The 57,289-nt window shown below is 40.9% G+C and carries 58 protein-coding genes (1 of these 58 cut by a window edge); 34 read left to right on the forward strand and 24 right to left on the reverse strand.

Going from position 1 to position 57,289, the window contains the following annotated elements; translation table 11 throughout:
* Positions 1-227 precede the first annotated feature (227 nt).
* On the forward strand, positions 228-1,466 hold the full coding sequence (locus HMPREF2728_RS03380) for a bifunctional folylpolyglutamate synthase/dihydrofolate synthase (RefSeq protein WP_075227031.1): 1,239 nt from the start codon (positions 228-230) through the stop codon (positions 1,464-1,466).
* Between the two features lie 95 nt (positions 1,467-1,561).
* Positions 1,562-1,999 carry an SP_0198 family lipoprotein gene (locus HMPREF2728_RS03385; RefSeq protein ID WP_075227032.1) on the forward strand — a complete coding sequence of 146 codons (438 nt, stop codon included), beginning with the start codon at positions 1,562-1,564 and terminating at the stop codon, positions 1,997-1,999.
* 129 nt (positions 2,000-2,128) lie between these two features.
* Here the strand turns inward: HMPREF2728_RS03385 and HMPREF2728_RS03390 are convergent, their stop codons facing one another.
* Positions 2,129-2,941 (reverse strand): Cof-type HAD-IIB family hydrolase, encoded by an 813-nt coding sequence (locus HMPREF2728_RS03390; RefSeq protein ID WP_049508958.1) that lies wholly within the window; start codon positions 2,939-2,941, stop codon positions 2,129-2,131.
* Positions 2,942-3,137: 196 nt separating this feature from the next.
* On the opposite strand from HMPREF2728_RS03390, the gene HMPREF2728_RS03395 reads away from it, so the two are divergent.
* From HMPREF2728_RS03395 to HMPREF2728_RS03425, 7 genes are all read left to right on the forward strand, one after another.
* Positions 3,138-4,559, forward strand: coding sequence for an NCS2 family permease (locus tag HMPREF2728_RS03395; protein ID WP_075227033.1), 1,422 nt, complete (start codon positions 3,138-3,140; stop codon positions 4,557-4,559).
* Between the two features lie 86 nt (positions 4,560-4,645).
* Positions 4,646-5,089 (forward strand): tRNA (adenosine(37)-N6)-threonylcarbamoyltransferase complex ATPase subunit type 1 TsaE, encoded by a 444-nt coding sequence (gene tsaE / locus HMPREF2728_RS03400; RefSeq protein WP_075227085.1) that lies wholly within the window; start codon positions 4,646-4,648, stop codon positions 5,087-5,089.
* The gene (locus tag HMPREF2728_RS03405) at positions 5,079-5,600 is read left to right on the forward strand and encodes a GNAT family N-acetyltransferase (protein ID WP_075227034.1); all 522 of its coding nucleotides are present in this window, start codon (positions 5,079-5,081) and stop codon (positions 5,598-5,600) included. Before tsaE ends, HMPREF2728_RS03405 begins: the two co-directional genes overlap by 11 nt.
* Positions 5,601-5,604: 4 nt before the next feature.
* Positions 5,605-6,642, forward strand: a complete 1,038-nt coding sequence (gene brpA / locus HMPREF2728_RS03410; protein ID WP_049502894.1) for a glycopolymer--peptidoglycan transferase LytR — start codon at positions 5,605-5,607, stop codon at positions 6,640-6,642.
* A 79-nt stretch (positions 6,643-6,721) separates the two neighbouring features.
* Positions 6,722-7,990 carry a competence/damage-inducible protein A gene (locus HMPREF2728_RS03415; RefSeq protein WP_075227035.1) on the forward strand — a complete coding sequence of 423 codons (1,269 nt, stop codon included), beginning with the start codon at positions 6,722-6,724 and terminating at the stop codon, positions 7,988-7,990.
* Positions 7,991-8,031: 41 nt separating this feature from the next.
* On the forward strand, positions 8,032-9,186 hold the full coding sequence (gene recA, locus HMPREF2728_RS03420; protein ID WP_075227036.1) for a recombinase RecA: 1,155 nt from the start codon (positions 8,032-8,034) through the stop codon (positions 9,184-9,186).
* Between the two features lie 332 nt (positions 9,187-9,518).
* The gene (locus tag HMPREF2728_RS03425; protein WP_060955129.1) at positions 9,519-9,713 is read left to right on the forward strand and encodes a PspC domain-containing protein; all 195 of its coding nucleotides are present in this window, start codon (positions 9,519-9,521) and stop codon (positions 9,711-9,713) included.
* A gap of 353 nt (positions 9,714-10,066) precedes the next feature.
* Here the strand turns inward: HMPREF2728_RS03425 and HMPREF2728_RS03430 are convergent, their stop codons facing one another.
* Positions 10,067-10,621, reverse strand: a complete 555-nt coding sequence (locus HMPREF2728_RS03430; RefSeq protein ID WP_060955130.1) for a GNAT family N-acetyltransferase — start codon at positions 10,619-10,621, stop codon at positions 10,067-10,069.
* Positions 10,622-10,742: 121 nt separating this feature from the next.
* Here HMPREF2728_RS03430 and HMPREF2728_RS03435 point away from each other — a divergent pair, with 121 nt between their 5' ends.
* A complete protein-coding gene (locus tag HMPREF2728_RS03435; RefSeq protein ID WP_075227037.1) occupies positions 10,743-12,113 on the forward strand; it encodes an MATE family efflux transporter in 1,371 nt (456 codons plus the stop codon).
* A gap of 96 nt (positions 12,114-12,209) precedes the next feature.
* Positions 12,210-12,926, forward strand: coding sequence for a YebC/PmpR family DNA-binding transcriptional regulator (locus HMPREF2728_RS03440; protein WP_006146163.1), 717 nt, complete (start codon positions 12,210-12,212; stop codon positions 12,924-12,926).
* A gap of 222 nt (positions 12,927-13,148) precedes the next feature.
* On the opposite strand, the gene HMPREF2728_RS03445 is transcribed toward HMPREF2728_RS03440, so the two are convergent.
* Entirely contained in the window at positions 13,149-13,823 is a 675-nt protein-coding gene (locus HMPREF2728_RS03445) for a CD20-like domain-containing protein (RefSeq protein ID WP_075227038.1), read from the reverse strand.
* Positions 13,824-14,030: 207 nt separating this feature from the next.
* Between HMPREF2728_RS03445 and HMPREF2728_RS03450 the strand changes: the two genes are divergently transcribed.
* The 16 genes from HMPREF2728_RS03450 (at position 14,031) to HMPREF2728_RS03525 (ending at position 26,560) form a co-directional block, all read left to right on the forward strand.
* The gene (locus tag HMPREF2728_RS03450) at positions 14,031-14,492 is read left to right on the forward strand and encodes a MarR family winged helix-turn-helix transcriptional regulator (protein ID WP_075227039.1); all 462 of its coding nucleotides are present in this window, start codon (positions 14,031-14,033) and stop codon (positions 14,490-14,492) included.
* Entirely contained in the window at positions 14,476-16,245 is a 1,770-nt protein-coding gene (locus tag HMPREF2728_RS03455) for an ABC transporter ATP-binding protein (RefSeq protein WP_075227040.1), read from the forward strand. The genes HMPREF2728_RS03450 and HMPREF2728_RS03455 overlap by 17 nt, the downstream gene beginning before the upstream one ends.
* Positions 16,235-17,995 (forward strand): ABC transporter ATP-binding protein, encoded by a 1,761-nt coding sequence (locus HMPREF2728_RS03460; RefSeq protein ID WP_075227041.1) that lies wholly within the window; start codon positions 16,235-16,237, stop codon positions 17,993-17,995. The genes HMPREF2728_RS03455 and HMPREF2728_RS03460 overlap by 11 nt, the downstream gene beginning before the upstream one ends.
* A gap of 67 nt (positions 17,996-18,062) precedes the next feature.
* Positions 18,063-18,419, forward strand: coding sequence for a DUF2200 domain-containing protein (locus HMPREF2728_RS03465; RefSeq protein ID WP_075227042.1), 357 nt, complete (start codon positions 18,063-18,065; stop codon positions 18,417-18,419).
* Positions 18,420-18,421: 2 nt separating this feature from the next.
* Entirely contained in the window at positions 18,422-18,925 is a 504-nt protein-coding gene (locus tag HMPREF2728_RS03470; RefSeq protein ID WP_075227043.1) for a phosphatase PAP2 family protein, read from the forward strand.
* Positions 18,926-19,043: 118 nt separating this feature from the next.
* A complete protein-coding gene (locus tag HMPREF2728_RS03475) occupies positions 19,044-19,490 on the forward strand; it encodes a LytTR family DNA-binding domain-containing protein (protein WP_000776599.1) in 447 nt (148 codons plus the stop codon).
* A gap of 4 nt (positions 19,491-19,494) precedes the next feature.
* Positions 19,495-20,169 carry a LiaF transmembrane domain-containing protein gene (locus tag HMPREF2728_RS03480; protein WP_075227044.1) on the forward strand — a complete coding sequence of 225 codons (675 nt, stop codon included), beginning with the start codon at positions 19,495-19,497 and terminating at the stop codon, positions 20,167-20,169.
* A 106-nt stretch (positions 20,170-20,275) separates the two neighbouring features.
* Positions 20,276-20,464 carry a 50S ribosomal protein L28 gene (gene rpmB, locus HMPREF2728_RS03485; RefSeq protein WP_001140948.1) on the forward strand — a complete coding sequence of 63 codons (189 nt, stop codon included), beginning with the start codon at positions 20,276-20,278 and terminating at the stop codon, positions 20,462-20,464.
* Between the two features lie 150 nt (positions 20,465-20,614).
* Positions 20,615-20,980: an Asp23/Gls24 family envelope stress response protein gene (locus HMPREF2728_RS03490; RefSeq protein ID WP_000216431.1), complete on the forward strand. Its 366-nt coding sequence runs from the start codon at positions 20,615-20,617 to the stop codon at positions 20,978-20,980.
* Between the two features lie 2 nt (positions 20,981-20,982).
* Positions 20,983-22,647 (forward strand): DAK2 domain-containing protein, encoded by a 1,665-nt coding sequence (locus HMPREF2728_RS03495; RefSeq protein WP_075227045.1) that lies wholly within the window; start codon positions 20,983-20,985, stop codon positions 22,645-22,647.
* Positions 22,648-22,855: 208 nt separating this feature from the next.
* Complete coding sequence (locus HMPREF2728_RS03500) at positions 22,856-23,062, forward strand: hypothetical protein (RefSeq protein ID WP_075227087.1); 207 nt, start codon at positions 22,856-22,858, stop codon at positions 23,060-23,062.
* Positions 23,059-23,253 (forward strand): hypothetical protein, encoded by a 195-nt coding sequence (locus HMPREF2728_RS03505; RefSeq protein WP_075227046.1) that lies wholly within the window; start codon positions 23,059-23,061, stop codon positions 23,251-23,253. Before HMPREF2728_RS03500 ends, HMPREF2728_RS03505 begins: the two co-directional genes overlap by 4 nt.
* Positions 23,240-24,124, forward strand: a complete 885-nt coding sequence (locus tag HMPREF2728_RS03510) for an ABC transporter ATP-binding protein (protein ID WP_075227047.1) — start codon at positions 23,240-23,242, stop codon at positions 24,122-24,124. The genes HMPREF2728_RS03505 and HMPREF2728_RS03510 overlap by 14 nt, the downstream gene beginning before the upstream one ends.
* Position 24,125: 1 nt before the next feature.
* Positions 24,126-24,863, forward strand: a complete 738-nt coding sequence (locus HMPREF2728_RS03515; protein ID WP_075227048.1) for an ABC transporter permease — start codon at positions 24,126-24,128, stop codon at positions 24,861-24,863.
* Positions 24,863-25,960 carry a sensor histidine kinase gene (locus HMPREF2728_RS03520; protein WP_075227049.1) on the forward strand — a complete coding sequence of 366 codons (1,098 nt, stop codon included), beginning with the start codon at positions 24,863-24,865 and terminating at the stop codon, positions 25,958-25,960. Before HMPREF2728_RS03515 ends, HMPREF2728_RS03520 begins: the two co-directional genes overlap by 1 nt.
* Positions 25,961-26,560 carry a response regulator transcription factor gene (locus tag HMPREF2728_RS03525; protein ID WP_075227050.1) on the forward strand — a complete coding sequence of 200 codons (600 nt, stop codon included), beginning with the start codon at positions 25,961-25,963 and terminating at the stop codon, positions 26,558-26,560.
* Positions 26,561-26,620: 60 nt separating this feature from the next.
* Here the strand turns inward: HMPREF2728_RS03525 and HMPREF2728_RS10820 are convergent, their stop codons facing one another.
* The 10 genes from HMPREF2728_RS10820 to HMPREF2728_RS03575 form a co-directional block, all read right to left on the reverse strand.
* Positions 26,621-28,201 (reverse strand): hypothetical protein, encoded by a 1,581-nt coding sequence (locus tag HMPREF2728_RS10820; protein WP_075227051.1) that lies wholly within the window; start codon positions 28,199-28,201, stop codon positions 26,621-26,623.
* Between the two features lie 70 nt (positions 28,202-28,271).
* Positions 28,272-29,492: a DNA cytosine methyltransferase gene (locus tag HMPREF2728_RS03535; RefSeq protein ID WP_075227052.1), complete on the reverse strand. Its 1,221-nt coding sequence runs from the start codon at positions 29,490-29,492 to the stop codon at positions 28,272-28,274.
* Positions 29,493-29,519: 27 nt separating this feature from the next.
* Positions 29,520-29,942 carry a hypothetical protein gene (locus HMPREF2728_RS03540; RefSeq protein WP_075227053.1) on the reverse strand — a complete coding sequence of 141 codons (423 nt, stop codon included), beginning with the start codon at positions 29,940-29,942 and terminating at the stop codon, positions 29,520-29,522.
* Positions 29,943-29,953: 11 nt separating this feature from the next.
* Complete coding sequence (locus HMPREF2728_RS03545) at positions 29,954-30,238, reverse strand: STAS-like domain-containing protein (protein WP_075227054.1); 285 nt, start codon at positions 30,236-30,238, stop codon at positions 29,954-29,956.
* The gene (locus HMPREF2728_RS03550; protein WP_148130255.1) at positions 30,239-31,279 is read right to left on the reverse strand and encodes a hypothetical protein; all 1,041 of its coding nucleotides are present in this window, start codon (positions 31,277-31,279) and stop codon (positions 30,239-30,241) included. It abuts the gene before it with no gap.
* Positions 31,280-31,430: 151 nt separating this feature from the next.
* Entirely contained in the window at positions 31,431-34,079 is a 2,649-nt protein-coding gene (locus tag HMPREF2728_RS03555) for a valine--tRNA ligase (RefSeq protein ID WP_075227056.1), read from the reverse strand.
* A 1-nt stretch (position 34,080) separates the two neighbouring features.
* Complete coding sequence (locus HMPREF2728_RS03560) at positions 34,081-34,911, reverse strand: hypothetical protein (RefSeq protein ID WP_075227057.1); 831 nt, start codon at positions 34,909-34,911, stop codon at positions 34,081-34,083.
* Between the two features lie 64 nt (positions 34,912-34,975).
* Positions 34,976-35,542, reverse strand: a complete 567-nt coding sequence (locus tag HMPREF2728_RS03565) for a GNAT family N-acetyltransferase (protein WP_075227058.1) — start codon at positions 35,540-35,542, stop codon at positions 34,976-34,978.
* Entirely contained in the window at positions 35,529-36,107 is a 579-nt protein-coding gene (locus HMPREF2728_RS03570; protein WP_075227059.1) for a flavin reductase family protein, read from the reverse strand. Before HMPREF2728_RS03570 ends, HMPREF2728_RS03565 begins: the two co-directional genes overlap by 14 nt.
* Before the next feature lie 368 nt (positions 36,108-36,475).
* Complete coding sequence (locus HMPREF2728_RS03575) at positions 36,476-36,871, reverse strand: helix-hairpin-helix domain-containing protein (RefSeq protein WP_075227060.1); 396 nt, start codon at positions 36,869-36,871, stop codon at positions 36,476-36,478.
* Between the two features lie 215 nt (positions 36,872-37,086).
* Here HMPREF2728_RS03575 and HMPREF2728_RS03580 point away from each other — a divergent pair, with 215 nt between their 5' ends.
* From HMPREF2728_RS03580 to HMPREF2728_RS03600, 6 genes are all read left to right on the forward strand, one after another.
* Entirely contained in the window at positions 37,087-37,839 is a 753-nt protein-coding gene (locus HMPREF2728_RS03580) for an isoprenyl transferase (RefSeq protein WP_075227061.1), read from the forward strand.
* A gap of 8 nt (positions 37,840-37,847) precedes the next feature.
* Positions 37,848-38,651, forward strand: coding sequence for a phosphatidate cytidylyltransferase (locus HMPREF2728_RS03585; protein ID WP_075227062.1), 804 nt, complete (start codon positions 37,848-37,850; stop codon positions 38,649-38,651).
* A gap of 21 nt (positions 38,652-38,672) precedes the next feature.
* Positions 38,673-39,929: an RIP metalloprotease RseP gene (gene rseP / locus HMPREF2728_RS03590; protein ID WP_075227063.1), complete on the forward strand. Its 1,257-nt coding sequence runs from the start codon at positions 38,673-38,675 to the stop codon at positions 39,927-39,929.
* 16 nt (positions 39,930-39,945) lie between these two features.
* The gene (locus HMPREF2728_RS03595) at positions 39,946-41,799 is read left to right on the forward strand and encodes a proline--tRNA ligase (protein WP_075227064.1); all 1,854 of its coding nucleotides are present in this window, start codon (positions 39,946-39,948) and stop codon (positions 41,797-41,799) included.
* Positions 41,800-41,899: 100 nt separating this feature from the next.
* Complete coding sequence (locus tag HMPREF2728_RS10825) at positions 41,900-42,022, forward strand: chlorohydrolase (RefSeq protein WP_186822190.1); 123 nt, start codon at positions 41,900-41,902, stop codon at positions 42,020-42,022.
* A 48-nt stretch (positions 42,023-42,070) separates the two neighbouring features.
* Positions 42,071-43,450, forward strand: a complete 1,380-nt coding sequence (locus tag HMPREF2728_RS03600) for a glycoside hydrolase family 1 protein (protein ID WP_075227065.1) — start codon at positions 42,071-42,073, stop codon at positions 43,448-43,450.
* 74 nt (positions 43,451-43,524) lie between these two features.
* Here the strand turns inward: HMPREF2728_RS03600 and HMPREF2728_RS03605 are convergent, their stop codons facing one another.
* The 11 genes from HMPREF2728_RS03605 to HMPREF2728_RS03655 form a co-directional block, all read right to left on the reverse strand.
* Positions 43,525-44,199, reverse strand: coding sequence for a rhomboid family intramembrane serine protease (locus tag HMPREF2728_RS03605; protein ID WP_075227066.1), 675 nt, complete (start codon positions 44,197-44,199; stop codon positions 43,525-43,527).
* Complete coding sequence (locus tag HMPREF2728_RS03610) at positions 44,183-44,722, reverse strand: 5-formyltetrahydrofolate cyclo-ligase (RefSeq protein ID WP_075227067.1); 540 nt, start codon at positions 44,720-44,722, stop codon at positions 44,183-44,185. The genes HMPREF2728_RS03605 and HMPREF2728_RS03610 overlap by 17 nt, the downstream gene beginning before the upstream one ends.
* A gap of 3 nt (positions 44,723-44,725) precedes the next feature.
* The gene (locus HMPREF2728_RS03615) at positions 44,726-45,856 is read right to left on the reverse strand and encodes an N-acetyldiaminopimelate deacetylase (protein WP_075227068.1); all 1,131 of its coding nucleotides are present in this window, start codon (positions 45,854-45,856) and stop codon (positions 44,726-44,728) included.
* A gap of 61 nt (positions 45,857-45,917) precedes the next feature.
* Complete coding sequence (gene dapD / locus HMPREF2728_RS03620; protein WP_075227069.1) at positions 45,918-46,616, reverse strand: 2,3,4,5-tetrahydropyridine-2,6-dicarboxylate N-acetyltransferase; 699 nt, start codon at positions 46,614-46,616, stop codon at positions 45,918-45,920.
* 63 nt (positions 46,617-46,679) lie between these two features.
* A complete protein-coding gene (locus HMPREF2728_RS03625) occupies positions 46,680-47,612 on the reverse strand; it encodes a DMT family transporter (protein ID WP_075227070.1) in 933 nt (310 codons plus the stop codon).
* A gap of 82 nt (positions 47,613-47,694) precedes the next feature.
* Complete coding sequence (gene pbp1b / locus HMPREF2728_RS03630; protein ID WP_075227071.1) at positions 47,695-50,247, reverse strand: penicillin-binding protein PBP1B; 2,553 nt, start codon at positions 50,245-50,247, stop codon at positions 47,695-47,697.
* 149 nt (positions 50,248-50,396) lie between these two features.
* Positions 50,397-51,296: a UTP--glucose-1-phosphate uridylyltransferase GalU gene (gene galU, locus HMPREF2728_RS03635; protein WP_075227072.1), complete on the reverse strand. Its 900-nt coding sequence runs from the start codon at positions 51,294-51,296 to the stop codon at positions 50,397-50,399.
* Positions 51,297-51,317: 21 nt separating this feature from the next.
* Positions 51,318-52,334, reverse strand: coding sequence for an NAD(P)H-dependent glycerol-3-phosphate dehydrogenase (locus tag HMPREF2728_RS03640; RefSeq protein ID WP_075227073.1), 1,017 nt, complete (start codon positions 52,332-52,334; stop codon positions 51,318-51,320).
* 148 nt (positions 52,335-52,482) lie between these two features.
* On the reverse strand, positions 52,483-54,141 hold the full coding sequence (locus HMPREF2728_RS03645; protein ID WP_075227074.1) for an ABC transporter permease: 1,659 nt from the start codon (positions 54,139-54,141) through the stop codon (positions 52,483-52,485).
* Entirely contained in the window at positions 54,131-55,222 is a 1,092-nt protein-coding gene (locus HMPREF2728_RS03650; protein WP_075227075.1) for an ABC transporter ATP-binding protein, read from the reverse strand. Before HMPREF2728_RS03650 ends, HMPREF2728_RS03645 begins: the two co-directional genes overlap by 11 nt.
* 12 nt (positions 55,223-55,234) lie before the next feature.
* Positions 55,235-56,275 carry an ABC transporter substrate-binding protein gene (locus HMPREF2728_RS03655; RefSeq protein WP_075227076.1) on the reverse strand — a complete coding sequence of 347 codons (1,041 nt, stop codon included), beginning with the start codon at positions 56,273-56,275 and terminating at the stop codon, positions 55,235-55,237.
* 320 nt (positions 56,276-56,595) lie between these two features.
* Here HMPREF2728_RS03655 and leuS point away from each other — a divergent pair, with 320 nt between their 5' ends.
* Positions 56,596-57,289, forward strand: the beginning of a protein-coding gene (gene leuS, locus HMPREF2728_RS03660) for a leucine--tRNA ligase (RefSeq protein WP_075227077.1). The gene runs 1,808 nt beyond the window's last position; 694 of the gene's 2,502 nt are visible here — the first part of the coding sequence; it begins with the start codon at positions 56,596-56,598; its stop codon lies beyond the right edge, outside the window.

Here is a 57,289-nt window from a genome sequence, read left to right on the forward strand (position 1 = left end):
GACCGTAAGTAAGTCTGGGAGACTGTATCACCCCAACTCCCAGAAACTAGATAGAGTTGGAACATCCGGGGGATGTTTTTAGCCCTGCTTCTAGAAATAAGAAAAAGCAGGAACGTCCAGTGGACGTTTTTAGCCCGTATTGAAATAAAATATAGCTAAGTACTAGCTAATTCAATGAAAAGCGAAGAGAATCTTCGCTTTTTTGTTAAGGATTAAGGAGATTAAGCGTGTTTGAAGTAGAAAAATGGCTTCATAGTCGAATCGGTTTGAATTTCAGATCAGGTTTGGGGCGGATGCAGAGAGCGGTAGACTTGCTGGGGAACCCTGAGCAAGCCTATCCTATTATCCATGTGACAGGGACAAATGGAAAGGGTTCAACCATCGCCTTTATGAGAGAGCTCTTTCTTTCTCATGGTAAGAAGGTGGGGACCTTTACTTCGCCCCACATTGTTAGCATCCATGATCGGATTTGTATCAATGGTCAACCCATATCGGACGCAGACTTTATCCGTTTGGCAAATCAAGTTAAGGAAATGGAGCAAAGACTTCTAGAGACACATGATCAATTGTCTTTTTTTGAATTGTTAACAGTGATTGCTTTGCTTTATTTTAAAGAACAAGGGGTGGATCTAGTTCTATTAGAAGTTGGGATTGGTGGACTTCTTGATACCACTAATGTGGTGACTGGAGAGATTGCAGTTATTACATCAATCGGCCTAGATCACCAGGAGACCTTGGGCAATAGTCTGGAAGAAATCGCTGAACAGAAAGCAGGAATTTTTAAGCCAGAAAGAGTAGCAGTGATTGCAAACTTAGCTCCTGAAGCCCAGCTCGTTTGTCAAAAGATAGCAGAAGATTTAGATGTAACTCTCTACCAAGCTGACCGAGATTTTTCTTTCAAATCAGGAGATTTTTCTTCTTCTCTAGCGGATTTGACCCAATTAAAACTAGGATTGGAAGGAGCTTATCAAGAGGAAAATGCCGCCCTTGCTTTGCAGGCATTTCTGTTGTTTATGACAGGGAGAGGTGAAAAGGTCAATGAGAAAGCTGTCCGACGTGCTCTGAAAACAACCAGTTGGGCTGGGCGTCTAGAAGCTGTTACGGAGCACATTTATCTAGATGGTGCCCACAATTTACCGGCCTTGGAGCGGTTAGTTGAATTTATCCAGGAAAAAATTCAGCAAGGTTATCAACCTCAAATCCTTTTTGGAGCTTTAAAGCGTAAAGATTACAGTGGCATGCTTGGTTATCTGACCGATCATTTGCCTGATACAGCTCTCTATGTGACGAGTTTTGACTATCAGGGATCTTTGGAGGAGAAAGATTTGAGTGACTATCATAGAGTTGCTTCCTATCGAGACTTTATAGATGATTTTGAAAAGTCTGCAGGTGAGAAAGACTTACTGTTTGTTACAGGTTCCCTCTATTTTATATCTGAAGTTCGTGCCTACCTTATAAAAACATAGTTGCTTGATTGACCTTGTTTCCTTTATTTGATATAGTATAAGTAGAATAGTTCTGCAGTTTTTCTGCCTTTAGCTCCTGAAAGAAAGGAGACATTATGTCACTAAAAAAATTTACACTTTCTCTTGCTACTGTAGCAAGTCTTAGTCTTTTAGCTGCTTGTTCGTCAACAACGAAGCCGGCGCCGTCATCCCAAGCAAGCACTAGCTCTGAAGTGAGCACTAGTCAAGTATCAGAAACCAGTGCTTCTAGTTCTACTACTAGTGTAAAGACTGACGCAACTACTAATATAGATGGGACCTACAAGGGACAAGACGAGGGTGATAGCATTACTCTTGTAGTCACTGGAAATACCGGAACGTGGACAGAAGTTGAAGCGAACGGAGATAAAGAGGTGAAGAAGGTGACCTTCGAACCAGAAAATCAGAGAGTCTTTATTGGAGACGATATCAAGATTTATGTGGCAGAAGAGAACCAGATTATTATCGATGACATGGACCGTGAGGCTTCAGATCGTATCGTTTTAAAGAAATAGACATCATTTGTTGGGATTTGGATCTGTAAAAGACGGATTCAAATCCTTTTTTCATTAACTTTGAGCTCAAAAAAATTCCATACTCTTAAGATAGCTAATATCTACCCCAAAAGTATAGAATGAGTGAAATTAAAGAAATCGTTCCTGTAAAAAGTGAGCGACACCATCTTCTTCGTTGGTCAATGGTAATTGCTCGTCTGCGAAAGGTAACAGAGCAGGATTTGCGTTTTTCATAGCATAGCCTTTACTTGCGAAAGAAAGCATTTCTTGGTCATTGTGTTCGTCACCAAAGGCAATCAAATTCTGTTTGTCTATATTCATGACCTTGAGAAGATATTCGAGGGCAAAGGCCTTGTGAACTCCTTTGGGAGTACATTCGAGAATGTTCAAAGGGCCACCCCAAGTGTTAATATTGAGTTGGTGCTTGTAGAAGCTGTTCATCTCTTCAGCTAGTGCATATTTATCATCTGCCCTAGTTTGTAATAAAATACAGTTAGGCCCCTTGGTCACTAAATCAGACTGGAATTGGTTTTCAGGGCGAAAGTTTTCAACACCAAATAATTTAGGGTTGGCAATTTCTTTGTCTGGAGCCGTAATGTAAAACTTTTTACGGTATTCACCTGCTATAAAGTCTGCCTCAATCTCCTCTTTTCGTTTCACGATATCCAAAAGGTATTTTTTGTCCACAGTCAGACACTTTTCATGTTTCCAAGTCTTACCTGGCAGATGAGTGAGTGAACCGTTGAAGTTAATCATAGGGGTTTCAAGTTCAAGTTGATCATAAAAATCTTTGGCCATACGGTAAGGGCGACCAGTTGCGATAACAACTTGGTGGCCTTTTTTAGAGATTTTCTTAATCGTTTCAATAGTAAAATCAGAAAGTTTGCTTTCAGAGTTGAGCAAGGTTCCGTCCAAATCAACGGCAATCATTTTTTTAGTCATAAAATCCTCCCGAATCTAGTTTCAGATAAGATGTTTTCTATTATATCAGAAAGTGACTAGAAAAGCTGATAATAAGCGAAAATAGAGACAATAATATCTCATAAGAATTTTTAAAATTAGAAAAAACATCTTGAAAAGATGAATGATTGGTGATATAATGGTAGTATTGTTCGTAAAATGACAAAGGAGATTAAAAATGGACAAACTATTTAAACTAAAAGAGCACGGGACAGACGTCCGTACAGAGGTTCTTGCTGGTTTAACAACTTTCTTTGCAATGAGTTATATTCTCTTTGTAAACCCTCAAATGCTTTCACAAACAGGAATGCCTGTTCAAGGTGTGTTTTTGGCTACAATCATTGGTTCTGTTGTGGGGACTTTGATGATGGCCTTCTATGCTAACTTACCATACGCGCAAGCTCCAGGTATGGGACTCAATGCCTTCTTCACATTTACCGTCGTATTTGGGATGGGTTATAAATGGCAAGAAGCTCTTGGGATGGTCTTCATTTGTGGGATTATTTCATTGATTATTACATTGACCAATGTTCGTAAAATGATCATTGAGTCTATTCCTACAACTCTTCGTTCAGCGATTTCAGCTGGTATTGGGGTTTTCCTTGCTTATGTTGGGATTAAGAATGCTGGTCTCTTGAAATTCTCGATTGACCCAGGTACCTATACAGTAGCAGGTGAAGGAGCAGATAAGGCTCAAGCAGCACTTACTGCAAACTCAGCAGCTGTTCCAGGATTGGTAGACTTCAACACTCCAGCTGTCTTGGTAGCTCTTGCAGGTCTTGCCATTACTATCTTCTTCGTTGTTAAGGGGATCAAAGGCGGTATCATCCTTTCTATTTTGACAACGACAGTTCTTGCGATTGCTGTTGGTCTTGTTGATTTGTCTAACATTGACTTTGCAAGCAACAATCTTTCATCAGCGATTAACGATTTGGGAACTTTGTTCGGTGCAGGTCTTGGATCAGAAGGTTTGGGATCTTTGGTTTCAAATACTTCTCGTTTACCAGAAACTTTGATGGCTATTCTTGCCTTCTCATTGACTGATATTTTTGATACAATCGGTACTCTTATCGGTACAGGTGAAAAAGTTGGTATCGTTGCAACAAACGGTGAAAACCATGAGTCAGATAAATTGGATAAGGCTCTTTACTCTGACTTGGTAGCGACTTCAGTTGGTGCCATTGCTGGTACTTCAAACGTTACAACTTATATCGAATCAGCAGCAGGTATCGGTGCTGGTGGACGTACTGGTTTGACAGCATTAGTAGTTGCTATCTGTTTTGCCTTATCTAGCTTCTTTAGCCCACTTCTTGCTATTGTACCTTCAGCAGCGACAGCACCAATTTTGATTATTGTCGGAATCATGATGCTCTCTAACTTGAAAAACATTCCTTGGGATGATATGGCTGAAGCTGTTCCAGCTTTCTTCACATCTATCTTTATGGGATTCAGCTACTCAATTACACAAGGGATTGCCGTTGGTTTCTTAACTTATACTTTGACGAAGGTTGTCAAAGGTCAAGTGAAAGATGTGCATGTCATGATTTGGATTTTGGATGCCTTGTTTATCTTGAACTACATCAGTATGGCTCTTAACTAATGACAAAAACTAAAAAAAGAGGGGAGTCTCCCCTTTTTTTGTTGATGGAAATATCACAAAATAAAACTTTTTGGTATAATAAGTACATGTACACAAAAAATGAAGATGAGTTGATTGCACTTGGGGAAAAGCTAGGGCACTTGTTAGAAAAAAATGATGTATTGATTTTGACTGGTGAGTTAGGTGCTGGGAAAACAACACTAACAAAGGGTCTGGCTAAAGGATTGGACATTCATCAAATGATTAAGAGTCCTACTTATACCATTGTTCGAGAATATGAAGGACGTCTACCTCTGTATCACTTAGATGTTTATCGTATCGAAGGGGATGCAGATTCTATCGATTTGGACGAATTTCTTTTTGGTTCAGGTGTAACGGTTATTGAGTGGGGACATCTATTGGGTGAGGATCTCCCTTCAGATTATCTGGAGTTAGAAATCCTAAAAAAAGATGAGGGGCGAGAATTGCTCTTTCATGCTCATGGTCAAAGGGCAACAGAACTTTTGAAAGGATTGACGGATGGAGTATGATCTTTTAATCCGTGAAGCGGAAACCCAGGATGCTTCAGAAGTCATTGCTCTCTTAGATCAGATTGGTCAAGAGTCTAATTTTACCAGTCTGGATGAAAATGGGATTGCAATGACTGAGTCTGAGATGCAACATTTTTTGGACAAGCAGGCCAAGTCGTATAATCAAATTACCCTACTCGCTTTTTTGAATGATGAGTTAGTAGGAATCATCAATACAACAGCTGATCAACGTCCGCGAGTCCGTCATATTGGAGATGTCTTTTTAGGAATAAAAAAAGCTTACTGGGGAAATGGTCTCGGTAGTATCTTGATGGAAGAAACTATTGAATGGGCCAAATCAAGTGGTAGTATTCGACGGTTACAATTGACAGTTCAAAAAAGAAATCTTGCTGCGGTGCATCTGTATGAAAAAATGGGTTTTATCATAGAAGGATTACAGGAACGTGGCGCTTGTATAGAAGGAGGAGAGTTTCTAGATGTTTACCTGATGGGTCAACTGATAGATGAATAAAAGTATGGCAAAAAAGATAATCGGAATGTTTTTAGGCTTTGTTCTTGTGACAGTACTTGGTGTGGGAGCTTATGCCTATACGATCTACCAACAGAGTACACAGACTTTGGCTAAAACCTATAAAAAAATCGGTGAAGAAACCAAGGTCATTGAAGCGACCGAACCTCTGACGATTTTGCTTATGGGCGTGGACACAGGGAATGTTGAACGTACAGATCCATGGGCGGGTAATAGTGATTCGATGATTTTGGTCACAGTGAATCCTAAAACTAAGAAGACAGTCATGATGAGTTTGGAGCGTGATATTCTCACACAAATCCAGCAACCAGATGGTAGTGTAATAGAGGCTAAACTCAATGCCGCCTATGCCAATGGTGGAGCAGAGTTATCTATTTCAACGATTCAAAAAATGATGAATATCCATATCGACCGCTATGTGATGGTCAATATGCATGGACTTCAAAGAATGGTTGATGCTGTGGGTGGTATTACAGTGAACAATACTCTAGGTTTCCCAATCTCTATCCAAGATCAGGAACCATTTAATACGATTTCTATCGGTGTTGGCGAACAGAAGCTAAATGGTGAAGAAGCCCTTGTTTATTCACGTATGCGTTATCAGGATCCAGAAGGAGACTATGGTCGTCAAAAACGTCAGCGTGAAGTGATTCAAAAAGTTGTCGAGAAGATTCTTAGTTTGAATAGTGTGAGTCACTATCAAGAGATTCTGAAGGCTCTTAGCGATAATATGCAGACAAATATCGAAATTACAACGACAACGATTCCTCAGTTGATGGGTTATCAAGATTCATTTAAAAATATTGAGTCTCAACAATTGCGTGGAGAGGATGCAATGCTTCAAGGGACATCTTACCAAATCGTGACATCTGAGCATATGTTAGAGATGCAAAATCTTTTACGCCGTTCGCTCGGGCAACCAGAGGTTACGAATTTGGAGACTAATGTAGTCTTGTATGAGAATCTTTATGGTCAGGGTCAGTTGCCTCAATCTACTAGTGTTGCAGTAGAAGAATTAGAATAATAGGAAACTATTCATCAAATCGTAGGAATTATCCTGCGATTTTTTCAAAGAAATCCGAATAGGTAAGTAGGAGGAAAAAATGAAAGCAGAAATTATAGCTGTTGGAACAGAGATTTTGACAGGTCAGATTGTCAATACAAATGCGCAATTCTTGTCTGAAAAGTTGGCTGAAATCGGTGTAGATGTCTATTTTCAGACGGCCGTAGGAGATAATGAGGCTCGTCTCTTATCCTTGTTAGAAATTGCTCAGAATCGCAGTAGTCTAGTTATTTTAACAGGTGGCTTGGGGCCAACGGAAGATGATTTGACCAAGCAAACTTTAGCCCAATTTTTAGGACGTGACTTGACTTTTGATCCTCAGGCTCAGGCTAAGCTGGATGACTTTTTTGCTCACCGACCAGACTATGCTCGAACTCCAAATAATGAACGCCAGGCTCAAATCGTTCAAGGTTCAACTCCATTACCAAACGAAACAGGGCTAGCAGTAGGTGGCATGATTGAAGTGGCTGGGGTAACCTACGTCGTTCTACCAGGACCTCCAAGTGAATTGAAACCTATGGTCTTAAATGAGCTGCTTCCGAGATTGACAACGGGCTCTAAACTCTATTCACGTGTGCTGCGTTTCTTTGGGATTGGCGAGAGCCAGTTAGTAACCATTCTATCAGATTTAATTGACCAGCAGACAGATCCAACCTTAGCACCTTATGCTAAAACTGGGGAAGTGACCCTTCGCTTATCGACCAAGGCTAAGAGTCAAGAAGAAGCGGATCGTGTTCTAGATGCTCTAGAACAAAAAATCCTTGAAAGAGAAACCTTTGAGGGTGTTTCACTTCGAGAAATTTGCTATGGCTATGGGGAAGAAACCAGCTTGGCTAGCCTGGTAGTAGAAGAGTTGAAAAAGCAAAAGAAAACCATCACTGCAGCAGAAAGCTTGACTGCAGGTCTTTTTCAAGCTACTTTGGCAGATTTTTCAGGTGTATCTGCTATTTTTAAAGGTGGTTTTGTGACTTATAGCCTTGAAGAAAAAGCAAAAATGCTTGATATTCCACAGGCTGAATTGGAAAAATATGGAGTTGTATCGGCTTTTACTGCTGAAAAAATGGCTGAACAGGCGCGCATCAAAACCCAGTCAGATTTTGGAATTAGTTTGACAGGAGTGGCTGGACCAGACAGCCTAGAAGGACATCCAGCAGGTACAGTCTTTATCGCTTTGGCACAAGCTTCGGGTACAGAAGTTATCCAGGCAAATATCGCAGGTAGAAGTAGAGCAGATGTGCGAGAAATTGCAGTCCTACATGCCTTTAACCTAGTTCGCAAAGCTTTATTAAGTGCTGGAGATTTGTTATAATAGAAGAAGGTCTTAGGACTATTAGAATATAGGAGAACAAAATGGCGAAAAAACCAACAAAAAAATTAGACGAAATTGGCAAAAAATTTGGTGCTGATCGTGAAAAAGCTTTGAATGATGCCCTTAAATTAATTGAAAAAGACTTTGGTAAGGGATCAATCATGCGCTTGGGTGAACGTGCAGAGCAAAAAGTCCAAGTGATGAGTTCAGGATCTTTGGCTCTGGATATTGCTCTTGGATCAGGTGGTTATCCAAAGGGACGTATCGTTGAAATCTACGGACCAGAGTCATCAGGTAAGACAACAGTAGCCCTTCATGCGGTAGCGCAAGCCCAAAAAGAAGGCGGAATTGCTGCCTTTATCGATGCAGAGCACGCTCTTGATCCTGCCTATGCAGCAGCGCTTGGAGTTAATATCGATGAATTGCTCTTGTCACAACCAGACTCAGGGGAGCAAGGTCTTGAAATTGCTGGGAAATTGATCGATTCAGGTGCGGTTGACCTTGTGGTTATTGACTCAGTTGCAGCTCTTGTACCTCGTGCGGAAATCGATGGTGATATCGGAGATAGCCACGTTGGTCTTCAAGCTCGTATGATGAGCCAGGCTATGCGTAAACTCGGTGCTTCTATCAACAAGACAAAGACAATTGCTATCTTCATCAACCAATTGCGTGAAAAAGTAGGGGTTATGTTTGGTAATCCAGAAACAACTCCTGGTGGACGCGCCCTTAAATTCTACGCTTCTGTCCGTTTGGATGTTCGTGGAAGCACACAAATCAAGGGAACTGGTGACCAAAAAGATACTAGCGTAGGTAAGGAGACCAAGATTAAGGTTGTTAAAAACAAGGTGGCTCCACCATTTAAAGAAGCCTTTGTTGAAATCATGTATGGTGAAGGAATTTCAAGAACTGGTGAGCTTTTGAAGATTGCAAGTGATCTTGACATCATCAAGAAAGCAGGAGCATGGTACTCTTATAAAGACGAAAAGATCGGTCAAGGTTCTGAAAATGCTAAGAAATACTTGGCAGATCACCCAGAAATCTTTGACGAGATTGACCACCAAGTTCGTGTCAAGTTTGGCTTGATTGAAGATGATGCAGTGGCCGATGAAAAAGTTGCACCTGTGGAATCAGAAGTAGCTAATCAAGAAGTGACTCTTGACCTTGGCGATGATCTTGAAATCGAAATTGAAGATTAAAAAGTAAAAGTGGTGGAGGAATCCCCACTTTTTCTGTTATCGTGGACTAATACTCAATGAAAATCAAAGAGCAAACTAGGAAAAGCCGCAGGCTGCTCAAAACACTGTTTTGAGGTTGTGGATGAAACTGACGAAGTCAGTAACCATATATACGACAAGGCGAAGCTGACGTGGTTTGAATTTGATTTTCGAAGAGTATAAAGAACTGAAACAATGAGAGTATATAGTTTGCTAAAACTAGCATCTTCTGATAAAAAGTAGAAAGACTATTGAAAAAGATTTGATTTGATGACAAAATAAATCAAAAGAAAAATTAGTATAAGGAGATTATTATGGAAAAACGTTTAGTTCGTAATGTTCAAGATAAAAAAATTGCTGGTGTTTGTGCAGGTCTTGCTGACTACTTAGATATGGACCAAACATTGGTTCGTGCACTTTGGATCCTCTTCACTTTGTTAGGTGGTTCAGGAGTGCTCGCTTATATCATTCTATGGGTTATTATGCCTGAAGCAGGAACAGAAGCGTAAACTTAGTGCATCTTTATGAGACAAATCATGATAAGAGAGTGGGACAGAAATCGGTAATTCGTTAGAATTCGATTTCGTCGTCCCACCTCCGCACAGTTGAGTAGGGCTGTAAAAGCTGATGAAATCAGCGTAGTAGAGCCCACTCAACCACTGCGTCTTGCTCGACAATCCAAAGACAAATAAGAGGCTGGGACAAAAGTCCTAGCCTCTTATTTGTGATATGCGGTGATAATTTTTTCCAAGTTTTCATCTTATTTCGGAATCACAAAAAATCACCTGTAGTGCAGGTGATTGTATATTGGTTACAGAGAAAATTACAAATCTTTAATGGAGACTCAAGGTTGCCATCCAGACTAGTGTTCACTAAAGCGACGGTACTCGATGTGGAAGTCAAAATAATTTTCTTCTTGTAATTTTTGAAAGATATCACGGTAGGCTTCTTCATCAAAATGGTCACCACGATATAGAATCTCAAAACTAAGACCTTCGTACTCCAAAAAAGCATTGGCTGTTTTGAAGCCGTTTTGTTTATAGAATTCCATGCGAGCTTTTCGCTGTTCGAGGTTATCGCAGTCTTCGTCCAAACGCTCCACTTCAAGAATCATGGTGCGCTGGTAAAAATCAATGAGTTTGTCAATAATTTCTCTCCCGTAGCCATGACTGCGGAGATGGGGCATAATGGCAAAAAAGCTGATGTAGAATGCTTTTTGATTGGCAATAGCAAAAGCGAAGCCAACAAATTCTTCCTCGTTATAAAAAGCGAAAAAGTGAGCGTCATCCCTATCTTGGTAACGTAAAAATTCTTCCAAAGGGACCCTTTCTTCTTCAGGAAAAGCTTCCTTGTTTAATTGGTCAACTTTTTCAAGATCTGGGAATACATCTGTAATTAACTGGCTGGTTAAGGTCATACCTAACCTCCTTTTCTGTCACGATTATACCAAATTGTTAGTTTCTAGGCAACCGCTTTCTTGGGAGTTAGAGGCTAAGTCTGACCTTGTTCCTCTTCTAGAAAGCTGATATAATAGCCTTATGAATAAAAAATCAACGGTGGACTTGATTCATGGTCCTATCCTTCCTTCACTGATTAGTTTTGCTTTACCAATTTTACTATCCAATATCTTTCAGCAACTATACAATACAGCTGATATTTTGATTGTGGGGCGTTTTTTGGGACAAGATTCCTTGGCGGCAGTCGGAGCTACGACAGCCATTTTTGATTTAATTATCGGTTTTGCCCTCGGAGTTGGAAATGGGATGGGAGTTGTTATCGCTCGTCTTTACGGTGCTCGTAATTTCGCTAAGATTAAGGAAGCTGTCGCGGCGACTTGGATTTTGGGTGCCATCCTGAGTGGTCTTGTCATGCTGATGGGATTCTTTGGTCTTTATCCACTTTTGCAGTACCTAGAAACACCTGCAGAAATTCTCCCCCAATCTTATGAATATATTTCCATGATTGTTAGCTGTGTGGGAGTTAGCTTTGCTTACAATCTCTTTGCAGGATTATTACGCTCGATTGGAGATAGCCTTGCGGCTCTTGCTTTTTTAATTTTCTCAGCTATTGTTAATGTGATTCTGGATTTGTATTTTATTACACAACTTCAGTTGGGAGTTCAGTCTGCGGGTCTTGCAACCATTATCTCGCAAGGTTTGTCAGCAATCCTCTGTTATTTCTATATTCGCAAGAGTGTTCCAGAGCTTCTTCCAGGTCTCAAACATTTCAAATGGAATAAGGCTCTCTATGTTGACCTTTTGGAGCAAGGGTTAGCTATGGGCTTGATGGGTTCAATCGTCTCTATCGGAAGCGTCATTTTGCAATCCTCTGTCAATAGTTTTGGAGCAGTTATTATCAGCGCCCAAACGGCAGCTCGCAGAATCATGGCCTTTGCCTTATTGCCGATGACAGCTATTTCAGCTTCCATGACAACTTTTATCTCTCAAAATTTTGGGGCAAAACGTCCCGAACGTATCGTCCAAGGACTTCGTATAGGGAGTTATTTGAGTATGTCTTGGGCAACCTTTGCCTGTGTGTTCCTATTTTTTGCAAGTCCTAGCCTAGTTTCTTTCTTAGCGAGTTCAACAGATGGTTACTTGATTGAAAATGGGACCTTGTACCTACGTATTAGTTCTGTTTTCTATCCATTTTTGAGTCTTTTATTGATTTATAGAAATAGTTTGCAGGGCCTCGGTCAAAAACTCTTGCCCCTCGTATCTAGCTTTATCGAGTTGTTTGGGAAAATTATTTTCGTGGCTTGGATCATCCCTTGGACAGGCTACACAGGTGTTATCCTATGTGAACCGCTACTCTGGCTTGTGATGACTGTTCAACTTTACTTCTCCCTCTCCCAACATCCTTGGATAAAAGAAGGTAAGAAAATCGTGGCAGTCGGTGGAAAATCTTAGCCTGGTTTACAAAAGAAAATCCATTTCCTCTAGTGAAAATCAGCTAGACTTGTGTTATAATAAGAAAGATTAAAATGTGAAAAAAGGAGATTCCTAATGGGACGTAAATGGGCCAATATCGTAGCCAAGAAAACGGCTAAAGATGGAGCTAACTCTAAAGTATATGCAAAATTTGGTGTAGAAATCTATGTAGCAGCTAAAAAAGGTGAACCAGATCCAGAATTAAACACTGCTTTGAAATTCGTTATCGATCGTGCTAAACAAGCGCAAGTGCCAAAACACGTTATTGATAAGGCTATCGATAAAGCGAAAGGAAATACAGACGAAACCTTTACAGAAGGACGTTACGAAGGATTTGGGCCAAATGGTTCAATGTTGATCGTTGATACCTTGACTTCAAACGTTAACCGTACAGCTGCCAATGTCCGTGCTGCTTTTGGTAAAAACGGTGGAAACATGGGAGCTTCAGGTTCTGTATCTTACCTATTTGACAACAAAGGTGTTATCGTCTTTGCAGGTGATGATGCTGATGCCATCTTTGAGCTTTTGCTTGAAGCAGATGTCGATGTAGACGATGTAGAAGCAGAAGAAGGAACAATCACTGTCTACACAGCTCCAACTGACCTTCACAAGGCTATCGTTGCTTTGCGTGAATCTGGTATCGAAGAATTCCAAGTAACAGAACTTGAGATGATTCCTCAATCAGAAGTTGAGTTGTCAGGTGAAGATTTAGAAACATTCGAAAAACTATACAGCGTACTTGAAGACGACGAAGATGTCCAAAAAATCTATACAAACGTAGATGGATTCTAAGAATAAAAATAACCCCTTTGAAAATTCAGTGTTTTCAAGGGGTTTGTTTATCTTGTGATGACAAAAGGGGCAAGAAAGAGATAAAAATCTCTTTTGCCCAAAACGTTATTAGTTATCTATAATCGTCCATAATCCAATGGGTTGTGGAAATATCGTGGTGCTGGGATTTAGAAATCGAGACTTGGTCTACCGATTGCTATTCCCAGCACCTTTTTAGTTATGTTAAATTTTCACTCCAGAATCAGATTGTTCTTTGCGATCTAGTCCGATGGCGAATTTACGGATCAGAAGAAACTGGCCATTTTCTTGTTTTACGAAGGTGAGCACAACTGTCTTAGGATCTGAACTGATGGAGAGATAGGTGATTCTTTTTATTTCATAGTCTCCCATAATTGAATCTGTTTCTGAATCTGGGATTCCGTGTTTCCTGATAATATCTTTGTAGTTGCTGCCTCCCTTCCCGCTATCAGAAGTGTCCCCTTCTACCAAGGCATCGAACTGTTCCTGACTCCAAGTGAAGAATTCGGTATCCTCTTCGTCATCTTCCTCAGCAGTACTACTATCAGGAAGTTCATCATACTCCCCAGCATTAGTTGAAAAAGTGCTGTTTCTATAGGGGTGACTAAAGGTTCTGGCAAAGTCAGTAAAGATATTAGTAGATAGAACTTGAGTTATCAAAACAATGACAATGGAAATAACACCTAAGGTTGTTCCAATAATGGCCAATGTTTTACGGTTTCTAAGATTGAGGACAATGCCAAAAATTCCTAAAATCAAAGAGGCTATGGCAAGGAAAAATGATAGGATGTTTACAATAGGTATCCAAGAACCAAGAAGTGCCAGGGTTCCAAAGATGATGGCAAGGATTCCTAAGATTTTCTGTTCTTTTTGCTTCATTTGTGAATTACTCATTTCTAGTAAACTGGATTTGTGTTCGTGTGAGATAGTGTTTATTATAGATAAAATAAGAGCTGATGTCAATTTATACCGAGATAGTTCTCATAGAAACTTTTTTCTTGACATCTTTTCTGAAAATGATAAAATAGTTCTCATGGAAACTTAATTGTTCTCAAGAGAACTATTTTTATTTAGAAGGGAGATAGCATGGATAAACCGATGTTGGTTTTTAAACGTTTTGGTCACCAGTTACATCTGATGGTACAAAAGGAAGCCAAGCGTTGTGGTATTGAATTTATGGGTGGTCCGCAAGGGCAGGTCATTCGTTTTTTAGATCGTCGTGAGCATGAACAAGAATTAACACTCATCAAGGATATTGAACAAGAATTCAATATTACCAAGTCAGTTGCTAGTAATTTGGTCAAGCGTATGGTGCAAAATGGTTTGGTAGAGTTGGAGGTGAGTCCAAGTGATAAACGGGCGAAATTTGTTCACTTGACCGAAAAATCACGCTCTCAGATGAAACAGATCAAATCATTCTTTGATCGAATGAATCGTAGTTTACTTGATGGTATTTCTGAAGAGAATCTCGCTATTTTTGAAGAAGTCATGGGCCAACTACAAGCAAATGTAGAAAAAATAGGGGGTAAGAATGAAGAAACTCGCTAAGCGTATCACAGGAAAAGAGTGGGGCATGATTCTAATAACTGTTCTCTTTACCTGTTGTTCGGTCTATCTAGAGTTAGAAGTACCGACTTACGTTTCAAAAATAACAGAATTACTCGGAACGCCAGGTACGGAGTTGGGAGACCTTTGGTCGCCAGCAACTAAGATGATGGGTTTGTCATTCTTAGCCTTCCTATCATCTGTAACAGTTGGATTTTTTGCCGCTCGAGTTGCAGCATCCTATACGGCTCATCTACGAAGCGATATTTTTAATCGTGTTTTGGATTACTCCCAGACAGAAATTAAACGTTTTTCAATTCCCAGTCTATTGACTCGGACGACTAATGATATCACGCAGATTCAGATGCTCTTTACCATGGGACTCCAAGTGGTCACTCGTGGTCCTATCATGGCTATTTGGGCCATTGGTAAAATCCTTGGCAAGTCTGAATACTGGATTTGGGCAGTAGTGGTGGCAGTCATTGTCAATGTTCTGATGACAACTGTCTTGATGACTTTGGCCTTTCCTAAACAATCTGTCATCCAAAAATTGACAGATAAACTCAATAGTATCACCCGTGAAAGTTTGACTGGGATTCGGGTTGTTCGTGCTTACAATGCTGAGGAATATCAAGATAAGAAATTCGAAGAAGCCAATGATGAAGTCACACGACTCAATCTCTTTGTCAGTCGCTTAATGGCCATTATGAACCCAATTATGCAGGCAATTTCCAGTGGTTTGATCTTGGCTATTTATTGGATTGGGGCCTATCTCATCAACGATGCTAGTTTGACAGAGCGTCTACCACTATTTAGTGATATGGTGGTCTTTATGTCCTATGCCATGCAAGTCGTAATGGGCTTCTTGCTCATGGGTGCTCTCTTTATCGTCCTTCCTCGTACCTTGGTTTCTGCAGGACGTATCAATCAAGTGCTAGACCTTCATTCCTCTATTGAAAATCCTAGTCACCCACAGATAGCAAACTCTTCTGTAAAAGGTCAAGTGGAATACCGCGACGTAACCTTCCGCTACTCTAAAAACTCAGAAGCAGTAGTGGAACATGTCAGCTTCAAGGCAGAAGCAGGGCAAACCATTGCCTTTATCGGTTCAACTGGTTCTGGTAAATCTACTCTAGTTAACCTCTTACCCCGTTTTTATGATGTGTCAGAGGGAGAAATTCTAGTAGACGGCGTCAATGTTCAGAATTATGACTTAGAAGATTTGCGTAATAAAGTCGGCTATATCCCACAAAAAGCTGTGCTCTTTTCTGGAGATGTTAAGGGCAATCTCGACTTTGGTAAGAGTCAAGAAACGCCACTAAGTGAGACGGCCATGTGGCAAGCTCTGGAATTGGCTCAATCTAAAAACTTTATAGAAGATAAGGAAGCGGGTATAGCTTCAGAAGTAGCTCAAGGCGGGACCAATTTCTCAGGTGGACAGAGACAACGTCTGGCCATTGCACGTGCCTTGGCTCGTAAACCAGAGATTCTCATTTTTGATGATTCATTCTCAGCCTTGGACTACAAGACAGATCGTATCTTGCGTCAAGTATTAGCTGAAAAAACACAATCCATGACCAAGTTAATCGTTGCTCAACGCATTTCAACCATTATGGATGCAGACCTTATCTTAGTATTGGATCAAGGTAAAGTCGTGGGACAAGGCACCCACAAGGAACTTCTTGCAAGCAATGAAGTTTACCAAGAAATTGCCTATTCACAACTATCGAAGGAGGAATTGGAACATGGAAAATAAGAAAATGTCCTTATGGAAACAGTGTAGACCTTTTCTAGCAGGTCTCCAACTTCCCCTACTAATCGCAGTTGTGGTGGCTATATGTTCAAGTATTATCACGGTTTATGGACCGACTAAGATCAAAGAAATTACCAATTTGATTTCAGATGGGTTAATGACAGAGATTGACCTAGAGGCTGTCTCAAGTATTGCTAGCTTTTTGGTTATCCTCTATGTGCTTGGGATTATCCTGAACTATACGCAAGCTTACATTTTTTCAACTAGTATCCAACATTTCTCAAAACGTTTGCGGACAGCTATTGCTGAGAAAATCAATCGCTTGCCACTTGCTTATTTTGACCGTCATTCTCAAGGGGACACCCTTTCTCGTGTGACTAATGACGTTGATACAGCAGCTCAGTCTCTTAACCAAAGCCTTGGGACAGTTCTTTCAGCTGGCTTTTTACTGATTGCTGTTTTGATTACTATGTTTGGTATGAACTGGATTTTGGCATTGGTAACAGTTGTTTCAACCTTTGTTGGTTTTGCGGCTGTTTCAGTCATTATGGCCAAGTCACAAGGTTATTTTAAAGCCCAACAAAACAACCTAGCAGCTGTCAATGGTTATGTGGAAGAAATGTACTCTGGCCACAATGTGGTGACCAGCTATAACGCTGTGGACACCACTAAAGAAACATTCGCAGGATTGAATCAAGACCTACATGATAGTATTTGGAAATCTCAATTTATTTCTGGAATCATGATGCCAGCAATGATCTTTGTTGGGAACTTTAGCTATGTTTTGGTGATCATCGTCGGTGCAGTCCTAGCTCTTGAAGGCCATATCAGTATTGGGATTATCGTAGCTTTTATGGTTTATGTTCGTACCTTCTCACAACCCTTATCACAGATTGCCCAAGGGATTACCAGCTTGCAACAAGCTAGTGCAGCTATGACCCGTGTCTTTGAGTTTCTAGGAGAAGCTGAGATGGAAGACGAGTCTCATAAGGAAAGACAATTAACCGACATGAAGGGTCAAGTGGTCTTTGACAGAGTTGCCTTTGGCTATACTCCTGAAAAAACGATCATTCACGACTTTTCAGCGACAGCTCATGCAGGTCAAAAGGTTGCTATTGTTGGACCAACTGGAGCTGGGAAGACGACTATTGTCAACCTCTTGATGAAGTTCTATGAGATTGATAAGGGAAGTATTTGCATCGATGGTGTGGATACCAAGGCTATGAAGCGCTCAGAAGTGCATGATGCCTTTTCAATGGTCCTGCAGGATACATGGCTCTTTGAAGGAACCATTCGTGATAATCTTATCTACAATCAAACTGGTATTAGTGATGAGCGCGTGATTGAAGCTGCCAAAGCAGTAGGAATCCACCACTTTATCACAACCCTACCAGATGGATACGATACTGTTTTAGATGATACAGTGACCTTGTCAGTCGGACAGAAACAGCTCTTAACCATTGCTCGTGCCCTACTCAAAGATTCTCCACTCTTGATTCTGGATGAAGCGACATCTTCAGTCGACACACGTACAGAGGAGTTGATTCAAAAGGCTATGGACCGTTTGATGGAGGGACGCACATCCTTTGTCATCGCCCACCGCTTGTCAACGATCCGCAATGCTGACTTGATTCTGGTCATGAAGGACGGAAACATCATCGAGCAAGGCAATCATGAAGAGCTTATGGCTCAGGGTGGTTTCTATGCTGACCTCTACAATAGTCAATTTACAGAAGACGAAGCAGAAGAATAATAAACCCAAAGAAGGCTTGACGGCCTTCTTTTTCTTCTTTATACTGGTATAATAGAAAGAGGAAAGTATGAGTCAGAAATTATACAATATGAAATTTTCTGCGGTCTATCCAGCCTTGATTGCAAAGGTTGAGCGAAAGGGTGGAAGGGCAGAGTCCGTTCACCAAGTGACCAGTTGGCTGACAGGTTATGAGGTGAGTGACATCCTTGCTTGTCTGGATAGGGACCTTACCTACGGAGATTTTTTTCGACAGGCACCGTCTTATGTACCTGAACGGATGGCGATTACAGGGAAGATTTGTGGTGTTCGTATTGGGGAAATTGACGATCCTCTGATGCAGGAAATCCGCCGTCTGGACAAATTAGTGGACTGGCTTGTCAAGGGGAAAACAGCCCAGCAGGTCCTAGAAAAGTATGAGAAATAAACATGAAAAACTATCAAGAGTGGTACGACAAAAGGAAATCAAGTCTCCTTCAACATCCACAGCTATTACAATTGATGCGAGTTTTTAATCGCATGATGACAGTTCTGATGCCCTTAGCCTACTTGACTTTGTTGGGGACAAGCCTTATGAGCAAGGGCTTGGGGAACGACTTTTACGCTTATATCTTAGTGCCAGCATTGGGTTTTGTTCTATTGACGCTGGTGCGTAAGTGTATTAATCAACCGCGTCCCTATGAAACTTGGGGAATTGTCCCACTATTAGACAAGGACAGCTCTGGGAATTCAATGCCTAGTCGCCACGTCTTTTCAGCAACCATTATTTCCATGGCTTGCCTACATGCAAATCTGCCTGTGGGGTTGGTTTTATTGGTCTTATCAGCTCTTCTCGGTCTTGTGCGGGTCTTAGGAGGCGTTCATTATCCCAAGGATGTTCTGGTTGGCTATGCCTGTGGGCTCATTTGGGGAATTCTTTTCTTTATTTTGTGAAATGCAAAGCAAGTGGGCCTGGCCTCGTAACCACTTACGAGTCAAAAGTGACCACTTGCTTTTTTGCCCTTGTAAAGTCTTATGGGCTTTGGTATAGTAGATGCAGAAAGGAGATAGGATGAAGTTACGAATCGAGATTGATAGTGAATTAACTGAGACAGAGATTGTCATCAAGGCTGCAGCCCTGACAGATGAAATAGCTGATTTGCAACGACTCTTGCAAGAAACCAAGGCTCCTAGGTTGATCTTTTATAAGGGGACGGGTGAGTACTACTTAGACTTGTCAGAAATTCTCTTTTTTGAGACAGAAGGTAGCAAGATTTACGCTCATACCCAGAAAGAAGCCTACGAGGTTCGGCTCAAGCTTTATGAGTTGGAGTCCATTCTGCCCCGCTATTTCAGTCGGGTATCCAAGTCGACCATTGCCAATATCCGGCAGGTTTACTCGGTGGACAAGTCCTTCTCAGGTACAGGAACTATTTCCTTTTATCAGACCCACAAGGAGGTTCACGTGTCACGGCACTACCAATCCCTCCTAAAAGAAAATCTAAGAAACATGAGGTAAGAACATGAAAAAGAAAGTATTTGGTATTGTGTTGCTAGTATTGGCAGCTTTAGTGTTATTGCAGGGGAATTTTGGAATCCCTTCTCTGGGAGGGCACATTTGGCCCTTGATCGGTATTGGATTTTTTGCCTATCAATCAATTGAAGCTTTGCTTCGTCGTCATCTGACATCAGCCTCTTTTACAGCCCTAGTGGCACTCATGATTGCTAATCATTTTTATGACATTTTACCGATTCCCAATCAGTCATTGTTTTGGGCTAGTATTCTAATTGTTCTTGGAGTTAGTTCTTTGACTCACTCCAACAGAACTTGGAATGGTAAAAAATGGTGGTATGACGGTGAAAAGACCATTCTCACAGATAAGGAAGTCGCTTTTGGGACAGGTACATTTTACAAGCAAGACCAAGAATTGGTAGAAGACGAGTTTGAAGTCGGATTTGGGAATGCCAAAATCTATTATGACAATGCAGAGATGTTAGGTGATTTTGCTACTCTGAATATCGAAGTCGGTTTTGGGAATGCAGTTATCTACGTGCCTCAACACTGGAGAGTAGATCTAAAGGTGGAAACTTTTTGTGGTGCTGCCAAGGCAGATGCTCCTGTAGCCCCAACCAGCAAAACTTTGATTATCCGTGGGGACGTTGCTTTTGGGAAATTAGGAGTTGTTTACGTTAAATAAAAAAATCTTCCAATCCCCTTGCCAAAACAGAGAAAGTGTGATAACATAGTACAGTATGTGGTGCTAGCACATCCGCTATATTAGATCTAATAGGAGGAAAACACAAATGGCTAAAGTATGTTACTTTACAGGTCGTAAGACTGTATCAGGAAACAACCGTTCACACGCGATGAACCAAACAAAACGTGCCGTAAAACCAAACCTTCAAAAAGTTACTGTACTTATCGATGGTAAACCTAAAAAAGTTTGGGCTTCAGCTCGTGCTTTGAAATCAGGTAAAGTAGAACGCGTTTAATAAAGAGTAAAAGGCCATCAGGTCTTTTTCTTTTGCTCTAAGCTCAAAAAGTCTCGTCAAAGGAGCAAATATCCGCCGATACAGTATTCTGCTTTTACACTTGGCTTGAAATATGATAAAATAGAGTATCAACTAGTTGAGGTAGAAAAAATGACTGTAAAAATTAATACAAAAGATGGTCAAATCGAACTAACAGATGAAGTGATTGCTACCGTTGTAGGCGGTGCAGCAACTGAGATTTTTGGTGTGGTCGGTATGGCAAGTAAGAAAGCCCTCAAAGATAATTTCCAAGCCCTTCTTGGGAAGGAAAATTATTCTAAAGGTGTCGTTGTAAAAGCGGCCGAAGATGGTAGCATTGCAGTTGATGTATATACCGTGTTGAGCTATGGAACTAAGATTAGTGAAGTCTCAAAAAACATCCAAGAGCGTGTACGTTTTAGTTTGGAAAATCAACTAGGCATCACTGCTCAAACTGTAAATGTCTACATTCAAAATATCAAAGTTGTAGGAGAATAATCGTGTCAAATATTACTACAAGCTTATTTCAAGAAATGGTACAGGCTGCATCTACTCGTTTGAACAAGCAAGCCGAATATGTCAACTCATTGAACGTCTTCCCAGTTCCAGATGGAGATACAGGAACAAATATGGGAATGACTATCGAAAATGGTGCCAAAGAAGTAGCAGACAAACCAGCTTCAACTGTTGGTGAGGCTGCAAGTATCTTGGCTAAAGGTCTTTTGATGGGTGCGCGTGGGAACTCAGGAGTTATCACTTCTCAGCTTTTCCGCGGATTTTCGCAAGCCATCAAAACCAAAGAAGAGTTAACAGGGAAAGACCTAGCTCTTGCCTTCCAATCTGGTGTTGAAGTAGCCTACAAGGCTGTTATGAAGCCAGTTGAAGGAACAATCTTGACTGTATCACGTGGTGCTGCCATCGGTGCTAAGAAAAAAGCAGAGCAGACAGACGATGCCATTGAGGTTATGCGCGCTGCCTTGGAAGGAGCTAAAACAGCCCTTGCTAAGACTCCAGACATGCTTCCAGTCTTGAAGGAAGTTGGCGTTGTGGACTCAGGTGGTCAAGGATTGGTCTTCATCTATGAAGGTTTCCTTTCAGCTCTTACTGGTGAATATAGCGCTTCTGAAGACTTTGTAGCGACTCCAGCTAACATGAGTGAAATGATCAATGCAGAACACCACAAGTCTGTAGCTGGACATGTGGCAACAGAAGACATCACATTTGGTTACTGTACTGAGATCATGGTTGCCCTTAAGCAAGGTCCAACTTATGCTAAAGAATTTGACTATGAAGAATTCCGTAACTACTTGAACGAACTTGGAGATTCTCTACTTGTTGTCAATGATGATGAAATCGTCAAAGTTCACGTCCATACAGAAGATCCAGGTCTTGTCATGCAAGAAGGTCTCAAATATGGTAGCTTGGTCAAGGTTAAAGTAGATAACATGCGTAACCAACACGAAGCACAAGTAGAAAAGGAAGCTCAAGTCAGCAAGCCAGCTGAAGAAAAAGAATACGCTCTTATTGCTGTAGTAGCTGGACAAGGTTTGGCAGATATCTTCCGTGCTCAAGGTGTGGACTATGTCATCGAAGGTGGACAAACCATGAACCCTTCTACAGAAGATTTTGTAAAGGCTGTTGAGAAAGTCAATGCTCGTAACATTATCTTCTTGCCAAACAACAAAAACATCTTCATGGCAGCTCAATCTGCCGCTGAAGTCTTGGAACAACCGGCAGTGGTGGTAGAAGCACGTACTCTTCCTCAAGGATTGACTAGTCTTCTTGCTTTTGATCCAAGCAAGTCTATCGAAGAAAACAAAGACCGTATGACTGCAGCTCTTGCTGATGTGGTCAGCGGTAGTGTAACAACAGCCGTTCGTGACACGACTATCGATGGTCTAGAAATTCATGAAAATGACAATCTTGGTATGGTAGATGGTAAGATCCTCGTATCAAACCCTGATATGCACCAAACCTTGACTGAGACCTTGAAACATATGTTGGATGAAGACAGTGAAATTGTAACCTTCTATATCGGTGAAGATGGAAGTGAAGAATTGGCTAACCAAATCGCCCAAGAAATCACAGAAGAATTCGAAGATGTAGAAGTAGAAATCCACCAAGGTCAACAACCAGTGTATCCATATCTTTTCAGTGTGGAATAAGAATGAAATAGAAAACGAAAGAGGTCGGGAAAAGATTCCCGATCTTTTTGGTTTGCAATGAGTTTTGGACCCAGTAGCTGATAGGTGCTAGAAAATCAATCCAATCTAGTAATTTCTGTTCCATCATTTTTAATGACATTTGTCATATTTCCTCATGACAGAAGCTTCTAGTGATTCTACCTTCAAAGAATTATACTAGATGTATCAAATGGAGGAAGAAAAAATGAAAGATAAAGTAATTGTCGCAATGAGTTTAGTAGCAGCAGGAGTCATGACCTATCTCATGTTTTCTGGATTGGATGAAAACTTCTATCATTTTCCTTGGGAGTTATTTGCAGGTTTCGGAATCATGTCTTGGTTGATCCGAGAAGGTTTGAAATTGGTCTCAGATGTGAAAAAGGAGTTTGAAAAATGAAAAAAGCGATTCTCTTTCTTTTTATTGGACTGTCACTAGTGGTATGGTTGGTAGAAATGTTTACAGGTTGGTTTGATCAAGCCTTCCTTCACCAATTCATCCGTGGTGCCTGGGGGTTAGGATTTATGATTTTTATCGCCTTTCCGATGGGAAAGGAGTGGCTGAAAGGAGAAAATCATGAACATGATTAAGGTAGAAAGCCTAAATAAAAACATCAAGGGCAAGGCTATTTTGAAGGATATTTCCTTTGAGGTAGCTGAAGGTGAATGCGTCGCCTTGATTGGACCCAATGGTGCTGGAAAGACCACACTCTTGGACTGTTTACTTGGAGATAAACTGGTCACAAGCGGTCAAGTATCCATCCAAGGCTTGCCAGTGACGAGTTCTCAGTTAGACTACACAAGATCCTACCTCCCTCAAGAAAATGTCATCGTTCAGAAATTAAAGGTCAAAGAGTTGATTGCTTTCTTTCAAAGCATTTACCCAAATCCCTTGAGCAATCAGGAAATCGATCAACTATTGCAGTTTGACCAGCAACAAAAAGAGCAATTCGCAGAAAAATTGTCAGGTGGGCAAAAGCGACTCTTCTCTTTTGTCTTGACCTTGATTGGCCGACCAAAGCTTGTCTTTTTAGATGAACCAACTGCTGCAATGGATACTTCAACCCGTCAACGCTTTTGGGAAATTGTTCAGGAGCTAAAAGCTAAGGGAGTTACCATTCTCTATTCGTCCCATTATATCGAAGAGGTAGAGCATACAGCGGACCGAATCTTGGTCTTGAATAAGGGAGAGTTGATTCGCGATACAACACCTCTAGCCATGCGCAGTGAAGAGATTGAAAAGCACTTTATCCTTCCTCTAGCATACAAGGAAGTCATTGAGCAGTCTAACTTGGTTGAAAACTGGTCACAAAAACAAGATGCTTTGCAAGTAGTTACACGTGAAGCGGATGCTTTCTGGGAACTGTTAGTTCAGGCAGGATGTAGGATTCAAGAAATTGAAGTCAATAATCGTAGCTTGTTGGATACAATCTTTGAAGAAACACAAAAGGGAGATGACTAAGATGAAACGATGGATCGCACTAAACAAGATAGAATTTCTATTGACCAAACGACAATTAGTCTATTATCTGTTATCCGTTGGGATGCCGACGGCCTTCTATCTATTCTTTTCAGGCATGTACCAGGACACACCAGGTGGACCTGCGAATTTTATGCGCGACTACCTCATCTCCATGACGGCCTTTTCCATGATGTCGACAGCTATGTTTTCATTCCCAGCTGTTTTACATACCGATAAAATCAACAATTGGCAGAAAACATTACGCCATACTCCAGTAAATATGGTAGAATATTATCTATCAAAGATAACAAGTATGATGGTTGATTATTTGGTTTCAATCCTGGTTGTTTTCTCAGTTGGGCGCTTGGTCAGAGGTGTGGATATGCCTCTAGGAAGCTGGATTGGGGCTGCGTTCTTGCTGATAGTAGGAAGTGTAGCTTTTGTAGCGCTTGGATTGACCTTAACACTCTTGCCTTCTAGTCAGCTGATGTCTGTCGTGGGCAATCTTCTCTATCTAGGCTTGGCTGTGTTAGGCGGACTCTGGATGCCCATCTCTTTATTTCCAGACTGGATGCAAGCAATTGGGAAGTGCCTACCAACTTATCAGTTGATGGAGTTGCTCAAGACTTTCTTAAATGAGGCGGGCATCAATTTATCAGCCACAGTTTATCTACTTGTTTTTTCAGCAGTTTTGTTTGGTTTGACCATTTACCTTCAAGGTCATAAGGAGAATTCTTAATGCTTGAAAGACTGAAAAGTATAGACTATATGTATTGGGCCAGTTTGATTTTTATGGTTTTTTCCATCATTCCTGTAGTGACTGGGGAGCTTCCTGTCTGGCATTTATTGATTGATATTCTATTTGTAATGGCGTATTTGGGCGTTTTAATAACTAAGAACCAGCGCCTTTCTTGGCTTTTCTGGGGCATCATGCTAATCTATGTAGCTGGGTATACTGCCTTTGTTGCTGCGAATTATATCTGGTTCTTCTTTTTCCTTTCCAATCTCTTAATTTATCATTTTGGTGTACGTAGTTTAAAATCTTTACATGTCTGGACTTTTCTCCTTACTCAAGTGTTTGTTGTGGGGCAACTGTTGATTATTCAGAGAATCGAAGTTGAGTTTCTATTCTATCTGCTTGGGATTCTTACGTTTGTCGATTTGATGACTTTTGGCTTGGTTCGGATTCGGATTGTGGAGGATTTGAAAGAAGCGCAAGCTAAGCAAAATGCCCAGATAAATCTATTGCTTGCTGAAAATGAACGAAGTCGTATCGGTCAGGATTTGCATGATAGTCTGGGACATACCTTTGCTATGCTGAGTGTCAAGACAGATTTGGCCTTGCAGTTGTTTCAGATGGAGGCTTATCCACAGGTGGAAAAGGAATTAAAAGAAATTCACCAGATCAGCAAGGATTCCATGAATGAAGTGCGAACTATTGTGGAAAATCTGAAGTCACGGACCCTAGCTTCAGAACTTGCAACTGTCAAAAAGATGCTAGAGATTGCTGGAATTGAAGTCCAGATTGAGAATCACTTGGACAAGGCTAGCTTGACCCAGGATGTAGAGTCGACGGCTGCTATGATTTTGCTAGAACTTGCGACCAATATCATCAAGCATGCCAGAGCTAAAAAAGCCTACCTAAAACTGGAACGTACAGATCAGGAATTGGTCCTGACAGTCAGAGATGACGGGAAAGGTTTTGCAACTGTAAAAGGGAATGAACTCCATACAGTCCGAGATCGTGCCTCGGCCTTCTCAGGTCAAGTAGAGCTAGTCAGTTTGAAAGATCCCACAGAAGTGCGCGTGCATCTGTCTTATAAGGAGAGAAAGTAGATGAAAGTATTAGTCGCAGAAGATCAAAGTATGCTTAGAGACGCCATGTGCCAGCTCTTAAGCTTTCAACCAGATGTGGAGACCGTCTTGCAGGCGAAAAATGGGGCTGAAGCTATCGAGGTTTTGGGGAAAGAAACAGTAGATATTGCCATCCTTGACGTCGAAATGCCAGTAAAGACGGGACTAGAAGCGCTCGAGTGGATCAAACAAGAAGTGCCTGAAACCAAGGTGGTTATCGTTACAACCTTTAAACGTCCAGGTTATTTTGAACGAGCGGTCAAAGCAGGAGTCGACGCCTATGTCTTGAAAGAGCGAAGCATCGCCGAACTCATGCAAACCCTGCATACGGTGTTAGAGGGACGCAAGGAATATTCTCCAGAGCTGATGGAAGTCATGATGACCCATCCCAATCCCTTGACCGAGCAAGAAGTCGCTGTTCTACATGGAGTTGCACAGGGGCTGTCCAACCAAGAAATTGCAGATAAGCTCTACCTCTCAAACGGCACCGTCCGTAATTACATGACCAATATCCTCTCCAAACTAGGCGCAAGCAACCGAACCGAAGCAGCCAAAACTGCCGAAGAAGAAGGCTGGTTGTGAGGGGGGAGATAAGTAAGTAAAAATCTCTTAGAAATGAATCTAAGAGATTTTTTGTGTTGTTCAGCTCTTTTTTGCTACCCAACCGATGGCATCGTGTGGTGGGTTTTCGGTGTCAATCCAGATGAATTCAATTCCAATTTCCCCGTTTTTAAACTTGGTCAATCGAATACCGTTGATTTCCAGTTCATTGAGTCTTTGACCTGTCAAGATTTCTCGTTCCTTCAACTGGAAAACACCACGCAAAATCCAATTTCCAAGGATTTCTTGCTTATCAGTCGACTGAATCGCCTTGCCAGATTCTTGGTTGATATAGGCATTAATGACATCTCCAGAAGGTAAGAAGCGTAGCTTAAAGGTTCTTTCTTCTTTGGATAGAGCTAGTTTTTTAGTCCCAGGTTCAAAAGTTCCAAATCCATGACCAAAGAAGTCAGGCCTTTCGTCATGAAAGTTCTTGGAGTCAGGTAGCGGGATGTAAACTTCGCTAACTGGACGATAAACTAGCTGTTCAATTTCTTTAATGAGTTTTTCATTGCCAGTATTATGGGCAAAGTGAATCAAATCCTCACGAATCGCCTTCATCTGAGCTTTTTCTTCCTTGCTGGTCCACTTTTTCAAGAGGATTTCTTCTAGGGAGAAGGTCACAAAAGCTAGTTCTTCTGGAGCCAGACTGTCCTTAAATTTATCCTGAATCTTTAAAATTCGTGGGAGACGATCTTTTTTGGCTAGTTTTGAACCACCGTTAAAGGCATTAAAACCAGAGTTTTCTTCTACATTTCCATGTTTGTCTGTGATTACCCAAGACACCGTTTCTAAGATATCGGATTGTTCCTTTTCAGCTGTTAGCAAATGAAGATTTTCAAAGAGAGAAAAAGGATCTTCGATGTAATGAACGTCCCAAGTATCTACCACAATATCTTTATTATTAAAAGTCATGTGGAGCTGGCTGTCAGCTGCTGTGTACTTGTAGTGGTGTTGCCCATCTGTAAATCGGAAATTAGTTGGATTGTTTTTGGTAGTTGAGCCTTCAATGACTAGATTATCAATATCGACTGGTAGATAAGTTGTTTCACCGACAAAAATCTTAGGATTTTCTCCTTTTGGTGTGGGCATCAAAACATGATAAACAGCTTCAACATTGACCGAGTCTGAGTTGAATCCCTTGATTTGCGCCTTAGAGGATTCGATTCTCTGATTCCTCAAAGTTGCAATCTTTCGTGCTAACTCTTCATAGCGTTGATAGTTTTCCTTGTCCGCTGTTTCTTTATCTACTGAAATATCTGCATGAAACTTGATATCACCTAACAAGTCTGTCCAAGATTGAGAATCTTTCTTGAACTGGGCAATTTTTTGGTCTCCAGAATTAATCCCAAAAGACTTGATACCCACTAGATATTTATGATTTTCGTCTACAACGACAGAGGCATCATAGGAAGTATTGGCAATATCTTCCCCTACAGCATTAAAAGCCTTCTGGAAAACTGTCTCCTGAAATTTGGAGTTGACAATAGGAGCAACAGAATGTTCTGTTTGTTCCTCGTCTTCGGATTCTGCCTTTTGAGAGAAAGCTTGGCTCAAGCTAGCGAAGTTGGTAATTAAGGTTTTGTATTTGTCTTTTTGTTCAGACTTTAGATGTTCCCACATAAGCGCCCTCTTTTCTATTTTCAGTATATCAAAAGAAGATTAGTTTTTCACTAATCCTCTTATATATTCGTTAATTAATACTGTAAAATTCGAGTTTGCCTTGTTTTTTTACAAGTCTCAAATATTCTTCATCTGATAGAATTGCTAAACCATCGTCATAAGACTTGATTTTTTCAAGAGCCTGGTCATAGCTATCCACAAAATCCTTGACATAGGATTGCCCTTCAAATTGACCATTCATCTTGGTGTAGATAATCGCAAATTTTCCAGAGCGGTCAAGTTGAGATTGTCCTTGGCTTTCGTTCAAAGCCTTGGCAACATTCTCTGCGATGCGTTTAATCACAGGAACAACTACGCTATTTCCTGCTTGCTTGTATAGCTGACCGTTAGAAACCCCTTCTGGGATTTTAAAGGACTTAGGATAACCTTGAACGTTAAAGGTTTCTTTCGGAGTCAGTTTACGAATCTCACCACTGTCTGTCAAAATCAACGGAACGTTATGTCCACCTGTTCCCATATTGGCTGTTAGGGTAGGGACGACTCCATTTTTGTTTTCACGGACATACTGACGGCGCCACTGGTAAACTGTATCTTGACTGGTGACTTCAAACTTCAACTGGTCATAGAAATTTTGCTTGCCTTCACGGTAGTAGTAGACCTCGTCTAGCTTATCGCCAAAGTTAATGACGTCTTGAAGAGTCGTGGTTAGTTTGATTTCCTCTGGGAATTCAAACAAGTCATAAGCTTCTTTGGTATCAAAACCAACAATGTAGATACGCTCACGGTTTTGTGGAATATTTCCATAGTCTTTCCCGTTGAGAACTTTCCACTTGATGAAGTAGTTGTTCTCAGTTAAGGCTTCACGAATAACCTTGAAGGTATTACCATGGTCATGACCGACCATGTTCTTGACGTTTTCGATAAAAATAGCACGAGGTTTGCATCCCTCAATCATCCGAAGCAATTCAAAGAAAAGATCGCCACGATCATCATCAAAGCCCTTGCGATAACCCGCAATACTAAAGGCTTGGCAAGGGAAACCTCCCATAATCACATCCACGCGCTCAGCTGGAATATCCTCCGGCTGAACATCGTGAATATCACGACCATCCAAATAGGTATCTGGATGGTTTAACTGATAAGTCTGACGCGCATACTTATCAAACTCATTGGCATACACCACTCTGAACTCGTTGGTCTGTTCAAATCCCAACTCAATTCCCCCAACACCTGAGAAGAAAGCTGCAATGTTGTACTTCTCAGGTCGGTTCGAACTTACAGAATTTGTCATGTAGTAACCTGCTTTCTAAATAGAGAATTATTTGATAAAATATTTGTCCATAATTAACTTAAATAATTCCGATATTTTTTTATCAATTTTATTCGAATGATCAGTTTGTTTTTTCCCTTTATATTCTTTATCATCAACAACTAAATCATCCAATTCTGTCAATAAATTTTTCAATTGATCATAAAAAATTTTATCAACATACTCGTAGAAAGAAATTTTATTACCTAATTCAGCAATAAGCTCCTCGAATTTTTTTGTATTTTCAAGTCTTCCACGATTGTCAAATCTAATATCATTTCTCGCTTCAACGCAGTCTTGAGTTAAAAAATTTAAGAATATTTGATTGAAAAAAACGGTATTCTGAGACACTTTATCCTTTTTTATTTGCTTATACAATGCAAAACCTGATATCAGCAATGCAAATATAGCAATTACATCTGATAACTCCATTATCCCTCCCGCTAGTATAATTTCTTATAAAACATTTCCGTTAGTTCATCATCTTTCATTTTTATAACAACCTGTTTCTTAGCAGTGTTTTTACCGACTTTTTTTACAAAACCTGCAAAAAACCCTTGCACAAACGAGGATGAAATTTTTTCAATTGTAGTTGGAAAGATAATTTCAACTTCATTATTTAGATCAACCTTATCCAGGTTATTTTCCTCATAGACATGAACTCCTAATTCAAAACCAATCAGTCTTGCTAATGAGGTTGGAATTCCTTTAATTACTATTTTCTCCATTTACTGCTCCACTTCTATTACAAAATTTAGATTATAAGCTGTCCCTGGGAAAAAAATCGGACATCTGCCTATTATATTCTTATTCGGTGGAAAATCAACAAAGTTTTTCTCTTCATTGTAACACATCCACTGCTCTTCATTTTCAAATAAATAATCATCATTAAAAATAATTATATGTTTTCCTGATAAAACATAACAGTTACTTAAATCTGAGTCCTCTATCAATGATTGCAACAGCACATAAAGTCCTGTTCCACCGACATCTTGAATTTGCTTCCTACCGGATATTCCTAATTGAGTTGCTGCAAGATAGTAGAAAAAATCTTCAGGATAGTCATCATCAAAAAACTTAGTATGCTTTTTATAAGCATCCATAATTTTTTTATATTTTTCACCGGTCAGTTCTTCTGAATTTAGTTTGTGTTTAATATCTTCGAAAAGTAGTTTATCTGAAAAATTTACGATAGCTATATTTACACCTTTAAATTCTCCATCAACAATAATCCCTTTTTCTTCTTTTCCGTGACTATCTGTTAAGTCTATATCAATTAAACAATCTGACTTTGCATGCTCAAATGTATTACCTATTAATTCGGCACATATTTCAGAAATTTTCTCCGAAGACTCTCGTTTAATATCCATTTTTTTTAAAAATAAGTCCAATTCAGTTTGAATTACTGATTGATAAAATGGATCTCCTTCCTTATCAGAAAGTCTATAAACTTTTCTATAATGAGTATCACTCTCGTCACTTAAAAATTTCTCAAAAAATATCTTTTTAGAGAATTTTTTATTTAAATGAATTAAAGGAGATTTTCTTATACCATCTGTTAAAATAGTTGGTTCAGGTCCCCAAAATATTCGAATATTTCTATTTTCATAATTTAGATAATAGTAACACAAACATTCCATTAGTATGTATGTTAACTTATCCGCTATTTCCAAGCCATTATTAGTTATTTCAAACCAAACAGGAAGATTAACTTTCGGATACTTCTTATTAAGGTAATTCATATGAAAAATAATATCACCAATTGTCATTCCTGAAAATATTTTCTCATGTTCATTAACATAATGGAAATTAAATTTATTATCTCTGATCCAATTCACATTAGATAATTCGTTATTGCAGATAACTATTTGTTCCAAATACTTCAAAAGTTTACCTCTGGTTTTATATCACTATTGCTGTTTATTTCACCAACTTCTTCATCTCATCAATACGTGCGACGGTCGCGTCGTATTTCGCTTGGTAGTCGGCTTGTTTGTCGCGTTCTTTTTGGACGACTTCTGGTTTGGCATTGGCTACGAAGCGTTCGTTAGAGAGCTTCTTACCGACCATATCCAGTTCTTTTTGCCATTTAGCCAGTTCCTTGTCGAGACGAGCTAGTTCTTCTTCGACATTGAGGAGGTCTGCCAGTGGCAAGTAGATTTCTGCTCCTGTGATGACGCTTGACATAGCGAGTTCAGGTGCAGGGATGTTTGATGCAATTTCCAAGTGTTCTGGATTTGTGAAGCGTTTGATGTAGTTGACGTTGCTATTAAAGAAGGCTTCCAAGTAGCTATCGCTAGTCTTAACAAGTATGGTGATAGGCTTGCTTGGTGCTACGTTTACTTCCGCACGTGCATTACGAACGGCACGAATCAAGTCTTTGAGACTTTCCACACCAGTGTGGGCAACAAGATCTTCAAAGGCTGGATTAACAGTTGGGTATGCTGCTGTAACGATAGAGCCTTCTGAGATTTGTCCAAAGATTTCCTCTGTCACGAATGGCATGATTGGGTGAAGGAGACGAAGGATCTTGTCCAAAGTGTAAAGGAGAACAGAACGTGTGATGACTTTCTCTTCTTCGTTATCGCTATAAAGAACTTCCTTGGTCAACTCAACATACCAGTCCGCAAACTCATCCCAGATGAAGTTGTAGAGGATGTGTCCAGCCACACCAAATTCAAATTTGTCAAAGTTAGCAGTTGCTTTTCCGATAGTTTCATTGAGGTTGTGGAGAATCCAGCGGTCTGTGACATTTCCAGCTTCCTTGTTGACAACTTTTTCCACATTAGCAGTTGCTTGCTCGAGGGTCAAACCTTCATTGTTCATGAGGATGTAGCGAGAGATGTTCCAAATCTTGTTAATGAAGTTCCATGAAGCATCCATTTTCTCATAAGAGAAGCGCACGTCTTGACCTGGTGCAGAACCGTTTGAAAGGAACCAACGAAGGGCATCGGCACCGTATTTCTCGATGACATCCATAGGGTCAATCCCGTTACCGAGTGACTTAGACATCTTACGTCCTTGCTCGTCACGGATAAGACCGTGGATAAGGACGTTTTGGAATGGCTGACGACCAGTGAATTCCAATGATTGGAAGATCATACGAGATACCCAGAAGAAGATGATGTCGTAACCTGTTACCAAGGTTGAAGTTGGGAAGTAACGTTTGAAGTCTGCTGAATCGACATCAGGCCAGCCCATAGTTGAGAATGGCCAAAGGGCAGAACTGAACCAAGTATCCAAGACGTCTTCGTCCTGAGTCCATCCGTCGCCTTCTGGAGCTTCCTCACCGACGTACATTTCACCCTCAGCATTGTACCAAGCAGGGATTTGGTGACCCCACCAGAGCTGACGAGAGATTACCCAGTCGTGGACATTTTCCATCCATTGGAGGAAGGTATCGTTGAAACGAGGTGGGTAGAATTCTACCTTGTCGTCTGTGTCTTGATTGGCAATAGCGTTCTTAGCCAATTGGTCCATCTTAACGAACCATTGCGTTGATAAGCGTGGCTCAACCACAACACCTGTACGCTCTGAGTGACCAACACTGTGGACGCGTTTTTCGATTTTGACGAGGGCACCGATTTCTTCCAACTTAGCAACGACTGCCTTACGAGCTTCGAAACGGTCCATGCCTGCAAATTCGAAGGCCAAGTCATTCATGGTTCCGTCGTCGTTCATGACGTTAACTTGTGGCAAGTTGTGGCGTTGACCAACCAAGAAGTCATTTGGATCGTGGGCAGGCGTGATTTTCACGACACCAGTACCAAACTCAGGATCTGCGTGCTCATCTCCAACGATTGGGATGAGTTTATTAGCGATAGGAAGGACGACGTGTTTACCTATCAAGTCCTTGTAGCGTGGGTCTTCTGGATTGACCGCAACGGCAACGTCCCCAAACATGGTCTCAGGACGAGTTGTCGCCACTTCAAGGGCGCGAGATCCGTCTTCCAGCATGTAATTCATGTGGTAGAAGGCACCTTCAACATCCTTATGAATCACCTCGATATCAGAAAGGGCTGTGCGAGCTGCTGGGTCCCAGTTGATGATAAACTCACCACGGTAGATCCAGCCTTTCTTGTAAAGGTCCACAAAGACCTTGCGGACAGCTTTTGACAAACCTTCGTCAAGGGTGAAACGCTCACGAGAGTAGTCTACAGAGAGCCCCATCTTGCCCCATTGTTCCTTGATAGTAGTGGCATATTCGTCTTTCCATTCCCAGACCTTATCGAGGAATTTTTCACGACCGAGGTCATAACGGGTAATGCCCTCACCACGCAAGCGCTCCTCAACCTTAGCCTGAGTTGCAATCCCCGCGTGGTCCATACCTGGAAGCCAAAGCGTGTCAAAGCCTTGCATACGTTTTTGACGAATGATGATATCCTGCAAAGTTGTATCCCAAGCGTGACCAAGGTGAAGCTTACCAGTTACATTTGGTGGTGGAATGACGATTGAATAAGGCTTAGCCTTTTGATCTCCTGAAGGCTTGAAAACATCCGCATCAAGCCATTTTTGGTAACGACCAGCCTCAACCTCGGCTGGATTGTATTTAGGTGAAAGTTCTTTCATTTTAGTCCTCCGTATTTATGTTTTCTTTTAAAAAATCTATATATCTTTTTTCTTCTTTATTAACTTTATTAAAATAAGTATATTCTACACTGATTACTATTACTATTGTCAAAAGAGAGAAAATTATTGTAATCGAAACTGTTATTTCAGAAGAAATCATCCAGTATAACATTCTGTATATACTATAGCTTATAGACCCAAATAGGAATGCTAAAAACAGTCTTTTAGCAATTGTTTCTTCGTTAATTTTTCTACTAACATCGCTAAAAAAGAATATACCTAATATCATAAATAAAGATGATAAAGTTAAAAGCACTGTATCTAAAATTTCTTTCACATTAAGAAGAAACAGAAAATTAGAAAATGAACCAACTACTAACACAAAATATATCAAATTATTAATTGCATCAAATTTTATTTCACGCTTTGATCTCTCCCAATCATATTTCAACAATATTTCTAAGTATTTGCTTAATATTTTTATATTTTTATTTGAATAATCAAAATTATCAATCAATTGCCAAATATGCCCATCATTCATATAAAATTCATATTCATCAGTTTCATCAGTTTCATCAGTTTCATCAGTTTTAAGTTTATATCTACCATATGGATTTAACTCTGTTTCAAGTCTACTTACTGCAGAGTATCTATTATTTCCACATAATAAATCAACGATAATCGATTTAATCTCCTTTCGCCACTCTGAGCGTTCTTTAGTTATAAAATCAAGTTTGTTCTTTTTGCTATTATTAAGAAAGACTAATATCGCGCTTAATATAGCCCCTATACCTGCTCCACCAAGTAAAGCAATAATCTTACTTATTTCCAATATTTTTCACCTCACTTTTTAAAGTCAATCAGTTAAAACTGTTCAAATTTTTCGAACAGTTCAACTAACAGTTTAAACCCTCCCACTCACTCTTCAGCAAGCCATATATCAGACTGTCACAGCGATTGCCTTGGGCATCTTTGCGGTCTCTTATACGAGCTTCAAGAGTAAATCCAAGTTTTTCTGCGACTCGTTGACTTTGAAGGTTGTAACCAAAACAAGTCAGCTCAATCTTGTGTAGGTTCAATTCTTTAAAAGATAAATCAATCAAGGCACGCGCCGCTTCAGGCACATAACCGCGCCCCCAATAGTCTGGGTGCAAGATATAGCCAATATCCAGTACATCGTCTTCGTAGCGACGGGGGAAATCGACAGAACCAATGATTGTATCGGTTCCTTTAACGATAATTCCGTAGCCTGCTGGGAGATTTTCTTTTTCGTTGCGCTCAGGAAGGATGTGCTCTAGATAATAAATCTCGTCTTCCAAGGTCTTGACGGGTGGAAAACCTGCTGGGTAAGAAACCTCTGGACGACTAGCATAGTCAAAGATAACCTCGGCATCCGCCACGGTACGGACTCGTAAGACCAGACGCTCCGTTTCGATTTGTTCTGGCAATTCAGTTCTTGTCATCCTTCTTCCTCGCTTTCTTAATGAAGCTCCCCATGGGATTGACTCGGTCATCCAGATAACGGTAAACGCGTTGATGACCGTCCCCCATAAAGTAAGTCGGTGCAAAGCGGTCATTTTTAAAATGCTCTTTATCGTCCAAGAGCTCTGGATCAGCCAGTCGCTCGAGAATCTTGGCAAAGATATGGCAGATGCCATCTTCCTCGATAATTCGATCTACCTGACAGTCCAATACGACTGGACATGCCTCTAAAATCGGGGCCTGAGTCCGTACAGAAATTTCGTAGTCAAGCCCTAGGTGTTTTAACTTTTCCTGATGGCTGATAAAACCAGCCTGCTCCATTTCGAGCATGAAGTTTTCATCAGGGATGTTTACGGTAAACTGTTGATAATGCTTAATCTGGTCAGCCGCATTTTCCTCAGCACCAACACCGATGACCAGCCAATCTCCCAGGCTATAAGAGGAACTGCAGGTCGTGATATTGTGCCCAAAGTTCTGGTCCTGATAGCCTAAGATGAAGATAGGAAAACCATAGTAGAGCTTGCTGGTGTTAAAAGATTGTTTCATGACAACCTCCTTTGGCTAGGGGTCTAAAATAAAAATCGTCCCTGCCATCAATCTGACAGGGACGAATGTGTTAATCCGCGGTACCACCCAATTTCGGGCAGATGCCCGCAACTTTAATCTTCTTGTTTCTCTTTTATGACGTCGTTAGCTCGTCTTGGCGTACTTGAGTACAGCCTGCAACTCGCTGCCTAGTCCTAAAAGGAAACAAAAAGATTATTCTAATATTTCATTTTCATCCATTAGCAACTAGTTTTGACACATTTGTGGACTTCTCAGCGCCGCCACTTTCTGTAAAATGTGGGATTCAAAACACCTCTAATGGCTTTATTTTAACAAGTTTTTCACGGAAATGCAAGGGACAAGAAAGATTACTTGAACTTGATGCCGTTTTCTTTTAATTTCTTGATCGTAGCTGGACCGATTCCTTTCAAGGCAAGGAGTTCTTTTTCTGTCCAGTTTTTGAAGTCAGCAGCAGACTTGATCCCTTCATCGTAGAAAGTCTTAGCGCGGTCAACTGAAAGTCCCCCTAGGTTAGCTGCGAAATCTTCTACAGAAGTAGCAACTTTTTGAGCTTGCTCTTTGGTTGCTACTACAGTTTTTTCAACCTTTTTAGAGACAGCTTTACCTGCCTCGCTTGCTGCTTTTTCAGCATGCTTTACAACTTTTTTTGTTTCTTCGACAACCTTGTTTACAGTGTTTGAAAAAGCACCTGAGCGACGAAGGCTGTTTCTCAATTGTTTTTTACGTTGGAGTGTCTTTGACATGATAAAATCCTTTCAATAAAAAATCCCTGTGGCTGAACAAGGATCGAATCTCTATGGTTTTATTGTATCAACTTTCTTTGGGAAATGCAAGGCTTGATATACTGGAAATATAGGAGATATATGGGAAATTTCGCCGTAGAATGATAGACAATAATAGAAGAAAAGTGAAAAATATGGTATAATGAAACGATAGATTTTTGAATAGGAATACAATCATGTTTGGATTTTTAAAAAAAGATAAAGCAACAGAAACCCCCACAATGGTGCCAGACCACATCGGTGTGATCATGGATGGGAATGGGCGTTGGGCTAAAAAACGGATGCAGCCACGAGTCTTTGGCCACAAGGCAGGGATGGATGCTTTGAGAAAGGTAGCGATTGCTGCTAGTGCTATGGGTGTTAAAGCTTTGACAGTCTATGCCTTTTCAACTGAAAACTGGACTCGTCCAGATCAGGAAGTCAAATTTATCATGAACCTGCCAGTTGAATTCTATGATAAGTTTGTTCCTGAATTGCATCAGAAGAACATGAAAATTCAAATGATTGGGGAGACTGATCGTTTGCCGAAGCAGACTTTTGATGCCTTGAAAAAGGCAGAAGAGCTGACTAAGCTAAATACAGGTTTGATTCTCAATTTTGCTCTTAATTATGGTGGACGAGCTGAGATTACACAAGCGGTCAAGTTGATTGCACAGGATGTTTTAGATGCTAAGATCAATCCTGGTGATATCACAGAGGAATTGATTGGGGAATACCTCTTTACGGGTCATTTGCCAAAAGTATTGCGTGATCCTGATTTGATTATTCGGACTAGTGGTGAACTTCGTTTGAGTAATTTCTTGCCATGGCAGGCTGCTTATAGCGAGCTCTATTTCACGGATGTCTTGTGGCCTGACTTTGATGAGGAAGCTTTGAAAGAAGCTATCATCGAGTACAATCGTCGCAACCGTCGTTTTGGAGGAGTTTAGGAGATATTATGATACAGGATTTACAAAAGAGAACCCTTTTTGCTATCTTGGCCTTGGCTATCTTTATCCCAATCTTGGCGATTGGCGGCTTATGGCTCCAGATTGCCATGGGGATTGTAGCTATGTTGGGAGTACATGAGTTACTGCGCATGAAGGGTTTAAATACCATGACGCCTGAAGGACTCTTGACTTTACTAGCAACCTTTTTTCTGACTATTCCTTTGGAAAACTACCTGAAGTTTTTGCCTGTGGATGGGAATGTTGTAGCCTATGGAGTTGTGATCCTCATCATGCTAGGAGCGACAGTCTTCAGCAAGAACTACACCATTGAGGATGCTGTTTTTCCGATTGCCATGAGTTTTTATGTTGGTTTTGGCTTTAATGCTTTGGTCGATGCTCGTATTGCAGGTTTGGATAAGGCGCTTTTGGGACTGTGTATGGTCTGGGCAACCGATAGTGGAGCCTATCTAGTAGGAATGAAGTTTGGTAAGAGAAAACTAGCTCCGAGAGTTTCCCCTAACAAGACCATAGAGGGTGCTATGGGAGGTATCTTGGCTGCTATGCTAGTGACTTTGATTTTTATGCTAGTTGATAGTACCGTTGCTTTACCTTATGGGATTTACAAAATGATGGTCTTTGCTATTTTCTTTAGTATAGCTGGTCAGTTGGGTGATTTAATCGAAAGTGCAATGAAACGTCACTTTGGTGTCAAAGACTCAGGTAAGTTTATCCCAGGTCATGGTGGGGTATTGGATCGTTTTGATTGCATGCTGGCTGTCTTCCCGATTATGCACCTCTTTGGCTTATTTTAAGGAAAGGTAAATAGAAATTAAATGATAGGATTACTAACATTTATCCTGGTCTTTGGGATTATCGTAGTGGTTCACGAATTCGGACATTTTTACTTTGCTAAGAAATCTGGGATTTTAGTTCGTGAATTTGCCATCGGTATGGGCCCCAAAATCTTTGCCCACATCGGAAAAGATGGAACTGCTTATACCATTCGTCTCCTGCCACTTGGTGGTTACGTTCGGATGGCAGGTTGGGGTGAAGATACGACAGAAATTAAGACTGGAACTCCTGCAAGCCTAACATTGGCAGCGGATGGTAAGGTCAAACGCATCAATCTCTCTGGTAAAAAGGTTGACCAGACAGCTCTGCCTATGCAAGTCACTCAGTTTGATTTTGAGGATAAACTCTTTATTAGAGGCTTGGTCTTAGAAGAGGAAAAGACTTTCTCAGTAGACCATGATGCGACCATTGTGGAAGCTGATGGAACGGAAGTTCGTATTGCTCCCTTAGACGTCCAATATCAAAATGCGACTGTCTGGGGCAAATTGATTACCAACTTTGCTGGTCCTATGAATAATTTTATCCTAGGAGTCGTCGTTTTCTGGATCTTGATTTTCATGCAAGGTGGCGTCCGTGATACGCAAACGAATAACTTCAGTATTATTCCAGATAGCGCTTTGGCTAAGGTTGGTGTTGAAAATACTGCCCAAATCACTAAAGTCGGCAGTTATGAGATTTCAAACTGGTCAGATTTGATTCAGGCGGTCGATGCAGAAACCAAGGACAAAACAGCGCCCGTTTTGGATGTGACGGTTTCTGAAAATGGAACTGAAAAACAAGTGAGTGTGACACCTGAAGAAAGCCAAGGTCGTTATATACTGGGTGTTCAGCCAAGGCTCAAATCAGATATCTGGTCTATGTTTATGGGTGGATTTACAACTGCAGCTGATTCAGCCTTGCGAATTCTCAATGCTTTGAAAAGCTTGATTTTCCAACCAGATTTGAATAAATTAGGTGGCCCCGTTGCTATCTTTAAGGCAAGCAGTGATGCCGCTAAAAATGGTCTTGAGAATGTCTTGTTCTTCTTGGCTATGATTTCCATCAATATCGGGATTTTCAATCTGATTCCGATCCCTGCGCTCGACGGTGGAAAAATCGTGCTCAATATCCTAGAAGCTATCCGTCGCAAACCACTAAAACAAGAAATTGAAACCTATGTCACTCTGGTCGGAGTTGTCATTATGGTCGTTTTGATGATCGCCGTAACTTGGAATGACATCATGCGAACCTTCTTTTAAGAATTAGAGGAAAAATATGAAACAAAGTAAAATGCTTATTCCAACGCTTCGCGAAATGCCAAGCGATGCTCAAGTTATCAGCCACGCCCTTATGTTGCGTGCTGGTTATGTTCGCCAAGTATCAGCAGGAGTTTACTCTTACCTACCGCTTGCTAACCGTGTTATCGAAAAAGCTAAGAAGATCATGCGTCAAGAGTTTGACAAGATGGGTGCTGTTGAGATGTTGGCTCCAGCCCTTCTTAGTGCAGATCTTTGGCGTGAATCTGGCCGTTATGAAACCTACGGAGAAGACTTGTACAAATTGAAAAACCGTGAGAAGTCAGACTTCATCTTGGGGCCAACTCACGAAGAAACTTTTACAGCTATTGTCCGTGATTCTGTCAAGTCTTACAAGCAATTGCCACTGAATTTGTATCAAATCCAGCCTAAGTATCGTGATGAAAAACGTCCACGTAATGGACTTCTTCGGACCCGTGAGTTCATCATGAAAGACGGTTATAGCTTCCATGCTAACTACGATAGTTTGGATGTTACTTATGATGAGTACAAGGCAGCCTATGAGCGTATCTTCACTCGTAGTGGTTTGGACTTTAAAGCTATCATCGGTGACGGTGGAGCCATGGGTGGTAAGGATAGTCAAGAATTTATGGCCATCACACCTGCTCGTACAGACCTTGACCGTTGGGTGGTATTAGATAAGTCTGTTGCATCATTTGACGAAATTCCTGATCAAGTGCAAGAAGAAATCAAGGCAGAATTGCTCAAATGGATGGTTTCTGGTGAAGATACCATTGCCTACTCAAGTGAATCAAGCTATGCAGCCAACTTGGAAATGGCAACCAACGAGTACAAACCAAGCAATCGTGTTGTGACTGAAGATCAAGTGGCTCGCGTGGAAACACCAGGTGTCAAATCAATTGATGAAGTCGCAGCCTTCTTGAATATCTCTGAAGAGCAGACAATCAAGACCTTGGTTTATATCGCAGACCAAGAGCCAGTTGTGGCTCTACTTGTCGGCAATGACCAACTCAATGAAGTTAAGTTTAAAAACTACCTTGGAGCAGATTTCTTAGAACCTGCAACTGAGGCAGAAGTGAAAGAATTGTTGGGAGCGGACTTTGGTTCACTTGGCCCAGTAAATCTTCCAGAAAATGTCAAGATTATCGCAGACCGCAAGGTACAAGATAGCCGCAATGCTGTAGTGGGGGCTAACGAAGATGGCTACCACTTGACTGGTGTAAACCCAGGTCGTGATTTCACTGCTGAGTATGTCGATATCCGTGAAGTTCGTGAGGGCGAAATCTCTCCAGATGGACAAGGTGTGCTCAACTTTGCCCGTGGGATCGAGATTGGTCACATTTTCAAACTCGGTACTCGTTATTCAGCAAGCATGGGAGCAGATGTTTTGGATGAAAATGGTCGTGCTGTGCCAATCATCATGGGATGCTACGGTATCGGTGTGAGCCGTCTCCTTTCAGCAGTCATGGAGCAACACGCTCGCCTCTTTGTCAACAAAACTCCAAAAGGCGAATATCGTTACGCTTGGGGAATCAACTTCCCTAAAGAATTGGCGCCATTTGATGTGCACTTGATTCCAGTTAATGTCAAGGATGAAGCAAGTCTTACATTGACAAATCGTATCGAAGAAGCTTTGGTAAATAAAGGCTACGAAGTCTTGACGGATGACCGTAACGAACGTGTCGGTGTTAAATTCAGCGATAGCGACTTGATTGGTCTTCCAATCCGTATCACTGTTGGAAAGAAAGCAGCTGATGGTATCGTAGAAGTCAAGATCAAGGCGACTGGTGATACGATTGAAGTTCACGCTGATAACTTGCTTGAAACCCTTGAAATCCTAACAAACAAATAAAATCTATAATCAGAAGAAAAACAAGACAAAAATGTAACTAGTTTTTGCCTTGTTTTTTCTTTATAATGAGATAAAATAAAGATAAAAAGAGTAATACTCAATGAAAATTAAAGAGCAAACTAGGAAGATAGCCGCAGGTTGCTCAAAACACTGTTTTGAGGTTGTGGATAAAACTGACGAAGTCAGCTCAAAATACTATTTTGAGGTTGCAGATGGAAGCTGACGTGGTTTGAATTTGCTTTTCGAAGAGTATAAATAAAGAGGTAGAGCTATGCTAATATTTCCAAAGGATTTTGTCTGGGGTTCCTCAACTTCTGGACCACAGACAGAAGGACGAGTGCCTGGTGATGGCAAGGGAGATAATCTCTGGGATTATTGGTTCCAAGTAGAACCAAATCGCTACTATAATGGGATTGGACCAGACAAAACATCGACTTTTTATGAAAATTGGGAAAAAGATATCGAACTATTGTTAGAAACAGGTCATACAGCCTTTCGGACTTCAATCCAGTGGTCTCGTATTTTCCCACAGGGGCGTGGAGAGGTCAATCCTCAAGGTGTGGCTTTCTATCGTCAGCTCTTTGAAGCTATTAAGGCCAAGGGAATCCGTCTCTTAGTCAATCTCTATCATTTTGATCTGCCTTTTGCCCTTCAAGAAGATGGCGATGGTTGGGAAAATAAGGCAACCATTAAGGCTTACGAAGACTATGCTCGTTTTTGTTTTGATACTTATGGAGACTTGGTGGATCAGTGGATTACCTTCAACGAGCCTATCGTTCCTGTTGAGTTTGGCTATTTCTATGATGCGCATTATCCACATAAGGTAGATGCCAAAGCTGCGGTTCAGGTAGCCTATAACACTCAACTGGCTAGCACTCTTGCAGTCAAGGCTTGTCACGAAATTTTGCCGGGTTCTAAGATTGGGATTGTCCTCAATTTGACTCCAGCTTATCCACGTAGTCAACATCCTGCGGATGTGAAAGCTGCTCGCATTGCCGATCTCTTCCAGGCCCAATCTTTCCTAGATCCATCTGTCTTGGGAACTTATCCAGAAGAATTGGTGGAAATTTTAGCTGAGCATGACTTGTTACCAGATTCTACAGCAGAAGAATTGGAACTTATTCGTGAGCACATAGTAGATTTCCTTGGAGTCAACTACTACCAACCCTTGCGTGTCATGGCGCCACGTTTTGCTAAGCATCCTGACAGCCCTCTCTTGCCTGAGCATTTCTATGAACCTTATGTTATGCCTGGTCGTAAGATCAATCCCCACCGTGGCTGGGAAATCTACGAGCAAGGGATTTACCATATCGCTCAAAACATCAAGGAAAACTATGGCAATATCGAGTGGATGCTGACCGAAAACGGTATGGGCGTTGAAGGTGAAGACAAATTCCGTGAGAATGGTATGATTCAGGATGATTACCGAATCGACTTTGTCAAAAGGCATCTGGCTGAACTTCATCGTGCCATTGAAGATGGTGCCAACTGTAAAGGCTACTTGATCTGGACCTTTATCGATTGCTGGTCATGGCTCAACAGCTATAAAAACCGCTATGGTTTAGTCGAGCTTGACCTTGAAACGCAAGAACGCCATTTGAAAAAATCCGGCCACTGGTTCAAAGAGCTCAGTGACAACAATGGGTTTTAAGCAACTTTTTATATAGATTCAAAAAACCATTGGGAATCAATTCTTTACGAGTTTTTCCAATGGTTTTTCTTGTTTTATAATAATCCGATAAAAAGTAACAAAGCTGACAGAGCAATAAAGGCTAGGGTTGCTAGACCACGTTGGCCTGGGCTGTATATCTTTCTTTCGCCTCGAACTGGGAAGACGATAGCTAGTAATGCGCCACCGACAGCTCCACCTACGTGTCCAGCAAGGCTGATACCAGGCATTAAAACGCTACCTACTAGGTTGATGACTAAGAGGGAGAGGTAGGATTGCCCGAGCTGCTGGAGATAGGGATTGCGTGAAGCATAACGAAGAACGACAATAGAGGCGAACATCCCGTAGAGAGCAGTTGAAGCACCTGCAGTAATAGCATTGGGACTAAAAACTAGGACAAAGAGATTTCCCATCATACCCGAAAGAAGGTAGATAAAGAAAAACTGTTTGGAGCCAAAGATTTGTTCCATTTGCCGTCCCAAGAAGTAAAGGGAAAGCATATTAACGAGAAAATGCTGTAAGCCAATGTGGACAAAGGTTGCGGAGAATAAGCGCCAGATTTGTTCAGGCATGGCCTTGATAGCAGGGGGATACACAGCTCCGAATTTATACAAGGTGGCTGCGCTGGTATAGTTGAAACCACTGGTTAGAAACATGAGTACAAAAATCAGGGTTGTCACGAGTAGAAAGAAGCTCGTGACAGGATAACGACGATCAAAAATTTCTTTCATAGATGAGTACCTCCTCAACTGGAATATCGTGTGGATCAGGATGGAAGTCCTGAATCTGACAAGGATAAAGTGTACTGATAGTGTTGCCTGGGAAATGCTCCAAGTAGCGATCGTAATAGCCACCACCGTAGCCAATTCGATAACCAGAAGGATTGAAAGCTAAACCAGGAACATGAATCAGGTCAATCTGAGACGGCTCAAAGACAATAGTTTTCCCCTGTGGTTCAAGAAGTCCAAAAGAATTTCTTTCGAGTTTCTCTGGTTCATAGAGCACAAAGTCCATTTTCCCCTGTGGATAAGTTTTGGGAATGAGGATGGTTTTCCCATCTTTTTGAGCTTGTTCGATCAGTCTAGCTGTCTGAAATTCATGAGGAAAAGACAGGTAAGTGGCGATGGTTTTTGCTTCCTTGTAGAAGGGATGTAGAAGTAGTTGCTCAGTCAACCAAGCGTCAATGACTTCCTTTTCTTCGGCTGACAGAGATTTGAGTTCTTGCAAGACCTGCTTGCGTAGGGCTTTTTTCATAATTTACTCCGCAGCTTTCTTGGCTAAAAAGCTTGATACAGTCTCGACTCCAATTGCCAGAGCTTCTTCCTTAGGACTCATCTGTGGATGGTGAAGAGCATAGGGACTATCAATTCCAAGCCAGAACATGACACCAGGAACCTTGGAGAGAAGATAACCAAAGTCTTCTCCTGTCATGGCAGGTTCGATGTCGATTAGTTCAATTCCCTCTTTTTCATCAAAGAAGGTCATCAATTCCCGGGCTAATTCAGGGTTGTTTTCGACTGGTAAATAACCTCCCTGTTTGAGTTCAACTTCCACATCCATATCAAAAGCGGCTGCGACCCCTTCAGCGATAGCTTTGACACGTTTTTGCACCAAGAGGCTCATGCTGTGTGTAAGAGCTCGAATCGTTCCATGTAAGAAGGCTGTATCAGCGATGACATTATTGGTTGTTCCAGCTTGAAAGACACCGAAAGTGACGACAGCTCCCTCGATAGGATCGACATTACGGCTAACGACTGACTGAACTTGAGTGACAAAATAGCTAGCTGCAACCAGAGCGTCATTTGCTTGATGTGGAAAGGCTGCATGGCCACCTTTACCCTTGAAGCGAATCTTGACTTCGCAAGTACCTGCAAAGAGTGTATGAGTATTGGTCGCAATCTGTCCAACTTTTAGGTCTGGACGAACATGAAGCCCATAAAATTGATCAGGCAACCAGTCACCAAATGCTCCATCTTCATACATGAGCATACCACCTGCTTCGTTTTCCTCGGCAGGTTGGAAGAGAAAGAGGAGATTGTTTTTAGGTTGGTTTTCTAGAGCACGTTCGAGACTTCCTAGGGCAATGGTCATGTGAAAATCATGTCCACAAGCATGCATACGGTCTTGGTGTTGAGAGGCAAAGGCAAGGCCTGTTTGTTCAACGATTGGGAGTCCGTCGATGTCTGTCCGCCAACCAATGGTACGTTCTGGGTGACTTCCCTGCAAGTAAACTAAAATACCTGTTCGCCAAGTACGAATCTGAACAAAATCCTTTTCAGCTGTTAATTTCTCAATGACATTGAGCAAATAAGCGTGAGTCTTGAATTCTTCTAAACCAATCTCAGGAATTTGGTGAAGATCGCGTCGAGTTTGAATTAAATCTAACATATCTAATTTCCTTCTATTGATACGATAAAGAGGCTGGAAATATTTCCGCCTCTGTTACTAATTACAAGGTGCGAAGCGCATCTTCTAGCGCTGTTTTTTGTTGAGTTTGGCTATCAATTTCTTTGATGATACGAGCCGGAACACCTGCCACCACAACATTTTCTGGAACATCTTGAGTAACGATGGCACCAGCTGCAACAACAGAACCGCTACCGATTTGAACACCTTCGATAACCACAGCGTTAGCACCGATGAGAACATTGTCACCGACACGAACAGGCTCCGCACTAGCTGGTTCGATGACACCTGCAAGAACAGCGCCGGCACCTACGTGACTATTTTTACCGACAATAGCACGTCCACCCAGAATAGCTCCCATATCAATCATAGTACCAGCACCGATTTCAGCACCGATATTGATAACAGCCCCCATCATGATAACAGCGTTGTCGCCAATCTCAACCTGGTCACGGATGATAGCGCCTGGCTCGATACGAGCATTGATAGCACGTTTATCAAGGAGAGGTACAGCGGAGTTGCGAGCGTCTTGTTCAACAACATAGTCCTTGTTTTCTGTTAGTCCTTCAAGAAGTGGAGCGATATCTTTCCAGTCTCCAAAAAGAACATTCCCAAGCTTAGTAACAGAAGTAGGGATAGCTCCAGCAAGTTGTCCTTCAAAGGTCACTTTTACGCTTGTCTTTTTCTCAGCATTGGCGATAAATTGGATAATTTCTTGTGCATTCATTTTTGTAGCAGTCATAGGTGTCTCCTCACTCTTTGTAATGCTTACTATTCTACCAAAAAAGGCTTCAATTTTGAAGCCTTAAGTGTTAAAAGAAGATTCTTTCATTTTGTTTTTTGATTCTTCAATGGATAGAAAGATCATTGGGATGATAATCAAAATCATAGCCAGTAGCAGATACCCATCCAAGACTAAACCTAGAAAGAGAACGCTTAGAATAGCAGATGATAAAGGTTCGCTTGCACTGACGACTGACACCACCAATGGGGATACGAGCGATACAGCCTTCATAGATAGGAAAAAGGCAAAGGCAGTTCCCAAAAAGGCAATGGTCAAACAAATACAGATACTGATGGCATCAACCTGGAAGCTAATCTTATAAACAGGGTAGATAAAATTACTAAAAATCCCAGCGATAATCATTCCCCAGCCAACAGTAGGCACAAAACCGTATTTTTTAGCAAAGCGTTGGGGTAAGATGACATTGAACATGACACCTAGTGCACTGAGAAGTCCTGTCAGTAAAGCAAGTGGTGTAATTGATAATTTGGATAGATCTCCTTTGGTAGCCATCAAAAAGACCCCAACCATAGCAACCAAGACATAAAAAATAGCACTTTTAGAAGCTTTTTTCTTGTAGATAATGCGATTGTAAAAGAGGATAAAGACAGGACTGATAAATTGTAGGATGGTTGCAGTTGTAGCGTTGGAGTACTCCACACAGAGATAGAAGAAATACTGAACGGAGAAGATCCCTAAGATAGCATAGGCCAGAAAAGGAAGGTAATTGTTTCGATTTTTCCAGATCTCGAAGAGCTGGAACCGGAGTTTTATACTAGATAAGACGATTACGAAACTACCAGCGACGAGTAGACGCATAGAAGTAATCCACCCTGAAGATACTTGATAATGTGAAAAAAAGTACTCTCCTAAAATTCCGCAGATCCCCCAGATCAAGCCAGATAGGAGAGAATAAATGGTTCCCTTAAAAATATTCTTTTGATATTTATTCATATTGCTATTGTACCATGAAACGAAGAAAGAAAAAAGAGAGTTGAGAAAATCATTTCTTTCCCACTCTCAATGATTGTGCTAGTTAGCGCCGTTGATTGCTACTTCTGTTATTGGAACTAGAGCTACTATTATTGTTCCCGTTACTATTAGAAGTATTATTACTATTATTACTATTATTACTATTATTGTTGTTGTTATTGTTATTGTTGTTATTGTTACTGCTATTGTTTGATGAGGAAGAAGATACTTTTGGCAGACTTCCTAAAATGGTGTTCCAAGCATTTTGGTAGTCAGAATCGCTTCCACCAATAGCGAATTTATAAGTGGTAGTCGGCGCGCCAGCTTGGTTAGCCCAGTAGCTAGTCACCGTTTCTCCGCTTAGATTAATTTCTTTCCCATTGATAGTCACCTTTCCTGGCTTTTGACCAGTTGATTTGAGGACTTGTGATGAAGTGACGCTTGAATCGAGTTTGAAACGTTCTGAACCCCAAGCAGAGGGAGATGCTTGCTGGATGGCATTTACCAGATGAGCCATGTATTTTGCATTGCGGTAGTATGCTCCCTGGGCTAGAGGGCTGTTGTCGTCATGTCCAACCCAGCCTCCAAGGGTTAATCTTGGAGTAGAGACCATTAGCCACATATCCCCTTCTTCATTGGTTGTACCAGTTTTTCCGATCCAGTCAGCACCTGCTAGACTGGAATTGATAGAAGTCAGATCCGTTTGGAAGCTTGTAGTGACTCGAGATGAAAGCACATCTCTTAGCAAACTCTGCATAATGGTTGCAGTAGCTTTAGAGTAAACTTGGATGGGTTTAGCCTGATGTTCATAGAGAACCTCACCACTCGTTTTCTCAATTTTTGAGATCATGTATTTCTTATGATAGGTACCATTGTTAGCTAGCGTTTGGTAGCCATTGGTGTGCTGGGCTACAGTAACTTCAATTCCTCCTCCCATTGGAAGACTTTCAATGCCATATTCTGGGATTTCATATCCCATTTTTTCCATATAAGAACGGACGTCAACCCCTTTTTCACGGAGCATTCTGTAGGTCCAGTAGGCTGGGATGTTCCAAGAATAGTTGAGAGCTTCTTTAAGGTCTATCATGGTTGTTCCAGGACTGTTGACATGCATGATCGGAGTTCCGTTAGAGAAGTTTGTTGGATAGTTTGAGAGGATGCTAGCACTTCCCATAAGCCCTTGGTCGATAGCAATACCGTAGGCCAAGAGTGGCTTGGTAGTGGAGGCAGGGGAACGTTTGGTATCGAAGGCGTGATTGTTTTGATTGGTCTGATAATCTCGCCCACCTATAAAACCTAAAATCGCCCCAGTTTGATTGTCCATCAAGACATTCCCAACTTCAGGTTGACCCGAGCTATCATTTAGAAGGTATCCGTAGTTTGTTACGGCATTTTGCATAGCAGTATGAATCGTTTTATCGATGGTAGTTGTAATACGGTAACCACCGTTTTGGATTTCTTTTTCGGCCAATTCTTGATAAGATTTTCGGATAGATTCATTCTGTAGTTCTTGGTCAGAAACATTGTCCTTTTGCACCAGATAATCATACATAATCTTGGTAGCCTCGTCGAGCGCAGTGAAGTAGAGGAAGCCTTTAGAGGTAACGCTAGCATTTTCTGATGGCAAGAAATCTTGCTTAATGTCATAAGCCTTGTAGGTTTCATAGTCTTCCTGGCTGAGGACTCCTGTTCGATACATATTGTAGAGAACATCTTTTGAGCGCTTAATACCGAGTTCAATATCTTCCTCGCTCTTCATCTCACCAGTAGATTCATAAGGTGAGTAGGAAATAGGACTTTGTGGTAAACCTGCTAGGAAAGCCGCTTGAGGAATGGTTAGTTTGCTTGCATCCACCCCAAAAATCCCTTTGGCAGCTTGTTGAGCACCTGCGATATTTTGACCTTTATTGTTACGACCAAAAGGAGCAACGTTGAGATAGGTGGTTAGGATTTCGTCCTTGCTCATGGCTCTTTCCAAGGCCAAGGCATCAACGATTTCACTGGCTTTACGGGCAAGCGTAGGAGCATCACCAACCACTTGTTGTTTGATGAGCTGTTGTGTTAGGGTAGATCCTCCACTGGAAGAACCAAGTCCGATGAATTTTCCTAGACTGGCTCGAATAACCGCTTTAGGAACGACACCGTTGTGCTCTGCAAAGTGTTCATCCTCGGTTGCAACGATAGCTTGCTTGAGGTTATCTGAAATGGCATCTGATGATACAGATGTGCGAAGTAGATCGCTTTCGATAGCGCTAATCATGGAACCATCTGCGTAGCGGATTTCAGAGATGGATGAAATATTATTGACCTGCTTGATCAAATCCTCCGTTTGAGGGACACTAACTTGATCAAAGAGAGAAACAGCATAACCCAAGGCAACCCCTGTTCCAAGGAGACCGCCAATAAAAGCTAGGATGAAAAGTGTGTTAAAAGTTGCCTTTATGCCAAGTAAAATCTTGGCACACAAGGTCCAAATATCGAATGGTGTTTGAGTTTTCTTTTTCTGCTTAGAGTTTTTTCCACTCTTTTTCTTTGCATTCATTTTAGAAGCTGTTAATTTTAGAGACCGAAGTAAGGCCAGTCCTTTTTGTTTTATTCTTGTTACATGTTTGTTCATAGAATTCCTCACTCTTTATTATTATACCATAAAAGCAATTATTGCAAGAAATTAGGCTTAGAACAGGGCTTTGGATAGGGATTGGAGTTCGAATTTTAGACATTGAAAAAAGCCAGATTTAAGCTAAATCTGACTGTTGGGTCAATTGTTTATTTTTCTCCTGAAAGTTCTTTTCCTAGATCAATCAAGTAGTCCTTCAAGTGGTCTTTGACTTGAGGATGTTTGAGAGCATATTCGATAGATGTCTTCATAAATCCAAACTTATCTCCAACATCATAACGTGAACCTTTAAACTCGCGCGCAAATACACGTTGAGTTTTGTTGAGTGTATCGATAGCATCTGTTAGCTGGATTTCATTTCCCGCACCAGGTTTTTGACTTTCGAGAATGCCGAAAATCTCAGGTGTGAGGAGATAACGGCCAATAATGGCTAGATCACTTGGTGCGTCTTCAGGTGCTGGCTTTTCAACGAAGGTTTCAACACTGTAAAGACCGTCATTTCCTTCACCTTGAGGAGCGATGACTCCGTATGAAGAAACTTCTTCATGTGGGACAGGCATGACGGCGATAGTAGAAGCATGAGTCTTCTCATAATCGTTCATGAGTTGCTTAGTCAGTGGAATAGCCTTGTCATCTGTGATATCCATGAGGTCATCTCCAAGCATAACCACAAAGGGTTCATTCCCGACGAAAGCTTTGGCTTGTAAGACGGCATCTCCGAGTCCACGTGGGTGTGTTTGACGGATGAAGTGAAGGCGCATACCAGTTGTTTCATCGACTAGTTTCAAGAGATCTGTTTTTCCTTTTTCCTTGAGGTTATATTCTAGTTCAAAGTTTGAGTCAAAATGGTCTTCGATCGAACGTTTTGATTTCCCTGTGACAACAAGAATGTCCTCAATTCCAGACTTGAGAGCTTCTTCAACGATAAACTGGATGGTTGGTTTATCCACGATTGGCAACATTTCTTTGGCCAAAGCTTTAGTAGCAGGTAGGAAACGAGTTCCAAGTCCTGCAGCAGGGATAACAGCTTTTCTAACTTTTTGCTTCATGAGCATCCTTTCTAACGGTGATTATGACCACTCGTTCTCTGCCTTGAACTCATTGCTCATGAGTTCAGAAACAGCATCCTTAATATTAACATTTTCATAAATAACCTGATAGATAGCCTGAGTAATAGGCATATAGACTCCAAGTTCTTGCGCCAATTCATAAGCAGCTTTGGTTGTTGAAATTCCTTCAATCACCATCCCCATGTTGGCTTCGATATCTGCCAAGGCTTCGCCACGTCCAAGAGCATCACCTGCTCGCCAGTTACGTGAGTGGACAGAAGTTCCAGTAACGATTAAATCCCCAACTCCAGAAAGTCCGCTATAAGTCAGTGGATTTGCTCCAAGTTTGACTCCTAGACGAGTGATTTCCGCAAGCCCGCGCGTGATAATGGCAGCTTTAGCGTTGTCTCCAAATCCAAGTCCATGGAGGGCACCTGCACCAACAGCGATGATGTTTTTAAGAGCACCAGCTGTTTCCACTCCAATCACATCTGTATTGGTATAAAGACGGAAGTAGTGGTTACTAAAGAGTGTCTGAACATACTGAGCTGTCTCTAAATCCTTAGATGCGGCTGTAATCAAGGTAATATCACGGACGATTGTTTCTTCTGCGTGACTAGGACCAGATACAACCACAATTTCACTACGAAACTCTTGAGGGATTTCTTCTTCGAGAATAGTTGAAAGACGTTTGTGACTATTTGGCTCAAGACCTTTTGAAGCATGCATGACCACCACTTTATGATCCAAAACAGCAGCTACCTGTTGAGCTACCAATCTTGTCACCTTTGTTGGGACTACGAACAAGACAGCATCAACACCCTTCAAGGCTTCTGCCAAATCATGATAGGCCACAATTTTATCGTCTAATACAATATCCTTAAAATAGCGTTTGTTAGTATGTTGTGTATTAATTTCATCAATTTGGTCAGGAATATTTCCCCAGATACGCACTTCGTGTCCGTTGTCGTTAAGAACTTGTGACAGTGCAGTACCCCAAGAACCAGGCCCTAAAACAGCGATGGTTTGTTTGTTCATATTTTCCTCCTTCTGAGAAAGCACTTTCCTATATTCTACCATAAAAAGGACTATCATGCATCTATATTATTTATGAAGCATTAATTGAATGATAGAGTATAAATAAAAAGACAGCCAATGAGTAATTTGGCTGTCTTTAGGAGAAAAACTAGAGGGTAATGCTATTGTTTTTAGAAATTTTCATAAATAGTAATAATGAAGCAACTGTCAAGACAGTGAGGATAGTTGACAAAGCAGCTGCCACACCATAATTTCCTCTGAGGACCTCTGTATAGATTGCTACGGTCATAGTTTTTGTTTTGGCATTATATAGCAGGATAGAAGTAGATAGTTCTGAAATCATTGTTACCCATGATAGAATAGATCCAGAAATAATACCGGGTAACATCATTGGAACAGTGATGTTACTGAAAGTATTGAGACGGCTACTTCCTAAACTCTCAGCTGCTTCTTCAATACTAGGTGCTATTTGTTGTAAGCTAGCAACGGATGAGCGGATTGTATAAGGGAGTCTTCTTACAGATAAGGAGATAATCAAGATGAAGGCTGTTCCTGTAATCATAAGGAAGCCACTTCCGAAGATACCTGTATTGAATGAAGAGATAAAGGCAATACCGAGAACTGTTCCTGGTACGATATAAGGTACCATACTAAGGCTATCAATTAAGTTTGTAAACAAATTTCGTTTTCTAACAGCTAGGTAGGAGATAAATGATGCAAATAAAACAACTAGAATCAAAGCAATCAAAGGAATGCGAATCGTATTAAAAATAGTAGCTCCCATGCGATTGAAGGCAATCTTGTAACTGTTTAGAGAATAGCCCTTGACAAATACCATACCTGATGTTTTTAGGAAAGAGGTATAAATCAAAAATAATTGAGGTAGAACAGAAAATAAGACAATTCCGTAAACTGTTGCATAAATTGCTGCCATTTTCCCTTTTGTAGTTTTTTTCGGCTCAATTGGATGGAGAGAATTCATGCTGAAACTATAGCGATTGGAAATATATTTTTGAATAAGAAAGATTGTTAAAGCAATGATAATCGCCATGATTGCTAAAGCAGATGCAAAAGCAGAATTTCCGCCAACCTCACTAATGAATTGATTATAAATTAAAACAGGGAAAGTTCGATATCCTTCACCAATTAACATAGGAGTTCCGAAGTCGGAGAATGCTCTCATAAATACGAGTAGGGCAGCGGCAAGTAAAGTTGGAACTAAAAGGGGCAAAATAACTGTTATCATACGTTTGAATCCAAATACCCCCATGCTTTCAGCGGCTTCAAGAAGAGAATGGTCAATTCTTTTCATGGCTCCAGCCACGTATAGAAAAACTAATGGGAATAGCTGGAGTGTGAACACAAGTACAATTCCTTTGAAGCCATAAATATCAATAGCTGGAAGATGAAGGGCATTTGTCAAAAATTTAGTGATGACACCATTTCGTCCCAACAAGAGAATCCAAGAGTATGCCCCTACGAAAGGAGCTGACATGGAAGCGATGATAATCAATATCTGTAAAAATTTCTTTCCTTTGAAGTCATATATAGAAAAGAGGTAAGCCAATAAGGTCCCTAAAACTAGGGAAGTTACAGTAGAAGTAATGGAGACGTTAAAACTGTTTACTAGTGTCTCAGAGTAATAGGATTTACTAAAGAAATCCTCAAAATTAGCTAGTGAGAATTGACCTTCATGTATGAGTGCTTGCTTGAGTACAATAATAATTGGATAAACAAGAAAAATAAGATAGGTAAGAAAGATGAAGAATGAGGAGGTTGTCCAAATATTTAGTTTTTTACCTTTCATAGCCAACTCCTGTAATAAGATTTTGGGAACCATCTGCAGAAAAGACATTTAACTTTTGAGTATTGATTCGTAGACGAATTCGATCCCCTTTTTGAAGATCTTCTTCAAAAGTTGATTCTTCGCTGACCTGTATTTTTGAAGAAAATGCAGTCTCTACAAAATATTCAGTGGTGAGTCCAAGATAAACACTATCGGTGATTGTTCCATCGATTGGGCCATTTTCATCACGGATAAATTCTTCAGGACGAATGCTAACACGGATGTTTTGCTCGTCAATTTGGTCAAGAGCTGGCATACGAAGAGAGTAGCCGTCTTCAAAGACGATGTACGCTCCATCAGCTTGCTTTTCTAAACGGGCAGGGATGATGTTTGTTCTACCAATAAAGGTTGCGACAAATTCGTTCTCTGGTTTGTGGTATAGCTCTTTTGGACGACCAATTTGTTGAATAACACCATCTTTCATAACCGCGATTTGGTCAGAAATAGCCATGGCTTCTTCTTGGTCGTGGGTCACATATACAGTTGTAATTCCCACTTCGTGTTGAATTTCTCGAATAACTTGGCGCATATCTAAGCGAAGTTTCGCATCCAGGTTACTAAGTGGCTCGTCCATGAGGAGAACACTTGGATTAACAGCTAATGCACGTGCTAAGGCGACACGTTGTTGTTGTCCACCACTGAGCTTATCGGGCTTTCGATCTGCGTATTGATCAATTTGCATTAGTTCCAGATATTTATTAGTTTGTTGAACTAATTCATCTTTTGGAACCTTTTTTTGTTTAAGACCAAAAGCAACATTATCTCGAACAGTCAAATGTGGGAAAATAGCGTAGTTTTGGAAAACCATACCGATGTTGCGTTTGCTGGGTTCTATGTTATTGATTTTAGTATCATCGAAGTAAAATTCTCCGCCTTCAATACTGTTGAAGCCTGCAATCATTCGAAGAAGAGTCGTTTTTCCACAACCTGAAGGTCCAAGAATAGTGAAAAGACTTCCTTTTGGGATCGTAACATTTAAATTCTCAATGACAGGAATGTCATGGTAGATTTTTTTTGCGTTAATAATTTTGATCTCACTCATACTGAACCTCTTTTACTGTTTCGATTGAATATTAGTGAAAATATCATTGTACTTTTTAAGAATAGCTGATTTATTTTGGATGACGTACTCAGAATCTTCAGTGGCGATATTGATTTCGGTCATTGATTTCATATTTTTATTGGTTTTAGCATTTTTTCGAATGGGTCTAATGGTTGTTTCAGTTCCTAGTTTATCCTGAATGTCTTGAGAAAGAAGGAAATCGATAAATTTTTTAGCGTTTTCCATGTGTTTGGCATTTTTGATAATAGCTGCGTTACCAGGCAAAAAGACGGTTCCTTCTTTTGGATAAATGACTTTTACATCAACGCCATCGTTTAAGAGTTTCAAGGCAGGATCTTCATAGGTGAGTCCGACAGCCATTTCTCCGTCAGCGACTGATTTGTAGACATTTGAAGAACTAGAAGCAATTTTCCCATCTACTAAGCTAAATAGATTTTTCACATATGTCCAAGCTTGCTCATTTTCATAGCCCCCCTGATCTACGAGCATGTTTGTTAATTGAGCAAAGGCGCTAGAAGAATTACTTGGATTAGCAGTTGCGATTTTTCCTTTTAATTTAGGATTGAGTAGATCATTGTAGCCTTCAATTTTAATATCTTTTGTAAGAGCTGAATTGGCAATGATGACACTGACATCAAGTGTATAAGGCGTGTAGAATCCAGTTTTATTTTGATATTCAGGGATTATCTGGTCGTTCTCTTGAGAAATATAAGGTTCAAAAAGATTTTCGTTAGAAGAGAAGAGGGCGTAGGAGCCTCCGAAAATGACATCGGCTACAGGGGATTCTTTTTCAGCCTCAGCTTTTTTGAACAATTCACCAGTGCTGGCTTGTACTAAGTCAACCTTAATACCATATTTTTCTTCGAAGGCAGGGATTGTTTCTTCGATAAGGTCTTCAGGGTTAGGCGAGTAGATAACCAAAGTGTTATCTGAATCTTTTTCAGAGCTAGTTTCCGCTTCTGTTGTTGAAGAACATCCTGATAAAGTAAGAAATATCCATCCACAAGAGAGAAAGAATAGTAGTTTTTTCATAAGAGTCTCCTTTTTTTACGAACGTTTTTACTCTACAACTTGCTTAATGTTTATAATTTGCAGAGTTCTATAGGATATAATAAAAACCTTAAAGAAATCTAAAACGAGGAATATGAGTTAAAGGCGTTAGGGGAAAAAGATGGAAGAGATAAATAATCGATATAAGTTAATTTCAAGTGTTAGCTAATTTTTTATACTGCTAAATAAGCTGGATTTGCGATTCAGTCTTTCTTTCCATCCAAGCCCAAAAGAACATTTCTCGACTTTCAAATTCCCCCAAAAATGGTATAATAGTAACATCATAAAATTGGAGAAATAGCATGAGTTTTTACAATCATAAAGAAATCGAGCCTAAGTGGCAAAAATACTGGGCTGACAATCACACTTTTAAAACAGGAACAGATGCCTCAAAACCTAAGTTTTACGCATTGGACATGTTCCCTTACCCATCTGGAGCGGGTCTTCACGTAGGACACCCAGAAGGCTACACAGCAACTGATATCCTCAGCCGTTTCAAACGTGCCCAAGGTTACAATGTCCTTCACCCAATGGGATGGGATGCCTTTGGTTTGCCTGCTGAGCAATACGCTATGGATACTGGTAATGACCCAGCAGAATTCACAGCGGAAAACATTGCCAACTTCAAACGCCAAATCAATGCGCTTGGATTCTCTTACGACTGGGACCGTGAAGTCAATACTACAGATCCAAACTACTACAAGTGGACGCAATGGATTTTCACTAAGCTTTACGAAAAAGGTTTGGCTTATGAAGCTGAAGTGCCAGTAAACTGGGTTGAAGAGTTGGGAACAGCTATCGCCAACGAAGAAGTACTTCCAGATGGAACATCTGAGCGTGGTGGCTATCCAGTTGTCCGCAAACCAATGCGCCAATGGATGCTTAAAATTACTGCCTATGCGGAGCGCTTGCTCAATGACTTGGATGATCTTGACTGGCCAGAGTCTATCAAAGATATGCAACGCAACTGGATTGGGAAATCAACTGGTGCCAATG

This window comes from Streptococcus sp. HMSC061D10 (assembly GCF_001808865.1).
GTDB lineage: Bacteria > Bacillota > Bacilli > Lactobacillales > Streptococcaceae > Streptococcus.

Bases quoted from the DNA above. Each gene is read 5' to 3' on its own strand.
- HMPREF2728_RS03385 (WP_075227032.1), top strand. From the start codon at position 1,562: ATGTCACTAAAAAAATTTACACTTTCTCTTGCTACTGTAGCAAGTCTT.
- HMPREF2728_RS03390 (WP_049508958.1), bottom strand. From the start codon at position 2,941: ATGACTAAAAAAATGATTGCCGTTGATTTGGACGGAACCTTGCTCAAC.
- HMPREF2728_RS03395 (WP_075227033.1), top strand. From the start codon at position 3,138: ATGGACAAACTATTTAAACTAAAAGAGCACGGGACAGACGTCCGTACA.
- tsaE (WP_075227085.1), top strand. From the start codon at position 4,646: ATGTACACAAAAAATGAAGATGAGTTGATTGCACTTGGGGAAAAGCTA.
- HMPREF2728_RS03405 (WP_075227034.1), top strand. From the start codon at position 5,079: ATGGAGTATGATCTTTTAATCCGTGAAGCGGAAACCCAGGATGCTTCA.
- brpA (WP_049502894.1), top strand. From the start codon at position 5,605: ATGGCAAAAAAGATAATCGGAATGTTTTTAGGCTTTGTTCTTGTGACA.
- HMPREF2728_RS03415 (WP_075227035.1), top strand. From the start codon at position 6,722: ATGAAAGCAGAAATTATAGCTGTTGGAACAGAGATTTTGACAGGTCAG.
- recA (WP_075227036.1), top strand. From the start codon at position 8,032: ATGGCGAAAAAACCAACAAAAAAATTAGACGAAATTGGCAAAAAATTT.
- HMPREF2728_RS03425 (WP_060955129.1), top strand. From the start codon at position 9,519: ATGGAAAAACGTTTAGTTCGTAATGTTCAAGATAAAAAAATTGCTGGT.
- HMPREF2728_RS03430 (WP_060955130.1), bottom strand. From the start codon at position 10,621: ATGACCTTAACCAGCCAGTTAATTACAGATGTATTCCCAGATCTTGAA.
- HMPREF2728_RS03435 (WP_075227037.1), top strand. From the start codon at position 10,743: ATGAATAAAAAATCAACGGTGGACTTGATTCATGGTCCTATCCTTCCT.
- HMPREF2728_RS03440 (WP_006146163.1), top strand. From the start codon at position 12,210: ATGGGACGTAAATGGGCCAATATCGTAGCCAAGAAAACGGCTAAAGAT.
- HMPREF2728_RS03445 (WP_075227038.1), bottom strand. From the start codon at position 13,823: ATGAAGCAAAAAGAACAGAAAATCTTAGGAATCCTTGCCATCATCTTT.
- HMPREF2728_RS03450 (WP_075227039.1), top strand. From the start codon at position 14,031: ATGGATAAACCGATGTTGGTTTTTAAACGTTTTGGTCACCAGTTACAT.
- HMPREF2728_RS03455 (WP_075227040.1), top strand. From the start codon at position 14,476: ATGAAGAAACTCGCTAAGCGTATCACAGGAAAAGAGTGGGGCATGATT.
- HMPREF2728_RS03460 (WP_075227041.1), top strand. From the start codon at position 16,235: ATGGAAAATAAGAAAATGTCCTTATGGAAACAGTGTAGACCTTTTCTA.
- HMPREF2728_RS03465 (WP_075227042.1), top strand. From the start codon at position 18,063: ATGAGTCAGAAATTATACAATATGAAATTTTCTGCGGTCTATCCAGCC.
- HMPREF2728_RS03470 (WP_075227043.1), top strand. From the start codon at position 18,422: ATGAAAAACTATCAAGAGTGGTACGACAAAAGGAAATCAAGTCTCCTT.
- HMPREF2728_RS03475 (WP_000776599.1), top strand. From the start codon at position 19,044: ATGAAGTTACGAATCGAGATTGATAGTGAATTAACTGAGACAGAGATT.
- HMPREF2728_RS03480 (WP_075227044.1), top strand. From the start codon at position 19,495: ATGAAAAAGAAAGTATTTGGTATTGTGTTGCTAGTATTGGCAGCTTTA.
- rpmB (WP_001140948.1), top strand. From the start codon at position 20,276: ATGGCTAAAGTATGTTACTTTACAGGTCGTAAGACTGTATCAGGAAAC.
- HMPREF2728_RS03490 (WP_000216431.1), top strand. From the start codon at position 20,615: ATGACTGTAAAAATTAATACAAAAGATGGTCAAATCGAACTAACAGAT.
- HMPREF2728_RS03500 (WP_075227087.1), top strand. From the start codon at position 22,856: ATGGAGGAAGAAAAAATGAAAGATAAAGTAATTGTCGCAATGAGTTTA.
- HMPREF2728_RS03505 (WP_075227046.1), top strand. From the start codon at position 23,059: ATGAAAAAAGCGATTCTCTTTCTTTTTATTGGACTGTCACTAGTGGTA.
- HMPREF2728_RS03510 (WP_075227047.1), top strand. From the start codon at position 23,240: ATGAACATGATTAAGGTAGAAAGCCTAAATAAAAACATCAAGGGCAAG.
- HMPREF2728_RS03515 (WP_075227048.1), top strand. From the start codon at position 24,126: ATGAAACGATGGATCGCACTAAACAAGATAGAATTTCTATTGACCAAA.
- HMPREF2728_RS03520 (WP_075227049.1), top strand. From the start codon at position 24,863: ATGCTTGAAAGACTGAAAAGTATAGACTATATGTATTGGGCCAGTTTG.
- HMPREF2728_RS03525 (WP_075227050.1), top strand. From the start codon at position 25,961: ATGAAAGTATTAGTCGCAGAAGATCAAAGTATGCTTAGAGACGCCATG.
- HMPREF2728_RS10820 (WP_075227051.1), bottom strand. From the start codon at position 28,201: ATGTGGGAACATCTAAAGTCTGAACAAAAAGACAAATACAAAACCTTA.
- HMPREF2728_RS03535 (WP_075227052.1), bottom strand. From the start codon at position 29,492: ATGACAAATTCTGTAAGTTCGAACCGACCTGAGAAGTACAACATTGCA.
- HMPREF2728_RS03540 (WP_075227053.1), bottom strand. From the start codon at position 29,942: ATGGAGTTATCAGATGTAATTGCTATATTTGCATTGCTGATATCAGGT.
- HMPREF2728_RS03545 (WP_075227054.1), bottom strand. From the start codon at position 30,238: ATGGAGAAAATAGTAATTAAAGGAATTCCAACCTCATTAGCAAGACTG.
- HMPREF2728_RS03550 (WP_148130255.1), bottom strand. From the start codon at position 31,279: ATGACAATTGGTGATATTATTTTTCATATGAATTACCTTAATAAGAAG.
- HMPREF2728_RS03555 (WP_075227056.1), bottom strand. From the start codon at position 34,079: ATGAAAGAACTTTCACCTAAATACAATCCAGCCGAGGTTGAGGCTGGT.
- HMPREF2728_RS03565 (WP_075227058.1), bottom strand. From the start codon at position 35,542: ATGACAAGAACTGAATTGCCAGAACAAATCGAAACGGAGCGTCTGGTC.
- HMPREF2728_RS03570 (WP_075227059.1), bottom strand. From the start codon at position 36,107: ATGAAACAATCTTTTAACACCAGCAAGCTCTACTATGGTTTTCCTATC.
- HMPREF2728_RS03575 (WP_075227060.1), bottom strand. From the start codon at position 36,871: ATGTCAAAGACACTCCAACGTAAAAAACAATTGAGAAACAGCCTTCGT.
- HMPREF2728_RS03580 (WP_075227061.1), top strand. From the start codon at position 37,087: ATGTTTGGATTTTTAAAAAAAGATAAAGCAACAGAAACCCCCACAATG.
- HMPREF2728_RS03585 (WP_075227062.1), top strand. From the start codon at position 37,848: ATGATACAGGATTTACAAAAGAGAACCCTTTTTGCTATCTTGGCCTTG.
- rseP (WP_075227063.1), top strand. From the start codon at position 38,673: ATGATAGGATTACTAACATTTATCCTGGTCTTTGGGATTATCGTAGTG.
- HMPREF2728_RS03595 (WP_075227064.1), top strand. From the start codon at position 39,946: ATGAAACAAAGTAAAATGCTTATTCCAACGCTTCGCGAAATGCCAAGC.
- HMPREF2728_RS10825 (WP_186822190.1), top strand. From the start codon at position 41,900: ATGAAAATTAAAGAGCAAACTAGGAAGATAGCCGCAGGTTGCTCAAAA.
- HMPREF2728_RS03600 (WP_075227065.1), top strand. From the start codon at position 42,071: ATGCTAATATTTCCAAAGGATTTTGTCTGGGGTTCCTCAACTTCTGGA.
- HMPREF2728_RS03605 (WP_075227066.1), bottom strand. From the start codon at position 44,199: ATGAAAGAAATTTTTGATCGTCGTTATCCTGTCACGAGCTTCTTTCTA.
- HMPREF2728_RS03610 (WP_075227067.1), bottom strand. From the start codon at position 44,722: ATGAAAAAAGCCCTACGCAAGCAGGTCTTGCAAGAACTCAAATCTCTG.
- HMPREF2728_RS03615 (WP_075227068.1), bottom strand. From the start codon at position 45,856: ATGTTAGATTTAATTCAAACTCGACGCGATCTTCACCAAATTCCTGAG.
- dapD (WP_075227069.1), bottom strand. From the start codon at position 46,616: ATGACTGCTACAAAAATGAATGCACAAGAAATTATCCAATTTATCGCC.
- HMPREF2728_RS03625 (WP_075227070.1), bottom strand. From the start codon at position 47,612: ATGAATAAATATCAAAAGAATATTTTTAAGGGAACCATTTATTCTCTC.
- pbp1b (WP_075227071.1), bottom strand. From the start codon at position 50,247: ATGAACAAACATGTAACAAGAATAAAACAAAAAGGACTGGCCTTACTT.
- galU (WP_075227072.1), bottom strand. From the start codon at position 51,296: ATGAAGCAAAAAGTTAGAAAAGCTGTTATCCCTGCTGCAGGACTTGGA.
- HMPREF2728_RS03640 (WP_075227073.1), bottom strand. From the start codon at position 52,334: ATGAACAAACAAACCATCGCTGTTTTAGGGCCTGGTTCTTGGGGTACT.
- HMPREF2728_RS03645 (WP_075227074.1), bottom strand. From the start codon at position 54,141: ATGAAAGGTAAAAAACTAAATATTTGGACAACCTCCTCATTCTTCATC.
- HMPREF2728_RS03650 (WP_075227075.1), bottom strand. From the start codon at position 55,222: ATGAGTGAGATCAAAATTATTAACGCAAAAAAAATCTACCATGACATT.
- HMPREF2728_RS03655 (WP_075227076.1), bottom strand. From the start codon at position 56,275: ATGAAAAAACTACTATTCTTTCTCTCTTGTGGATGGATATTTCTTACT.